Annotated in this window: 60 protein-coding genes (1 of these 60 only partly in view); 46 read left to right on the top strand and 14 right to left on the bottom strand. The window is 67.5% G+C overall.

Annotated elements, in window-relative coordinates:
- Positions 1-1,903 carry the 5' portion of a bifunctional aspartate kinase/diaminopimelate decarboxylase gene (locus AC5O77_RS15625; RefSeq protein ID WP_100437481.1) on the bottom strand. It extends 692 nt beyond the left edge of the window, so only the first 1,903 of its 2,595 coding nucleotides appear in the window; the start codon lies at positions 1,901-1,903; its stop codon lies beyond the left edge, outside the window.
- Positions 1,904-1,978: 75 nt separating this feature from the next.
- Here AC5O77_RS15625 and AC5O77_RS15620 point away from each other — a divergent pair, with 75 nt between their 5' ends.
- Positions 1,979-2,851, top strand: a complete 873-nt coding sequence (locus AC5O77_RS15620) for a PhzF family phenazine biosynthesis protein (protein ID WP_293794692.1) — start codon at positions 1,979-1,981, stop codon at positions 2,849-2,851.
- Between the two features lie 131 nt (positions 2,852-2,982).
- Complete coding sequence (locus tag AC5O77_RS15615) at positions 2,983-3,861, top strand: PhzF family phenazine biosynthesis protein (protein WP_125894204.1); 879 nt, start codon at positions 2,983-2,985, stop codon at positions 3,859-3,861.
- 162 nt (positions 3,862-4,023) lie between these two features.
- Here the strand turns inward: AC5O77_RS15615 and AC5O77_RS15610 are convergent, their stop codons facing one another.
- Positions 4,024-4,455 (bottom strand): OsmC family protein, encoded by a 432-nt coding sequence (locus AC5O77_RS15610; protein ID WP_005408443.1) that lies wholly within the window; start codon positions 4,453-4,455, stop codon positions 4,024-4,026.
- Positions 4,456-4,826: 371 nt separating this feature from the next.
- On the opposite strand from AC5O77_RS15610, the gene AC5O77_RS15605 reads away from it, so the two are divergent.
- The 4 genes from AC5O77_RS15605 to AC5O77_RS15590 all read left to right on the top strand — a co-directional run bounded on the left by AC5O77_RS15605 (position 4,827) and on the right by AC5O77_RS15590 (position 7,070).
- A complete protein-coding gene (locus tag AC5O77_RS15605; RefSeq protein ID WP_010483539.1) occupies positions 4,827-5,225 on the top strand; it encodes an HU family DNA-binding protein in 399 nt (132 codons plus the stop codon).
- Positions 5,226-5,479: 254 nt separating this feature from the next.
- Positions 5,480-5,788 (top strand): DUF3861 family protein, encoded by a 309-nt coding sequence (locus tag AC5O77_RS15600; RefSeq protein WP_032129232.1) that lies wholly within the window; start codon positions 5,480-5,482, stop codon positions 5,786-5,788.
- 55 nt (positions 5,789-5,843) lie between these two features.
- Complete coding sequence (locus tag AC5O77_RS15595) at positions 5,844-6,392, top strand: hypothetical protein (protein ID WP_293794684.1); 549 nt, start codon at positions 5,844-5,846, stop codon at positions 6,390-6,392.
- Positions 6,393-6,473: 81 nt separating this feature from the next.
- Positions 6,474-7,070: a YceB family lipoprotein gene (locus tag AC5O77_RS15590; protein WP_012510326.1), complete on the top strand. Its 597-nt coding sequence runs from the start codon at positions 6,474-6,476 to the stop codon at positions 7,068-7,070.
- Positions 7,071-7,142: 72 nt separating this feature from the next.
- Here the strand turns inward: AC5O77_RS15590 and AC5O77_RS15585 are convergent, their stop codons facing one another.
- Positions 7,143-7,610 (bottom strand): SET domain-containing protein, encoded by a 468-nt coding sequence (locus tag AC5O77_RS15585; RefSeq protein ID WP_012479369.1) that lies wholly within the window; start codon positions 7,608-7,610, stop codon positions 7,143-7,145.
- A 209-nt stretch (positions 7,611-7,819) separates the two neighbouring features.
- On the opposite strand from AC5O77_RS15585, the gene AC5O77_RS15580 reads away from it, so the two are divergent.
- From AC5O77_RS15580 to AC5O77_RS15560, 5 genes are all read left to right on the top strand, one after another.
- A complete protein-coding gene (locus AC5O77_RS15580) occupies positions 7,820-8,275 on the top strand; it encodes an SUF system Fe-S cluster assembly regulator (RefSeq protein ID WP_005408436.1) in 456 nt (151 codons plus the stop codon).
- A gap of 17 nt (positions 8,276-8,292) precedes the next feature.
- On the top strand, positions 8,293-9,768 hold the full coding sequence (sufB, locus tag AC5O77_RS15575) for a Fe-S cluster assembly protein SufB (protein ID WP_478058016.1): 1,476 nt from the start codon (positions 8,293-8,295) through the stop codon (positions 9,766-9,768).
- A gap of 74 nt (positions 9,769-9,842) precedes the next feature.
- A complete protein-coding gene (gene sufC / locus AC5O77_RS15570; protein ID WP_032129235.1) occupies positions 9,843-10,607 on the top strand; it encodes a Fe-S cluster assembly ATPase SufC in 765 nt (254 codons plus the stop codon).
- A complete protein-coding gene (gene sufD, locus AC5O77_RS15565; protein ID WP_317217212.1) occupies positions 10,607-11,869 on the top strand; it encodes a Fe-S cluster assembly protein SufD in 1,263 nt (420 codons plus the stop codon). Before sufC ends, sufD begins: the two co-directional genes overlap by 1 nt.
- Positions 11,866-13,122: a cysteine desulfurase gene (locus AC5O77_RS15560; protein ID WP_478058017.1), complete on the top strand. Its 1,257-nt coding sequence runs from the start codon at positions 11,866-11,868 to the stop codon at positions 13,120-13,122. The genes sufD and AC5O77_RS15560 overlap by 4 nt, the downstream gene beginning before the upstream one ends.
- A gap of 54 nt (positions 13,123-13,176) precedes the next feature.
- Here the strand turns inward: AC5O77_RS15560 and AC5O77_RS15555 are convergent, their stop codons facing one another.
- Positions 13,177-13,629: a hypothetical protein gene (locus AC5O77_RS15555; RefSeq protein WP_494506955.1), complete on the bottom strand. Its 453-nt coding sequence runs from the start codon at positions 13,627-13,629 to the stop codon at positions 13,177-13,179.
- A gap of 102 nt (positions 13,630-13,731) precedes the next feature.
- Here AC5O77_RS15555 and AC5O77_RS15550 point away from each other — a divergent pair, with 102 nt between their 5' ends.
- The 11 genes from AC5O77_RS15550 to AC5O77_RS15500 all read left to right on the top strand — a co-directional run bounded on the left by AC5O77_RS15550 (position 13,732) and on the right by AC5O77_RS15500 (position 26,394).
- Positions 13,732-14,271 carry a GNAT family N-acetyltransferase gene (locus AC5O77_RS15550; RefSeq protein ID WP_478058019.1) on the top strand — a complete coding sequence of 180 codons (540 nt, stop codon included), beginning with the start codon at positions 13,732-13,734 and terminating at the stop codon, positions 14,269-14,271.
- Positions 14,268-14,600, top strand: a complete 333-nt coding sequence (locus AC5O77_RS15545; protein ID WP_100437470.1) for a non-heme iron oxygenase ferredoxin subunit — start codon at positions 14,268-14,270, stop codon at positions 14,598-14,600. The genes AC5O77_RS15550 and AC5O77_RS15545 overlap by 4 nt, the downstream gene beginning before the upstream one ends.
- A 710-nt stretch (positions 14,601-15,310) precedes the next feature.
- The gene (locus tag AC5O77_RS15540) at positions 15,311-17,635 is read left to right on the top strand and encodes a catecholate siderophore receptor Fiu (RefSeq protein WP_279912749.1); all 2,325 of its coding nucleotides are present in this window, start codon (positions 15,311-15,313) and stop codon (positions 17,633-17,635) included.
- 48 nt (positions 17,636-17,683) lie between these two features.
- Complete coding sequence (locus AC5O77_RS15535) at positions 17,684-18,361, top strand: Fe2+-dependent dioxygenase (RefSeq protein WP_494506954.1); 678 nt, start codon at positions 17,684-17,686, stop codon at positions 18,359-18,361.
- A gap of 164 nt (positions 18,362-18,525) precedes the next feature.
- Positions 18,526-18,927: a hypothetical protein gene (locus AC5O77_RS15530; RefSeq protein ID WP_049463139.1), complete on the top strand. Its 402-nt coding sequence runs from the start codon at positions 18,526-18,528 to the stop codon at positions 18,925-18,927.
- A gap of 146 nt (positions 18,928-19,073) precedes the next feature.
- The gene (locus tag AC5O77_RS15525; protein WP_494506953.1) at positions 19,074-21,494 is read left to right on the top strand and encodes a TonB-dependent receptor domain-containing protein; all 2,421 of its coding nucleotides are present in this window, start codon (positions 19,074-19,076) and stop codon (positions 21,492-21,494) included.
- A 209-nt stretch (positions 21,495-21,703) separates the two neighbouring features.
- Entirely contained in the window at positions 21,704-22,342 is a 639-nt protein-coding gene (locus tag AC5O77_RS15520) for a PepSY-associated TM helix domain-containing protein (protein WP_071228079.1), read from the top strand.
- Between the two features lie 26 nt (positions 22,343-22,368).
- Positions 22,369-22,887, top strand: coding sequence for a DUF2271 domain-containing protein (locus AC5O77_RS15515; RefSeq protein WP_004147429.1), 519 nt, complete (start codon positions 22,369-22,371; stop codon positions 22,885-22,887).
- Positions 22,888-22,962: 75 nt separating this feature from the next.
- Positions 22,963-23,766, top strand: coding sequence for a DUF4198 domain-containing protein (locus tag AC5O77_RS15510; protein ID WP_071228078.1), 804 nt, complete (start codon positions 22,963-22,965; stop codon positions 23,764-23,766).
- Positions 23,767-23,821: 55 nt separating this feature from the next.
- Entirely contained in the window at positions 23,822-24,793 is a 972-nt protein-coding gene (locus AC5O77_RS15505) for an FAD:protein FMN transferase (protein ID WP_494506952.1), read from the top strand.
- Positions 24,790-26,394, top strand: a complete 1,605-nt coding sequence (locus tag AC5O77_RS15500; protein ID WP_494506951.1) for a sulfite reductase subunit alpha — start codon at positions 24,790-24,792, stop codon at positions 26,392-26,394. Before AC5O77_RS15505 ends, AC5O77_RS15500 begins: the two co-directional genes overlap by 4 nt.
- A gap of 314 nt (positions 26,395-26,708) precedes the next feature.
- Here the strand turns inward: AC5O77_RS15500 and AC5O77_RS15495 are convergent, their stop codons facing one another.
- The 4 genes from AC5O77_RS15495 to AC5O77_RS15480 all read right to left on the bottom strand — a co-directional run bounded on the left by AC5O77_RS15495 (position 26,709) and on the right by AC5O77_RS15480 (position 29,859).
- Entirely contained in the window at positions 26,709-27,317 is a 609-nt protein-coding gene (locus tag AC5O77_RS15495) for a HutD/Ves family protein (protein ID WP_121503996.1), read from the bottom strand.
- 34 nt (positions 27,318-27,351) lie between these two features.
- Positions 27,352-28,077, bottom strand: a complete 726-nt coding sequence (locus AC5O77_RS15490) for a murein L,D-transpeptidase catalytic domain family protein (RefSeq protein ID WP_004147404.1) — start codon at positions 28,075-28,077, stop codon at positions 27,352-27,354.
- A 17-nt stretch (positions 28,078-28,094) separates the two neighbouring features.
- A complete protein-coding gene (locus AC5O77_RS15485; RefSeq protein WP_494506950.1) occupies positions 28,095-29,180 on the bottom strand; it encodes a L,D-transpeptidase in 1,086 nt (361 codons plus the stop codon).
- A gap of 352 nt (positions 29,181-29,532) precedes the next feature.
- Positions 29,533-29,859 carry a ComEA family DNA-binding protein gene (locus AC5O77_RS15480; RefSeq protein ID WP_012510302.1) on the bottom strand — a complete coding sequence of 109 codons (327 nt, stop codon included), beginning with the start codon at positions 29,857-29,859 and terminating at the stop codon, positions 29,533-29,535.
- A gap of 199 nt (positions 29,860-30,058) precedes the next feature.
- On the opposite strand from AC5O77_RS15480, the gene AC5O77_RS15475 reads away from it, so the two are divergent.
- The 4 genes from AC5O77_RS15475 (at position 30,059) to murU (ending at position 33,689) form a co-directional block, all read left to right on the top strand.
- Positions 30,059-31,552: a M20 family metallopeptidase gene (locus AC5O77_RS15475; RefSeq protein ID WP_478058040.1), complete on the top strand. Its 1,494-nt coding sequence runs from the start codon at positions 30,059-30,061 to the stop codon at positions 31,550-31,552.
- Between the two features lie 70 nt (positions 31,553-31,622).
- Entirely contained in the window at positions 31,623-31,892 is a 270-nt protein-coding gene (locus tag AC5O77_RS15470; protein WP_049398791.1) for a GlsB/YeaQ/YmgE family stress response membrane protein, read from the top strand.
- A 64-nt stretch (positions 31,893-31,956) separates the two neighbouring features.
- Positions 31,957-32,982 (top strand): aminoglycoside phosphotransferase family protein, encoded by a 1,026-nt coding sequence (locus AC5O77_RS15465; protein ID WP_478058025.1) that lies wholly within the window; start codon positions 31,957-31,959, stop codon positions 32,980-32,982.
- Positions 32,979-33,689, top strand: a complete 711-nt coding sequence (gene murU, locus AC5O77_RS15460; RefSeq protein WP_494506949.1) for an N-acetylmuramate alpha-1-phosphate uridylyltransferase MurU — start codon at positions 32,979-32,981, stop codon at positions 33,687-33,689. The genes AC5O77_RS15465 and murU overlap by 4 nt, the downstream gene beginning before the upstream one ends.
- Before the next feature lie 568 nt (positions 33,690-34,257).
- Here the strand turns inward: murU and hda are convergent.
- Genes hda through AC5O77_RS15445 form a run of 3 tightly spaced genes read right to left on the bottom strand, consistent with a single transcriptional unit; the run spans position 34,258 to position 37,270 of the window.
- Positions 34,258-34,965, bottom strand: a complete 708-nt coding sequence (hda, locus tag AC5O77_RS15455; protein WP_032130359.1) for a DnaA regulatory inactivator Hda — start codon at positions 34,963-34,965, stop codon at positions 34,258-34,260.
- Positions 34,965-36,134 carry an AI-2E family transporter gene (locus tag AC5O77_RS15450; protein ID WP_032130360.1) on the bottom strand — a complete coding sequence of 390 codons (1,170 nt, stop codon included), beginning with the start codon at positions 36,132-36,134 and terminating at the stop codon, positions 34,965-34,967. Before AC5O77_RS15450 ends, hda begins: the two co-directional genes overlap by 1 nt.
- Positions 36,131-37,270: a DUF2066 domain-containing protein gene (locus AC5O77_RS15445; protein WP_153856460.1), complete on the bottom strand. Its 1,140-nt coding sequence runs from the start codon at positions 37,268-37,270 to the stop codon at positions 36,131-36,133. The genes AC5O77_RS15450 and AC5O77_RS15445 overlap by 4 nt, the downstream gene beginning before the upstream one ends.
- 99 nt (positions 37,271-37,369) lie before the next feature.
- On the opposite strand from AC5O77_RS15445, the gene purM reads away from it, so the two are divergent.
- The 7 genes from purM to AC5O77_RS15410 all read left to right on the top strand — a co-directional run bounded on the left by purM (position 37,370) and on the right by AC5O77_RS15410 (position 42,296).
- A complete protein-coding gene (gene purM / locus AC5O77_RS15440; RefSeq protein ID WP_125894165.1) occupies positions 37,370-38,428 on the top strand; it encodes a phosphoribosylformylglycinamidine cyclo-ligase in 1,059 nt (352 codons plus the stop codon).
- Between the two features lie 22 nt (positions 38,429-38,450).
- Positions 38,451-38,939 carry a hypothetical protein gene (locus tag AC5O77_RS15435; protein ID WP_494506948.1) on the top strand — a complete coding sequence of 163 codons (489 nt, stop codon included), beginning with the start codon at positions 38,451-38,453 and terminating at the stop codon, positions 38,937-38,939.
- A complete protein-coding gene (locus tag AC5O77_RS15430; RefSeq protein ID WP_494506947.1) occupies positions 38,936-39,358 on the top strand; it encodes a hypothetical protein in 423 nt (140 codons plus the stop codon). Before AC5O77_RS15435 ends, AC5O77_RS15430 begins: the two co-directional genes overlap by 4 nt.
- Positions 39,359-39,399: 41 nt before the next feature.
- Positions 39,400-40,062 (top strand): DUF2238 domain-containing protein, encoded by a 663-nt coding sequence (locus tag AC5O77_RS15425; protein ID WP_049398166.1) that lies wholly within the window; start codon positions 39,400-39,402, stop codon positions 40,060-40,062.
- Positions 40,059-40,718, top strand: coding sequence for a phosphoribosylglycinamide formyltransferase (gene purN / locus AC5O77_RS15420; protein WP_049398165.1), 660 nt, complete (start codon positions 40,059-40,061; stop codon positions 40,716-40,718). The genes AC5O77_RS15425 and purN overlap by 4 nt, the downstream gene beginning before the upstream one ends.
- Positions 40,719-40,785: 67 nt before the next feature.
- Positions 40,786-41,610, top strand: a complete 825-nt coding sequence (locus AC5O77_RS15415) for a DUF3108 domain-containing protein (RefSeq protein WP_049462886.1) — start codon at positions 40,786-40,788, stop codon at positions 41,608-41,610.
- 2 nt (positions 41,611-41,612) lie between these two features.
- On the top strand, positions 41,613-42,296 hold the full coding sequence (locus tag AC5O77_RS15410) for a DUF3108 domain-containing protein (RefSeq protein ID WP_010483632.1): 684 nt from the start codon (positions 41,613-41,615) through the stop codon (positions 42,294-42,296).
- Between the two features lie 113 nt (positions 42,297-42,409).
- Here the strand turns inward: AC5O77_RS15410 and AC5O77_RS15405 are convergent, their stop codons facing one another.
- Genes AC5O77_RS15405 through AC5O77_RS15395 form a run of 3 tightly spaced genes read right to left on the bottom strand, consistent with a single transcriptional unit; the run spans position 42,410 to position 44,259 of the window.
- Positions 42,410-42,739: a hypothetical protein gene (locus AC5O77_RS15405; protein WP_032130368.1), complete on the bottom strand. Its 330-nt coding sequence runs from the start codon at positions 42,737-42,739 to the stop codon at positions 42,410-42,412.
- Entirely contained in the window at positions 42,736-44,007 is a 1,272-nt protein-coding gene (gene murA, locus AC5O77_RS15400; protein WP_049462885.1) for a UDP-N-acetylglucosamine 1-carboxyvinyltransferase, read from the bottom strand. The genes AC5O77_RS15405 and murA overlap by 4 nt, the downstream gene beginning before the upstream one ends.
- 21 nt (positions 44,008-44,028) lie before the next feature.
- Positions 44,029-44,259: a BolA family protein gene (locus AC5O77_RS15395; protein ID WP_005408396.1), complete on the bottom strand. Its 231-nt coding sequence runs from the start codon at positions 44,257-44,259 to the stop codon at positions 44,029-44,031.
- Positions 44,260-44,313: 54 nt separating this feature from the next.
- On the opposite strand from AC5O77_RS15395, the gene AC5O77_RS15390 reads away from it, so the two are divergent.
- From AC5O77_RS15390 to ptsP, 13 genes are all read left to right on the top strand, one after another.
- Positions 44,314-45,315: a KpsF/GutQ family sugar-phosphate isomerase gene (locus tag AC5O77_RS15390; protein ID WP_049421533.1), complete on the top strand. Its 1,002-nt coding sequence runs from the start codon at positions 44,314-44,316 to the stop codon at positions 45,313-45,315.
- 66 nt (positions 45,316-45,381) lie between these two features.
- Positions 45,382-45,930: a KdsC family phosphatase gene (locus AC5O77_RS15385; RefSeq protein ID WP_049398160.1), complete on the top strand. Its 549-nt coding sequence runs from the start codon at positions 45,382-45,384 to the stop codon at positions 45,928-45,930.
- Complete coding sequence (lptC, locus tag AC5O77_RS15380; RefSeq protein WP_049462883.1) at positions 45,927-46,502, top strand: LPS export ABC transporter periplasmic protein LptC; 576 nt, start codon at positions 45,927-45,929, stop codon at positions 46,500-46,502. The genes AC5O77_RS15385 and lptC overlap by 4 nt, the downstream gene beginning before the upstream one ends.
- 104 nt (positions 46,503-46,606) lie before the next feature.
- Positions 46,607-47,158: a lipopolysaccharide transport periplasmic protein LptA gene (gene lptA, locus AC5O77_RS15375; protein WP_049462882.1), complete on the top strand. Its 552-nt coding sequence runs from the start codon at positions 46,607-46,609 to the stop codon at positions 47,156-47,158.
- A complete protein-coding gene (lptB, locus tag AC5O77_RS15370; protein WP_049400688.1) occupies positions 47,158-47,877 on the top strand; it encodes an LPS export ABC transporter ATP-binding protein in 720 nt (239 codons plus the stop codon). The genes lptA and lptB overlap by 1 nt, the downstream gene beginning before the upstream one ends.
- A 39-nt stretch (positions 47,878-47,916) precedes the next feature.
- Positions 47,917-49,341 carry an RNA polymerase factor sigma-54 gene (locus AC5O77_RS15365; protein WP_494506946.1) on the top strand — a complete coding sequence of 475 codons (1,425 nt, stop codon included), beginning with the start codon at positions 47,917-47,919 and terminating at the stop codon, positions 49,339-49,341.
- A gap of 58 nt (positions 49,342-49,399) precedes the next feature.
- Entirely contained in the window at positions 49,400-49,717 is a 318-nt protein-coding gene (hpf, locus tag AC5O77_RS15360) for a ribosome hibernation-promoting factor, HPF/YfiA family (protein ID WP_004147311.1), read from the top strand.
- 21 nt (positions 49,718-49,738) lie between these two features.
- On the top strand, positions 49,739-50,191 hold the full coding sequence (locus AC5O77_RS15355) for a PTS sugar transporter subunit IIA (RefSeq protein WP_494506945.1): 453 nt from the start codon (positions 49,739-49,741) through the stop codon (positions 50,189-50,191).
- Complete coding sequence (gene hprK / locus AC5O77_RS15350; protein ID WP_005408388.1) at positions 50,188-51,138, top strand: HPr(Ser) kinase/phosphatase; 951 nt, start codon at positions 50,188-50,190, stop codon at positions 51,136-51,138. Before AC5O77_RS15355 ends, hprK begins: the two co-directional genes overlap by 4 nt.
- Positions 51,139-51,165: 27 nt before the next feature.
- Positions 51,166-52,050, top strand: coding sequence for an RNase adapter RapZ (rapZ, locus tag AC5O77_RS15345; RefSeq protein ID WP_494506944.1), 885 nt, complete (start codon positions 51,166-51,168; stop codon positions 52,048-52,050).
- 392 nt (positions 52,051-52,442) lie between these two features.
- The gene (locus AC5O77_RS15340) at positions 52,443-52,835 is read left to right on the top strand and encodes a PTS sugar transporter subunit IIA (RefSeq protein WP_014036239.1); all 393 of its coding nucleotides are present in this window, start codon (positions 52,443-52,445) and stop codon (positions 52,833-52,835) included.
- Positions 52,828-53,097, top strand: coding sequence for an HPr family phosphocarrier protein (locus AC5O77_RS15335; protein WP_005408385.1), 270 nt, complete (start codon positions 52,828-52,830; stop codon positions 53,095-53,097). The genes AC5O77_RS15340 and AC5O77_RS15335 overlap by 8 nt, the downstream gene beginning before the upstream one ends.
- A 2-nt stretch (positions 53,098-53,099) precedes the next feature.
- Positions 53,100-54,869, top strand: coding sequence for a phosphoenolpyruvate--protein phosphotransferase (ptsP, locus tag AC5O77_RS15330; protein WP_494506943.1), 1,770 nt, complete (start codon positions 53,100-53,102; stop codon positions 54,867-54,869).
- Positions 54,870-55,011: the final 142 nt, after the last annotated feature.

The raw sequence follows: 55,011 nt of genomic DNA, 5'->3' as shown, positions 1-55,011 counted from the left end.
TGGCATGGTGGCCTTCGCCACGGCCCAGATCCACGCGCAGCCACAGCTCGCGGTTGCGGAACAGGTCCGGCCAGCGCTGCAGCGCTTCGACGTTGTCGACGGTGACGGTCACGCCCAGCGCGAACGCGGCTTCGTACTCGCTGCGCGGGCAGAAGCTGGGGGTGAACAGCACACGCTTGGGCGACAGTTCCGGCAGGTGCTGGAACACGTGCTTCAGTTCGCCGTGCGAGACGCACTCCAGGCCGAAGCCCTCGGCTTCCAGCAGCTGCAGGATGGCCGGGTGGCTGTTGGCCTTGATCGCGTAGTAGCGCTGGTCGATCGGCTTGATCGCGGCCAGCGCGCGGGCACGGGCGCGCACGGTCGGCAGGTGGTAGACATAGCGCGGCGTACCGGCGTCGGCCAGCTGCAGCAGGTGCGCCCGCTGGCCCCGCCACCACGGCGTGCCACGCGGGCGCACGGTGCCGGCGATCTCGCGCCAGCGTGGGCCGAACACTTCGGTCTCTTCCACCGGCATCGCACCGCTGTCGATCAGCTCGGCGTGCAGGATCGGCAGCAGGCCATCGGCATCGGCTTCGTCGATGACGAAGGTCAGGTTCAGGTCGTTGGACGACTGCGAGATCATGTGCACGCGCTCGCGGCCGAAGGTGGCCCACACGTCCGACAGCTTGTGCAGCAGCGAGCGCATGCCGCGACCAACCAGGGTGATCGCCGCGCACGGCACGATCACCTTCACCTTGCAGATCTGCGACAGGTCGGCCGACAGCGCGGCCAGCACATCGGTGTTGACCAGGTTCTCGGACGGATCCAGCGATACGGTGACGTTGGTTTCGGCCGAACCGATCAGGTCCACCGACAGGCCATGCTTCTTGAACAGGTTGAACACATCGGCCAGGAAGCCGACCTGCTGCCACATGCCGATGCCTTCCATCGACACCAGCACGATGCCGTTGCGGCGGCTGATCGCCTTCACGCCCGGGACCGGTGCAGCGCTGCCATCGATGCTGGTGCCCGGCAGTTCCGGGCGCTCGGTATCGAGGATGGCCATCGGCACGCCGGCATCGCGGCACGGCTTGATCGAGCGCGGGTGCAACACCTTGGCGCCAGTGGTGGCGATTTCCTGCGCCTCGTAATAGTCCAGGCGGGTCAGCAGGCGCGCGTCCGGCACGTCCTTCGGGTTGGCACTGAACATGCCCGGCACATCGGTCCAGATCTCCACGCGGCTGGCACCGAGCAGCGCACCGAAGTACGCCGCCGAGGTATCCGAGCCACCACGGCCGAGGATGGCGGTACCACCATCGGCATGCCGCGAAATGAAGCCCTGAGTGATCAGCAGGCGGGTCGGCTGCGCGCGGAAGCGCTGCATCCACTCCGCATCGGCACGCCACTGGCAGTTCACCGACAGCCGCTGCGACCAGTCGCTCTGGTTCGGCTGCGGCGGCATCGCGTCCAGCCACTGGCGGGCATCCATCCAGCCCATGTCCAGGCCCGAAGCGTGCAGATAAGCCGCGCCCAGGGTGGAGGACAGCAGTTCGCCCTGGCCCAGCACTTCGGCCTGCCACTGCAGCGGCCGGGTGGCCGCGCGCGCGTCGTCGAGCAGCCCCTGCAGCGCCGCCAGGCGCTCGGCCAGCACCTCGCGGCCCAGGCCGAGTTCAACCAGGAAGGCCTCGTGGCGTTCGACCAGCGCCGCCACGCGATCACGGCTGTCCGGCGCGCCATCGGCGATCGCGGTCAGTTCGTTGGTGACCCCGGACAGCGCCGAAACCACCACCAGCACGCGCGAGCCGGTCTCTTCCGCACGTTTTTTCGCCAGCTTCCCGATCGTGTCCCAGCGATGACGACGCGACACCGAGGTGCCGCCGAACTTCAGTACGATCCAACGATCGACAAGGGGGGAAGCTGACATGGATTGGCTATGTAGAATGTGGGGAAGCCGCCCTCGGGGGCGGAACCTTTGATTCTAAGCGCAATATCCTCGTAGATGGCCGTCCTCCGTTACCTGCAGCTCGATGTCTTCGCCCCCCGCCCCGGCACCGGCAACCCACTGGGCGCCATCCTGGACGCCGACGAGCTCTCCAGCAGCCAGATGCAGGCCCTGGCCGCCTGGCTGAACCTGTCCGAGACGGTGTTCTTCCTGCGCCCCAGCGCGCCCGGCGCCGATTACCACATCCGCATCTTCACCCCGACCCGCGAGCTGGCATTTGCCGGCCACCCCAGCGTCGGCGCCGCCTGGGCGGCGGTGATCTGCGGCCTGGCGCAACCACGCGACGGTGCCCTGCTGCAGCAATGCGCGGCGGGGTTGCTGCCGGTACGGGTGAGCGGCCCGGCCGAGGCACTGCAGATCCAACTGGCCAGCCCACCGGCGCAGCAACTGGACACAGCGGCGGACGGAGCGCCGGAAACGCTGCTGGCGCTGGCTGCCAGCGGGCACGTACCCGAACTATGGGACAACGGCGCTCGCTGGTGGCTGCTGCCGCTGCGCGACGCCTCCGCCGTACGCAACCTGGTGCCGGACATGGCCGCACTGGCCGACTGGAGCCTCGCCACTGATGCCACCGGCCTGGCCGTGTTCGCCGACGAAGCTGGCACCGACCACACCCGGGTGGTGCGCGCTTTCTGCCCCGCTGATGCGGCCGCCGTACCCGAGGACCCGGTGACCGGCAGCGCCAATGCCCTGATCGGTGCCTGGCTGCGGCAGCGCGATGCCCTGCCGGGCCGCGAGGGCCACTACGTGGCGAGCCAAGGCCGCGAAGTCGGCCGCGATGGCCGCGTGCAGGTGCAGGTCGATGCGCAGGGCACGGTCTGGATCGGCGGCCAGGTGCAGCCGGTCATCGACGGCCACATCCACTGGTAGCGCACGGAAAAAAGGGGACGGAGGGAATTAAGTCGCTTATGGCACATGGGGCAAAAGCGACTTAATTCCCTCCGTCCCCTTTTTGGTGCCCCGCGCTACGCTATGCGGCCTGTTTACTGGAGTGCCGCCTGATGTCCACCCGCCGTTTCCTGCAGCTGGATGTGTTTTCCCCGCGCGCCGGCGCCGGCAATCCGCTGGCCGTGGTGCTCGATGCCGAGGGCCTGGACGACGCCAGCATGCAGGCCATCGCGCGCTGGACGCGCCTGCCCGAAACCACCTTCGTGTTCCCGCCGCAGGTCGCCGGTGCCAGTTACCGGCTGCGCATGTTCAGCCCGCAGAAGGAAGTTCCGTTTGCCGGCCACCCCAGCGTCGGCACCGCGCATGCGGTGCTGCAGGCCGGCCTGGCCGCAGCGGTCGATGGTGTGCTGGTGCAGGACGGCATTGCCGGTGCCCTGCCGCTGCGCGTCAGCGGTGAAGGTGCGCAGCAGCGCATCGCCATCCGCACGCCGCGCGCGCAGCTGGCCGAGACTGCCGAGGCGACCGATCCACGCCTGCAGGCCGCACTGAAGGACTGGCCGCTGGGCACGCTGCCGCCGGCGCGGATGCAGGGCGGACGCAGCTGGTGGGTGGTGCAGGTGGCCGATGAGGCCGCATTGCGCGCATTGCAGCCGGACTGGGATGCGGTGGCCGCACTGGCCGAGTCCACCGACAGCATGGGCGTGTTTGCCTATGCCTTCAGCGATGGCAGCGAGGGCTTCGATCTGGCCGTACGTGCCTTCGTCGGCAATGGACGCCGCTTCGAGGACGCCGCCTCCGGTGCCGCCAATGCGGTGCTGGCCGCATGGCTGGACCTGCGCGATGCGCTGCCCCGTGGTCGCGCACCGTTCGAAGTCAGCCAGGGCCGCGAAGTCGGCCACGACGCGCGCCTGACCCTTTTCGTCGATGAAGACGGGGAAGTCTGGTCCGGTGGCCAGGTGCAGACGGTGATTACCGGCACCCTTGATTGGTGATTGTGATGGGGGGTGGTAGAGCCGAAGGCAGCGGCAGGAGCCGCTGCCAACGTCGGATGCGACGGCTCGGAGGGTGGCGGCCAGGAAGGCCGCCATAACGCTGGCCGGCTGTTACCTGGACCTCGACATCATGCGGTTGCCGGCCAGCGGCCGGCACTACCCTCAGCCCAGCTCGGCTTCCAGGCTGATCGGCACCGCGCTCAGCGCCTTGGACACCGGACAGTTCTGCTTGGCGTCATCGGCAATCGCACGGAACTGCGTCGCGTCGATGCCCGGCACCACCGCCTTCACCTTCAGCCGGATCTGCGACAGCTGCGGGCCGCCTTCCAGCGACAGATCGACCTTGGCTTCGGTATCCAGCGAAGTCGGGGTGAAGCCGGCTTCGCCGAGCTTGGCCGACAGCGCCATGGTGAAACAGCCGGCGTGCGCGGCAGCGATCAGCTCTTCCGGATTGGTGCCCTTTTCGTCGCCGAAGCGGCTGTTGAAGCCGTAGCGGGTCTTGTCCAGCAGCCCACTCTGCGGCGTGCTCAACTGCCCCTTGCCCGACTTCAGATCGCCTTCCCAGTGCGCGGTGGCGTGTCGCGAGATTCCCATGTGCTGCTCCTGCGTGACGGTGATGAACGGTCACCCTCGCACGGGAGGCGTTAGCCCTGCGTCGCTCCGCCACACGCCACAGGTCCACCGGAAACCGGACAACTGGTCACTTCTTCGCCAGGCCGGCGCGCATTTTTCCCTTGTTTTCAGTGGTTTCGCGCATTCCTCCGATGGGCGGGCGCGGACCATCGCGCGCGCTGCCACACCCCCTTCCCCCACTGCCAGCCATGTACTGAATCGGCCTGGATATGAAAAAACATGCACTTTCCACGCTTCGGGCTATTGGCGGCGCCCGAGAGTTGCCCTACATTGCGCTTGCCGACGGGGTTCGGCGCCGACCAAACAACCAACCGTTCACGGAACAGGAAACCATGGCAAAGACCGCTAAGAAGGCTGCCCCGAAGAAGGCAGTGAAGAAAGTCGCGACGAAGGCAGCCGCCAAGCCGGCCGCTCCGAAGCCGATCAAGGAAGTGCTGACCAAGTCCGGCCTGGTTGCACACATCGCTGAAGCCTCCGGCGTCATCGCCAAGGACGTCCGCGCTGTGCTGGCCTCGCTTGAAAGCGCCGTCGCCTCCTCGGTGCACAAGAAGGGCGCTGGCTCCTTCACCCTGCCGGGCCTGCTGAAGATCACCACCGTCAATGTGCCGGCCAAGCCGAAGCGCAAGGGCATCAACCCGTTCACCAAGGAAGAGCAGTGGTTCGCTGCCAAGCCGGCCACCACCAAGCTGAAGGTGCGTCCGCTGAAGAAGCTGAAGGACGCCGCGCTGTAAGCGCGCGCCCCAACGCGGATTCCGACGGGACGGCTCTGGCCGTCCCGTTTTTTTTGTCCCAACCACAGCCCGCAACACAGCGTTGCCGCATCCCCGGGAATGCGCGTACAGGCCCGTCGCCATTGGCTGGACGTGGTCCGTTGCGGCCCCGGAACGTACCGGGTGGAACACTGCGTGCAGCCCCGGCCATCGCCGCCGAGCACGGCCTTGCCTAAGGTGGGCACATCCTCCACAGCTACGGCGAGCACACCCTCATGGCCAGCCCCTCCACCCGCTACCGGATCTCGGTGACCCCCATCGAAAAGGACGGGTTGCAGTGCACCGGGCGCTGCACCATCGAACTGGAACATCGCGCAAGCCGCGACCTGATGCGCCTGCTGGAAGCAGCACCGCGTACCGCTGGTATCAGCGGCGACGAGCGCGCGACGCTGGTGATCGCCACCCAGCTGCTGCGCGACATCGTGCAGCGCCACGCCGACACCGAAGGGCATGCCCTGGCCGCCATCGCCACGCAGGTGCTGCCGGCGCTGGATGCACTGGAACAGCTGCCCTCCTCCCGCTGATCGCGGAACAGCCGATACACTGCCTCCTTCCGTTCGCCTCGGGGAGGAGGCAGACATGCGCAGGTTCCTGATACTGCTCGCACCGCTGGTGCTGCTGGCCTGTTCCCGGCCGACATCGCAATCCGATCCAGCGGATGCCACACCGTCGGTCACGGCCGAGGCAGCTGCCCGCACGAAGTCACAGGCCGCCGCAGAAGGCGATGCAACGGCCGTGCAGGCCATCGATGTCGATCCCCTGTTTGCCGCCGTCGCGGCCGAGGCCGAGCTGCCGGCGGGAATGCTCAATGCCTATGTCATGGCCCTGCTCAATCGCGATCGCAAGGCCGTCGACGCCGCGTGGACCTTCCCGCCCAGCGATGCACGACGCGCCGACGATGCCGCATTGCGCCAGCTCACGGACGTGCGCAGCCTGCGCCTGACCAGCGAACTACCGATCGCGCGCGACGGTCACCAGCCGCCGCAGCTGCTGGAGGTTCCGGTGCAGATCCGCGCAGTGACCCCTGAGGGCACCTTCCGCTTCGGTGGCTGGTACCGGGTGCAACCCCGTGCCGATGGCCGCGCCTGGCAGATCCAGTCGGCGCAACTGCGCCCATCGCTGGACTGAACCGTTGCAGCGGCATGCACGCGCGATTCAGCCGGCACGGCTACTCTTTGATTCGTCCATTCATATCCACCGGTCACCGCCATGCGCCTGCGTTCCCTGATGACCCGCCTCGCGGCCTCCACCGTACTGATCGCCGCTGCGATCGGCGCCCAGGCCGCCCCTTCCATTTCCGGCCGCGAACTGTCGGTCGGCGCCAGTGACGTGCAGCAGTACCTCGATGGCAGCTTCCCACGCACCCAGGACGCCCTCGGCGGCCTGATCGCGCTGACCATGAGCCATCCACAGCTGAGCCTTCCGGCCGGCGAGCGGCTGAACCTGGGCATGGATGTGGCACTGGCCACCGCCGGTGGCAACCCGGCCAAGCTGGGCACGGTGAAGCTCAGCAGCGGCCTGCGCTATGACGCGCAGACCCAGGGCTTCCACCTGCAGCAGCCGAGCGTGGATGACTTCACCCCGGCCAACCAGGGCGGTCGCCTCGATTCGCGCACCCGCGGCCTGCTCAATGCCTGGCTGAGCGACTACGCCCAGCGCGAACCGATCTACAAGCTGGACCCGGCCGTGGCCGGCCTGCTCGGCGCGCTGCAGGTGCAGTCGGCGCAGGTGAAGAACGGCAAGCTGGTGGTCACCTTCAACCAGAACCTGGGCAACCTGGTGCCGGCAGGCGTGCTGGGTAAGTAAGGTAGTGCCGGCCGCTGGCCGGCACGCTTTTCACATGTGTGCCGGCCAGCGGCCGGCACTACCCGCTGCGGGTCAGCGCTTGGGCTGCAGCATGGTGCCGGTGCACTTGGGCGAGCCGCAGCGGCACTCCCAGATCTTCTTCAGCTTGGCGGTGTGACGCTCGGCCAGGGTGATGCCGTAGTTGTAGGTCAACTCTTCGCCGGCCTTGATGTCACGCAGCGCCTCGATGAACACCTTGTCGCCGCGGCTGTCGCCGTCCTCGTCTTCCTCGATCACCGCCTCGCAGTTCGGGTCGCAGCTGTGGTTGATCCAGCGCGCGTCATTGCCCTTGTAGTTGGCATCGATCACCCAGTCGTCGTTGAGGGTGAACAGGAAGGTATGGCCACTTTCGACGTCGCCGCTGTCATCGGCATCAACGTCGCCGTGGCTGCGCAGCAGGCCCTTGTACTGGATCACGCGCTCGCCCTGCTTGATCGGGGCCACGGCGAACACGCCGTTGCCATGGATAGCGGACTTGCGGGCTTGGATCTTCTTCGGCATCGGCACGGGCTGTTTGCAGCGAATGGAACAGGGATTCTCGCCCATTCCGGGTGATTGCGAAAATCACCCCGTTGGCGCAGCATTGCGCCCTGGCAACGGCCCCGGTGTGTCCTCCCGGCCCGGCCCCAGCGCCGGCTGAATGCCCGGGTTGGATGGCGGCGAATAAAAGCGTACAATTTCAGTCCGCTTTAAGAACCACTCGCATCCCCATGTTGCGCGTCACCAAACTCACCGATTACGCCACCGTCGTGCTGACCGTGCTCGCCGCCCGTCCGGGCGAGGTGCTCAGTGCCACCGAGCTGGCCGAATTCACCGGTCTGGAGCCGCCCACCGTCAGCAAGGTGCTCAAGCCGCTGGCCCAGGCCGGCCTGGTTGAAGGCCTGCGCGGCGTCCGTGGCGGCTACCGCCTGACCCGCCCGGCCATCGAGATCTCGCTGTTCGAAGTGGTCGAAGCGATGGAAGGGCCACTGGCCCTGACCGAATGCAGCCACGACCACCACCAGTGCGGCATGGCGCCCAAGTGCGGCGCGCGCAGCAGCTGGCGGCTGATCAACGACGTGGTTTCCGAGGCCCTGCGCGATGTCACCCTTGCGCAGATCCTGCCCCCTCTCCCCCTTGCCGATGACGAACAGCGCCGCACCATCGCTGTCGACGTCGTCTCCTGATCCGTAGGCAGCCCCCCATGGCCACCGAAACCATCGAAAACGTCGCCCACGACGACACCCCCAACCGCGAGATCCACGAGCAGCTCGGCCGCAAGTATTCGGCCGGCTTCATCACCGAGATCGAATCGGACTCCCTGCCGCCGGGCCTGGACGAGGACACCATCCGTGCCCTGTCGGCCAAGAAGGAAGAGCCGGAGTGGATGACGCAGTGGCGCCTGGACGCCTACCGCCACTTCCTGACCATGCCGATGCCGGACTGGGCCAAGCTGGAGATCGCGCCGATCGACCTGCAGGCGCTCAGCTACTACTCCGCGCCGAAGGGCCCGAAGTACGCCTCGCTGGATGACGTGCCGAAGGAACTTCTGGACACCTACGACAAGCTGGGCGTGCCGCTGCACGAGCGTGCCAAGCTGGCCGGCGTGGCGGTGGACGCGGTGTTCGACTCGGTGTCCGTCGGCACCACGTTCCGCAAGGAACTGGCCGAGAAGGGCATCATTTTCTGCTCGATGTCCGAGGCCATCAAGGAACACCCGGAACTGGTCCGCCAGTACCTGGGCACCGTGGTGCCGGTGGGCGACAACTACTTCGCCGCGCTCAACTCGGCGGTGTTCTCCGATGGCAGCTTCGTGTTCATTCCCAAAGGCGTTCGCTGCCCGATGGAACTGAGCACCTACTTCCGCATCAATGCCGGCCACACCGGCCAGTTCGAGCGCACCCTGATCGTGTGCGAGGACAAGGCCTACGTGTCCTACCTGGAAGGCTGCACCGCGCCGATGCGCGACGAGAACCAGCTGCACGCTGCGGTGGTCGAGCTGGTCGCGCTGGAAGATGCGGAGATCAAGTACTCCACCGTGCAGAACTGGTACCCGGGCGACGAGAACGGCGTCGGCGGCATCTACAACTTCGTCACCAAGCGTGCCGAATGCCGTGGCGCGCGCAGCAAGGTCACCTGGACCCAGGTCGAGACCGGCTCGGCGATCACCTGGAAGTACCCGTCCTGCGTGCTGCTGGGCGACGACTCGGTGGGTGAATTCCACTCCGTCGCGCTGACCCATCACCGCCAGCAGGCCGACACCGGCACCAAGATGATCCACGTCGGCAAGCGCACCAAGAGCAAGATCGTCAGCAAGGGCATCAGCGCCGGCCGCGGCCAGAACACCTACCGCGGCCTGGTCAAGGTCGACCGCAACGCCGACGGCGCGCGCAACTACACCCAGTGCGATTCGCTGCTGATCGGCAAGCAGTGCGGCGCGCACACCTTCCCCTACATCGAAGTGAAGAACCCGGGCGCCACCGTCGAGCACGAGGCAACCACCTCCAAGATCTCCGATGACCAGCTGTTCTACTGCCGCGCCCGTGGCATCAGCCAGGAAGACGCGGTATCGCTGATCGTCGACGGCTTCTGCAAGCAGGTGTTCCGCGAACTGCCGATGGAGTTCGCGGTGGAAGCCAAGAAGCTGCTGGAAGTCTCGCTGGAAGGTTCGGTGGGCTGACCGCCCGCCCCTGCCCCTCGCAAACGCATTCTCTTTATCGGCGGGCCCTGGCCCGCCCCACGGAACCCCCCACCATGCTGAAGATCGAAAACCTCCACGCCCGCATCGGCGACAAGGAAATCCTCAAGGGCCTGTCGCTGGATGTGAAGCCCGGCCAGGTGCACGCCATCATGGGCCCGAACGGCGCCGGCAAGTCCACCCTGGGCAATGTCCTGGCCGGCCGCGACGGCTACGAAGTGACCGAAGGCAGCGTGCAGTTCGACGGCGTCGACCTGCTGGAGCAGGACCCGGAAGCGCGCGCCGCTGCCGGCCTGTTCCTGGCGTTCCAGTACCCGGTGGAAATCCCGGGCGTGAACAACACCTACTTCCTGCGCGCGGCACTGAACGCCCAGCGCAAGGCGCGCGGTGAGGAAGAACTCGATTCCATGCAGTTCCTCAAGCTGGTGCGCCAGAAGCTGGCCGTGCTGCACCTGAAGGACGAACTGCTGCACCGTGGCGTCAACGAAGGCTTCTCCGGTGGCGAGAAGAAGCGCAACGAGATCTTCCAGCTGGCCGTGCTGGAACCGAAGCTGGCGATCCTGGACGAAACCGACTCGGGCCTGGACATCGACGCGCTGAAGAGCGTGGCCGATGGTGTCAACGCACTGCGCGCCGCCGACCGCTCGTTCCTGGTCATCACCCACTACCAGCGCCTGCTGGACTACATCAAGCCGGACGTGGTGCACGTGCTGGCCGATGGCCGCATCGTCAAGAGTGGCGGCCCGGAGCTGGCACTGGAACTGGAAGCGCACGGCTATGATTTCCTGAAGGACCGGGTCGTGCCCGAGGCGGCGGTCTGATGAGCGCCCTGCTTGATTCGATGGCCCAGGCCTTCTGCGGCAGCGATGCGCGCCGCGAAGTGCTGGATGCGGCCCTGCGCGACGGCCTGCCGGCCGCCCGCAACGAAGCCTGGAAGTACACCTCGCTGCGCCAGCTGGAACGCCGTTCGTTCGCCGCGGCACCGTTGCAGGGCCCGGCGCTGGACACCGCGCTGCTGGACGACATCCCGGCGCCGCGCCTGGTGTTCGTCAACGGCCGCCTGGATGCCGCGCTGAGCGACGTGCAGGCGCTGCCGGCCGGCGTGCAGCTGCAGCCGTTGTCGGCCGCACTGGCCGCCGGTGAAGACGCCGTGCGTTTCCTCGGCCGCCGCTACGAGCGCAGCGAGGAGATCTTCGCCCGCCTGAATGCCGCGCTGGCCGATGAAGGCGTGGTGCTGCGCGTGGATGAAGGCGTACAGGTCGACGTGCCGCTGCAGCTGGTGTTCGCCAGCGTCGCCGGCGACACCGATCTGGCCTGGCACCACCGTCACCTGATCGAACTGCGTGCCGGCGCCAGCCTGGGCGTGGTCGAGCATCGCTTCAGCGTGGGTGACTCCGCCCACCTGGACAACACCGTGCTGCATGCCCACGTCGCCCGTGATGCCGTGCTCAAGCACGCCCGCGTGCAGGCCGGCAGCGCGCGCCAGACCAGCTTCCTGCGCACCGACGCGGTGCTGGCCCGCGACGCGCAGTACCACCGCGTCGACCTGGAACTGGGCGCCGCGCTCAGCCGCCATGAACTGAACGTGCGCCTGGAAGGCGACAATGCCCAGCTGACCGCCAACGGCGTGCTGCTTGGCAATGGCCGCCGCCACGTCGAAACCCGCCTGGGCATCGACCACATCGCACGCGATACCGCCTGCGAACTGCTGTGGCGCGGCGTCGCCGCCAACCGCAGCCGCGTGGTGTTCCATGGTGGCATCCAGATCCGCGAAGGCGCCGATGGCACCGACGCGAACCTGTCCAACAAGAACCTGCTGCTGTCGGCCGATGCCGAGATCGACACCCAGCCGACGCTGGTGATCGACGCCGATGAAGTGAAGGCCGCGCACGGCGCGACCGTCGGCCAGCTCGATGCCAATGCGCTGTTCTACCTGCGCTCGCGCGGCCTGCCGCAGGCCCAGGCGCAGGCACTGCTGAGCGCCGCGTTCTGCCACGAGCCGCTGAAGATCCTGCCCGACGCACTGCGTGCGCAGCTGGCACGTCGGCTGGACAAGGCCCTCGCCGAGGCGGGTGTGGCATGAACCTGTCCACGCCGCGCCCGATCGAAGAACGCACCGGCGCCCCCGACTGGGACCGCGTCCGCCTCGACTTCCCGCTGCTGATGCGCGAAGTGCACGGCAAGCCGCTGGTCTATTTCGACAATGCCAACACCGGCCAGAAGCCGGTGCAGGTGATCGGCGCGGTGGACGAGTTCTACCGCCGCTACAACGCCAACGTCAGCCGCGCGGTGCATGCACTGGGCAGCGAAGCCACCGATGCCTACGAAGGCGCACGCAACAAGCTGGCGCGCTTCCTCAACGTGCGCCCCGGCGACCTGGTGCTGTGCAGTGGCACCACCTTCGCCATCAACCTGGTGGCCTACTCGTGGGCGCTGCCACGGCTGAAGGCCGGTGACGTGATCCTGATCACGCGCATGGAGCACCACGCCAACATCGTGCCGTGGCAGCTGGTCGCGCAGCGTACCGGCGCCACCATCCGCGTGGCCGAGATCACGCCTGACGGCGCACTCGATCTGGATGCGCTGCGCGCGGCAATGACCCCGGAGGTCAAGCTGCTGGCGGTCACCCACGTCTCGAACGTGCTGGGCACGGTCAACCCGGTGCGCGAGATCTGCCGCGAAGCGCGCAAGCGCGGCATCATCACCGTGGTCGATGGCTCGCAGGCGGTACCGCACCGCAAGGTCGATGTCGCCGCGATCGGCTGCGATTTCTACGCCATTACCGGCCACAAGATGTGCGGCCCGACCGGCACCGGTGCGCTGTGGGCCCGTCGCGAGCACTTGGACGCGATGCCGCCGTTCCTCGGCGGCGGCGAGATGATCAAGGAAGTCAGCTTCGACGGCACCGTGTTCAACGATGCCCCGCACAAGTTCGAAGCCGGCACCCCGAACATCGCCGGTTTCATCGGCCTGGGTGTGGCTGCCGACTACCTGCAGCAGCTTGGCCAGGAGAACGTGGAAGCCCGCGAAGCCGAACTGCTGGCGCACTTCACCGAAGAGCTGCGCCGCGTCGACGGCCTGCGCATCATCGGCGAAGCGCCGGAGAAGGCCGCCGTGGTCTCGTTCCTGATCGACGGCGCGCATGCCCACGATCTGGCCACCCTTCTGGATCTGGAAGGCGTGGCCGTGCGCTCGGGCCAGCACTGCGCGCATCCGCTGCTGCAGTACTTTGGCGTCGCGGCCACCTGCCGTGCCTCGCTGGCGTTCTACAACACGCACGCCGAGATCGAGCGGTTCATGACCGCGCTGACCAAGGTACGCAAACTGCTGGGGTGAGATTCCCGGGCCAGCCGGAAGCATCGAGAACGCCGCGGGAAACCGCGGCGTTTTTCATGGCGGCGCCGATGGCAGGATCGAAGACACGCAGAGCTCCGCAGGCCATTGCCCAAGATGCCCCTTGCCGAAAGGGAAATCGGGCCGGCCCGCCGCTACGATTCCGGTGAGTTCAACCGCCTGCTCCGGCGGCAGCACCAGGATGGGAATTCCATTCACCCACACGCCCTCAGCCGCCCATGGGTCCTGTACCGACGGCCCGGGATGCAGCGCAGACATTTCAAAACCATCAACGTAGGCACCCCGCACGCGTAACAATCTCCCGTGATAGCGCATGGGATCAGCCCGTAGCGCCTCCAACGTGACCGGCAACGCACGGGACGGACTGAAACCCGGGCACCCCAGGCCGTTGGGCGCAATGCCGCCGCCGTCCACATGCGCCGGCAGACGTACCAGGGCCATCATCATCCCCGCGGTCAACGCCAGCGCGATTCCCCTCGACACGTCCACGCCACGGCCCTGTATGACAATTGATGAAGCGCGAGCATACCGTTGCCGGAACTGCCGGGGCGCCCCATTTGCGCCCGCCCCCACCCCACCTAGAATGTGCCCATGACCACCCTGACCTTCCGCGCCGCCACGTCGGCCGACATCCCCGCCCTCATTGCCCTCGTCACCTCGGCCTACCGGGGTGATGCCAGCCGCGTCGGCTGGACCACCGAAGCCGACCTGCTGGACGGCGCCCGCATCGATGCCGAAGGCATCCAGGCCGACCTGGACCGCCCGCGCTCCACCATCCTGCTGGCCGAACGCGACGGCCAGCTGGTGGCCTGCGCCCACGTCGCCGATGTCGACGGCAAGGGCTACTTCGGCATGTTCTCGGTCGACCCGGCCCAGCAGGGTGGCGGCGTCGGCAAGCAGCTGATGGACGCCGCCGAAGCGCACGCCGCACGCGAATGGAAGGTGCCGGTGATGCAGATGACGGTGATCGACGTGCGCGACGAGCTGATCGCCTTCTACGAGCGCCGCGGCTATCTGCGCACCGGCATCAAGAAGCCGTTCCCGTACGGCGACGAGCGTTTCGGCATTCCCAAGCGCGACGACCTGCGCTTCGAGATCCTGGAAAAGCCGCTGGCCGGAGCCGCCGCGTGAGCGATACCTGGACCTTCGTCTGTGCCGGCACCGAGCTGCTGCCGGGTGAAATGAAGAGCGTGTTCGACGAAGTGACCGGCACGCCGATCGTGGTGTTCAACCTCGACGGTGAGTTGTACGCGCTGGAAGACCAGTGCACACATGAAGAGTTCGAGCTGTCCTCGGGCGAGTTCAACACCACCGAGGGCAGCGTGGAGTGCGTGCTGCACGGCGCGCGCTTCGACGTGCGTGACGGCCGCGCCCTGTGTGCCCCGGCCTACAGCCCTGTGCCCAAGTTTCCGGTGAAGCGCGAGCACGACGCTGTCTGGACCCGCGACGACCGGGATTGAGGCAGCGCTCGGCCCAGAGAGCCCCCCCCCCAGAGGGCGCCCCTCGGGAGAGCATTCACCCACGGGGTGGATCTACCGCAAGGCCATTAGAGCCTCCCCAGGGCGTCCCCGGGCCATCTCGGTGGCCCGGAACGACCCGTACATGCGAATCATTATCGTTGATGTTATTCTACGTAACATCTTCGTAACGACTCAGCCCCCGCGCCATGGCTTCGCCCGCGCCCACCGCCACGCTGTGCCAGCTTGCCCGTCAAGGGTGGCCGCTGCTCGTGGCCGTGCTGCTGACGCTGGTGTTGGGTTGGTCTGCGTTGCATGAAGGCAGGCACACGGCGACCGCCGATGCGCCGACTCTGTATGCTCAGGATGTGTCGCCCGCGTCCCCGCCACACGTGCTGCCGCACGAACAGGCGATGCACCCCGCTGAATCCGAACCCGATGGCAGTCGCGGCGACAAACCTCGTGCCCTGCGGCGACTCTGCCTGCAGCACCCTGACAATGCACCTGCAGACGCTCCGGCGCCGGTGACACCGACCCCTCCGGTGCTCGCACCGGGCCGGCGCCAGCCCCCATCCCACGCACCGCCCGCGCTGCTGGCCTGACGCTCTGCTGCGCCATGCGCAGCCGCATCCGCACGCCCCCCCTCGTTCTACGTACTGCTGCCGCGCGGCCCGCGCCGGCCGCCTCTCCCTGTTCCCCTTCTGCAGACGCCCATGAACCCGATCAAGAGCCGCAAGCACGCTTCGCCGCTTCGTACCCTGCCGCTGGCCACCGCCAGTCTTGCCGCCGGCCTCGGCCTGGCCACCCTGCCCGCGCTGGCCCACGCTGAAGCCACCGACAACGCCCGCACGCTGGACAAGATCGACGTGCACGCCACCCGGGGCTACAAAGCCGACAAGGTGGCCTCGCCGAAGTTCACCCAGCGCCTGCAGGACACGCCGCAAACCATCCAAGTGATTACCAGCGACCTGTTCAACCAGCAGGGCGCAACGACCCTCACCGAGGCACTGCGCAACAGCCCCGGCGTGGGCACCTTCTACGCCGGTGAGAACGGCAACACCACCACCGGCGACGCGCTGTTCATGCGCGGCTTCGACACCTCCAACAGCCTGTATGTGGACGGTGTGCGCGACCTGGGCTCGATCTCGCGCGATGTATTCAACATCGAACAGGTGGAAGTGACCAAGGGGCCGGCCGGCACCGACAATGGCCGTTCGGCGCCGACCGGCGCGATCAACCTTGTCAGCAAGCAGGCCAACCTGCAGGACGCGACGTCGGCCAGCATTTCGCTGGGCAGCGACCAGCAGCGCCGCGCCACCGCCGACTGGAACCAGTCGCTGGGCACCACCAGCGCGCTGCGCATCAACGGCATGTGGCAGGACAGCGACCAGCCCGGCCGCGACCACGTGCAGAACAAGCGCTGGGGCATCGCACCGTCGCTGGCCTTCGGCCTGGGCACTGCCACGCGCTACTACCTCAACCTGCTGTACGTGAAGCAGGACAACGTGCCCGATGGTGGCGTGCCCACCCTGGGCCTGCCGGGCTGGACGCCGCAGCCGACGCTGGAAGCGCTGGCCGGGCACCCGGTCGATCCGGAGAACTTCTACGGCACCCGCGCCGACCACGATGACGTGACCGCGAAGATGGCCACGTTCCGTTTCGAGCACGACTTCAACGACAGCGTGCGCCTGACCAACACCGCCCGCTGGGGTCGCACCGAACAGGACTACCTGCTCACCGCCTTCATGGGCACCGGCGTGCGCGGCGCAGGCGGCCGCCCGACCGGCAACATCACCTATGCCAACCCGGCCGACCTTTCCAGCTACGCCATCGCGCGCAGCCTGCCGACCTTCAAGGACCAGCGCAACACGATCCTCACCGATCAGCTGAACCTGCGCGCCGACTTCGCCACCGGCGCGGTCGGGCACGCATTGAGCGCTGGCCTGGAATTCACCCGTGAAGAACTGGACAGCTACGGCCAGGCCGCCGCTGCCGGTACCAGCTGGCCCGCTGCGAACCTGTACAACCCGGACTGGAACGTCAGCGGCCTGAACTGGGCGCACAACGGCGCCGATGCACATGGCAAGACCACCACCTCCTCGGTGTACCTGTTCGATACCCTGTCCTTCGGCGAAAGCTTCCTGTTGACCGCTGGCGTGCGTGCGGACCACTACAAGACCGAGTACGCCAGCGCGTCGGTGTGTGGTGGCCGCGGCGGCCCGGCGTGTGGCAGCAATCCTGCCGGCACGGTGCTGCGCAACCCGACGCTGGACGCGTCCGATACGCTGCTGAACTGGAAGCTCGGCGCCCTCTACAAGGTCGGCGATGCCGTCAGCGTCTACGCCAACTACGCCATCTCGCAACAACCCCCGGGTGGTGCCAACTTCCAGCTGAGCAGCTCGGCCAGCAGTGCCGACAACCCCAAGCTGGACCCGCAGAAGGCCAAGACCTTCGAAGTGGGCAGCAAGTGGGCGTTCCTGGATGACGCCCTGGCAGTGAACCTTGCGTTGTTCCAGACGGACGTGGACAACGAGATCAACACCACCGTGCTCGACGATGCCGGCAACCCGACCCAGACCGGCAGCAAGCGGGTCAAGGGCGTGGAGCTCTCCGCAGTCGGCCGCCTGACCGACAACTGGTCGGTCAGCGCCGGATACAGCCACCTGGACACCGACGTAAGGGAAGGCGCGAAGGTGGCCGCCGATGGCACAACCAACCTGACCTATACCCCGGACGACACGTTCACCGGCTGGACCAGCTACACCCTGCCCTACGGCATCACCGTGGGCGGCGGCGTACGCTATGCCGCCGGCATGCACCGCGGCACCGACGGCGCGGTGGGCACCCCGTCGTTCACCAAGTCCTACGTGGTGTATGACGCGGTCGTGTCCTGGGCGATCAATGAGACGATCTCGCTGCGCTTGAACGGCTACAACCTGTTCGACAAGCAGTACGTGGCCAGCATCAACAAGAGCGGCTACCGTTACACCCCGGGTGCCCCGCGCACCTTCCTGCTCAGCGCGGACATCCGCTTCTGATGCAGCACGCGGGGGAGCCCACTCCCCCGCGCCCCCAAAGGAACCGCCATGCTGCTGCACATTCCCGACGTGCTTTCACCCCAGGACGTGGCGCAGGCACGCAGGCGACTCGACGCTGCAGACTGGACCGACGGTCGCGAGACCGTCGGTGCACAGGGCGCGATGGTCAAGCACAATCTGCAGCTACCCGATGCATCTCCCCTGAAGGCGGAGCTGGGCAGGGACCTACTGGCCGCGCTGAGCCGCAGCCCCTTGTTCTTTGCTGCCGCGCTGCCCCTGAAGATCCTGCCGCCGCGTTTCAACCGCTACAGCGGTGGCGGCACCTATGGCTTCCACGTCGATGGTGCGGTGATGAACCTGGCCAACGGCGAGCAACTGCGCTCGGACATCTCCTGCACCCTGTTCCTGTCCGCGCCCGAGGAGTACGAGGGCGGCGAGCTGATCATCAGCGATACCTACGGCGAGCACGAGGTAAAGCTGCCGGCCGGCGACCTGATCGTGTATCCGTCCAGCAGCCTGCACCAGGTGCGGCCGGTCACCCGCGGTGCGCGCGTGGCCTCGTTCTTCTGGGTACAGAGCATGATCCGCGACGATGTGCAGCGCCGCCTGCTGTGGGAAATGGATGGCTCGATCGAGCGCCTGCGGCAGACCGGCGGTGACGCCGAGGCGATCCTGCAGCTGACCGGCGTGTACCACAACCTGCTGCGGCGCTGGAGCGAAGTCTGAGCCCCATCCGGCCGACCTGCGACAATTTGGCAATCATTCTCATTTGCAACAGCTAACAGCTCTCATTACAATCACGCCCCGTTGATGCCGGCCGCTGCCGGCAGACCCTTGGGGACCCCTGCTTGCTGCGCCCGCTTCGCCCTCGCCCACTCATCCATCGAAAGATGGGCACCGCCATGCGCGGTCAGCGTCCTGCGCTGGCCAGCCTGCTGGCGTGGGTGGCGATGCTGGCTTTGCTGCTGGGCACCCTGCCGCTGCTGCCACACGGCCAGGCCGGAATGGCCGTGCAGATGCCGCTGGAAGAGCGCGGTGGCGAAGCGTCCCCGCAGGAAGAAGCACCGGCCAAACTGCGCCGCTGTGCTGCCGCCCCGGTGAAATCGGCCGAGAAGGCGCGCCCGCCGCTGCTGCTGGCCAGCCAATGGCTGCGCACCGAGCTTGAACTCGTACCTGCCACGCCGGCCATGCCCGGCGTGCGCCCGGACTGGCCGCTGGCCGCTCCGGACACGCCCTGGGCCGACGCGCCCGGGCGCCGCCAGCAACGCGGCCAGGCGCCGCCGCTCGCCTGATTCACGGCCCCGCGTGACCGCCTGCGCGGTCGTGCCCGCACGCCGCTGCCTGCTTCATCCCTGCCGCCCCTGACCGGGCCTCCCCGTGCATGCCGCGCCGTTCGCGCCTGGCATTGCACCACCCTGCATCCTTCGAGGTTACTGCCATGGCCCAGCGCCATCGTGTCCGTTCGTCCCTGTCCCGTACCCTGCTGACCAGCGCCGTGCTGGCGGCCATGACCGCCCCGGCCTTCGCCCACGGTGACGCTTCCGGCGCGCCACAGACGCTGGACAAGGTGGTGGTCACCGCCTCCGGCTTTGAGCAGAAGGTGGTCGATGCACCCGCCAGCATCAGCGTGGTCAGCCGCGAAGAACTCAGCAAGCGCCCGTACACCAATCTGGTCGACGCGCTGCGCGACGTTGAAGGCATCGACGTCGGCCTGGAAGCCAGCGACAAGAACGGCCGTGCCACCATCTCGATGCGCGGCCTGCCCTCCGAGTACACCCTGGTGCTGATCGACGGCCGCCGCCAGAGCAATGTCGGCCAGCTGTATCCGAACAACTTCGGCGGTGGCCAGTTCGCCTACCTGCCGCCGCTGGATGCCATCGAGCGCATTGAAGTGGTGCGCGGCCCGATGTCCACGTTGTACGGCTCGGATGCAATGGGCGGCGTGATCAACATCATCACCCGTCGCAACCAGGACAGCTGGCACGGCGCGCTCACCCAAGGCTTCACCGTGCAGCAGGACGATCAGTTCGGCGATGCACGCACCACCGACGTCTACCTCAGCGGCCCGCTGGTCAAGGACCGTCTCGGCCTGGCAGTACGCGGCAGCTACTACGACGCCAAGGCCTCCAATCCGGAGTGGGATGCACTGACCCTGCCGGACGGCAGCCTGTGGGAGCGCAGCATCGGCTTCGGTGGCGGCGGCAAGTCGGTGGCCAACACCAACTGGAACACCGGTGTGCGGCTGAACTTCCACGTCAACGATGACCACGAACTGTGGCTGGACTACGACGTGTCGCGGCAGAAGTACGACAACAGCGAGGGCCAGACCGGCACCCTCGACAGCCTGGCCAGCCTGTGGCGCGTCGGCAATGCCGTCATCCCCAACCCGAACGGCAGCGGTACCGTCACCCGCCGCGTGGTGCAGCCGCGCGTGGGCTACACCGCCTACCAGCGCTACGAGCGCGACCAGTTGTCGCTGACCCACCAGGGCCGCTACAGCTTCGGCACCTGGCAGACCTCGCTGACCCACAGCAAGAGCAGCAACCTGGGCCGCTCGCTGCCGCTGACCCTGGACGAACGCGCCAACCTGCAGACACTGTGGAACGACGTCTGCCGCCGCACCGGCGGCGCCAACAACTGCGCGGCCGGCCGCGGCAATGCACTGGCCGCCCTCAACCCAAGTGAAATGGCACGCCTGCAGGCATTCCTGCCGCGTCCGCTGCGCACCATGGAGCTGGAAGGCTACGTGCTCGACACCATGCTCGACCTCGACTTCGGCGCGCACAAGCTGACCGTCGGCGGCCAGTACAACAACACTGACATGATCGACGGCGTGTTCGGCATGGACGGCGCCGGTTACCGCAGCAACACCAAGCAGAAGCACCGCATGTGGGCGCTGTTCGCCGAGGACAACTGGTCGCTGACCGACACCCTCACCGCCACCTTCGGCCTGCGCTACGACGACCACAACGTGTTCGGCAGCCATGTCAGCCCGCGCGGCTACCTGGTGTGGAACGCCACTGACGCCTGGACCTTCAAGGGTGGCGTCAGCACCGGCTACAAGACCCCGCGACCGGATCAGCTGTTCCCGGGCATCACCGGCTTCGGTGGCCAGGGCGTGCTGCCGCTGGTGGGTTCGCCGAACCTGAAGCCTGAAACCAGCACCAACTACGAGCTGGCCGCGTACTACGAAGGCCAGCGCTGGGGCTTCAATGTCACCGGCTTCTTCAACAAGTTCGAAGACAAGATCGCCAGCGGCGGCACGTTCCCGAACTGCGAAGTGGCCCGCGCCGGCAGCGGTTACTGCGTGGACATCGGCCCGGGCTGGGCAGCACTGGGCTACAGCACCTTCACCCAGAGCGTGAACATCGACAAGGCCGAGACCCGCGGCGCAGAACTGGCCGGTCATGTCGACCTGCTCGACAACCTGCAGTTGCGCGGCAACTACACGTGGACCAAGAGCGAGCAGACCAGCGGCCCCGACAAGGGACGCCCGATCTCTGGCACCACGCCGGCAAAGCACATGGCCAACGCCAGCCTCAACTGGCAGATCAACGAAGCGATCAGCCTGTCGCTGATCGGCGAAGGCCGCTACGACCGCTATCGCGACACCCTCATCGACAGTGCCGGCGCCCGCCACGTGCGCTATTACGAGGACTACACGATCTTCCATCTCGGTGGCAGCTGGAAGGCCACGCCGTGGCTGACGGTCAACGCACGGGTCAACAACCTGTTCGACAAGGACTTCGTTTCGCAGTCGTGCCTGCTGCTCAATCCCAGCGAGTTCAGCTGCGTGGACGACTACGCGACCAAGGACCAGCGCCGCAGCTACTGGATTTCGTTGAACGCGAAGTTCTGATCTCTGCGCCCTGCCCTGGCGGGTGCCAACCTTGGTCGGCACCGCTCCATCCACGCATGGCGTGGATCTACTGATCCGTGGGATTGCCGGCCAGTCCGTAGTGCCGGCCGCTGGCCGGCAATTCCCCCAGGGATACAGAACGACACGCAATTGCGAGCTATTCTCATCAATGATGTAATGGGGAGTCCCCGTCCGCCTCGAACCGTGCCGTGAGCCGTCCTGCCTCTTCCACCGTGCAGCAGCAACAGAACCGTGGCTTCTGGCTGCGGACGCTGCACCAGTGGCACTGGATCAGCTCGGCGGTCTGCCTGATCGGCATGCTGCTGTTTGCGGTGACCGGCCTGACCCTCAACCATGCCGCGAAGATCGAGGCCAAGCCCGAGGTGCAGAACCAGCATCTGGAACTGCCGGCCGCGCTGCTGGGCCAGCTGGGCACGCGCGAGGACGGCAACGCGCCGATCCCGCGCCCGGCACGGCAATGGCTGGACACGCAGCTGGGCATCGCCATCGGCGGGCGCCCGGCCGAGTGGTCGGCCGAAGAGATCTACCTGTCGCTGCCGCGCCCGGGTGGCGACGCCTGGCTGAGCATCGATCGCGCGACCGGCGCGGTGGAGTACGAATCAACCTCGCGCGGCGCGGTGTCCTATCTCAACGACCTGCACAAGGGCCGCAACGCGGGCCCGGCGTGGGGCTGGTTCCTGGACCTGTTCGCCGTGGCCTGCCTGGTGTTCTGCATCACCGGCCTGTTCCTGCTTCACCTGCATGCACGGCAGCGGCGCATGACCTGGCCGCTGGTCGGCCTCGGCCTGATGATCCCGCTGCTGATCGCCCTGCTGCTGATCCACTGACTTTCCTTCGTTTCCGGAGCCGCCCCATGCGCGTCACCCTGACCATCGCCCTCAGCGGCCTGCTGGCCACCTCGCCGGCCTATGCCACCACCCTCGACATCAACGTCGAAGTGCCCAAGCTCAACGTGGCCGAGTACCACCGCCCGTACGTGGCGGTGTGGCTGGAAGGCGCCGACCAGAAGGTCGCGGCCAACCTGTCGGTCTGGTACCAGCAGACCAGCAACAGCGAAGGCCACGGCACCAAGTGGCTGCCGGACCTGCGCCAGTGGTGGCGCAAGAGCGGCCGCACCCTGCAGGTGCCGGTGGACGGCGTGACCGGCCCGACCCGCCCGGCCGGCAAGCACGCGCTGTCGTTCAACGACAAGCAGCCGGCGCTGAAGCAGCTGGCTCCGGGCAACTACACCCTGGTGGTGGAAGCGGTGCGCGAAGTCGGCGGCCGTGAACTGCTGAAGATCCCCTTCACCTGGCCAGCCACCGCCGCGCAGAACGGCAAGGCGCAGGGCGCCACCGAACTGGGCCAGGTCACCCTCGCCGTAAAACCCTGAAAAGGGGACGGAGGGGATTAAGTCGTAATTCCCCTCCTCTCGCCGCACCACCCTGCATCCACTGGAGTCTTCCGCATGAAGCGCACGCTCGTCCTCGCCGCCGCTCTGGCCGCTGCCCTTCCCTTCTCCGCCCTGGCCCACAAAGCCTGGCTGCTGCCCTCGCAGACCGTGATCGCCGGCAATGCGCCGTGGATCACCGTCGACGGTGCGGTCTCCAACGACCTGTTCTATTTCAACCACGTGCCGCTGCGCCTGGAGTCGCTGGTGATCACCGCGCCGGACGGCAGCACCGTGCAACCGCAGAACGCGTCCACCGGCAAGTACCGCAGCGTGTTCGATGTCGAGCTGAAGCAGCCGGGCACCTACCGCATCGCGTCGGTCAATGACGGCCTGTTCGCCACCTACGAGCAGAACGGCGAGCGCAAGCGCTGGCGCGGCAGCGTCGCCACCTTCGGCGAACTGCCCAAGGATGCGAAGAAGCTGGAAGTGAGCCAGTCGGTCGGCCGCGTGGAGACCTTCGTCACCAACGGCGCCCCGAACGACACCGCGCTGAAGCCGACCAACCGTGGCATCGAGCTGGTCGCCGTCGGCCACCCGAACGATCTGTTCGCCGGCGAGGAAGCCACCTTCCGCGTGCTGGTCGACGGCAAGCCGACCGCCGGCCTGGAGTTCGAGATCGTGCGTGGCGCCACCCGCTACCGCAACGCGCAGGACGAGCTGAAGGTCACCAGCGATGCCAAGGGTGAGATCAAGGTGACCTGGCCGGAAGCCGGCATGTACTGGCTGGAGACCGGCACCGAAGACAACAAGACCTCGGTGAAGCAGGCCGCCAAGCGCCGCCTGAGCTACGTCGCCACGCTGGAAGTGCTGCCGCAGTAATGACGTGGACCGCGATGCCGGGCACGCCCCGGCATCGCGCCTGCAGCACACCACCATGACCGATCCCCTGCTCGACATCGCCCGCCTCGGTGGCACCACCATGGGCACCACCTGGAGCGTGTCGCTGGTCGCGTCGCGCCAGCGCGACCTGCACCCGCTGCATGCTGGCATCCAGGCGCGGCTGGACGAGGTGGTCGCGCAGATGAGCACCTGGGAGCGTGGTTCGGATCTGAGCCGCTACAACCGCGCCGACGCCGGCCAATGGTGCGTGCTGCCCGCCGAAACCCGTCACGTTCTGGTCTGCGCACAGGCCATCGCTTCCGCCAGTGGCGGCGCCTTCGATCCCACCATCGGTCCGCTGGTTGCACTGTGGGGCTTCGGGGCACATGCCGGTGAACGCCGCCAGCCCGACGACGCTACCCTGCAGGCCACGCGTGATCGCTGCGGTTGGCAGCGCCTGCAGTGGCAGGACGATGCGCTGCTGCAACCGGGTGGACTGGAACTGGATCTCTCTGCGATCGCCAAGGGCTTCGGCGTCGATCACGTGGCCGCCTGGTTGCGTGGACAAGGCATCACTGGCGCGCTGATCGAAGTCGGCGGCGAACTGGCCGGCTACGGCCGCAAACCGGACGGCCAGCCGTGGCGCGTGCTGGTGGAATCCGCACCCGAAGAAGACGCGCACACCGATACCCCGCCACGCGTGCTCGCACTTGACGGCAAGGCGGTGGCCACCTCCGGTGATCGCTGGCACCAGTACCAGGCCGATGGCGAGGCCTACAGCCACAGTCTCGACCCGCGTACCGGCATACCGGTGCGTCAGGTTGCGGCTGCGGTCACGGTAGTGGCCGACGATGCGATGCACGCCGATGCCTGGGCCACGGCATTGACCGTGCTCGGATGTGAGGCAGGCATGGCACTGGCCGAGCGCGAAGGATTGGCCGCGCGCTACCTGCAACGCACAGCGGATGGCCCCCGCGAATTCCTCAGCAGCGCCTTCCAGCGCCTGCTCGACGAGCAGGACGCATGAGCGCACGTCCATCGCGCGCCTGGCTCGGCAACGCACTGGTTCTGCTCCTGCTGGCAGCGATCGGCTGGGCACTGCTTCGCCTGCATCTCGGCGAAGCGTGGTGGCGAGGCGCACCACCGGCGCGGCAGTCGCAGATCGCGGTGCTCGCCACGGTGCTGTATGCGCTGGCCTGCGCGGCCCTGTGGTGGCGTGGGCGCCCGCGCGACGACGCCGCAACCGGAGACACCGCGCCCATCCTGCTGGTCTGGTCCAGCCAGACCGGCTTCGCCCGCGAACTGGCCGAACGCAGCGCCGAGGCCCTGCGCGGTGCCAGCGTGCCAGTGCGCGTGCGCGGACTGCATGAGGTGGATGCAGCACTGCTGGCTTCCAGCCAGCGCGCGCTGTTCATTGCCAGCACCACCGGCGAAGGCGATCCACCCGACCACGCCCTGCCGTTCCTGCGCGGGGTGATGGCCACCCCGCCCCCGCTGCAGCACCTGCACTACGGGGTGCTCGCGCTGGGCGACCGCAGCTATGGCCACTTCTGCGGATTCGGCCACCAGCTGGACACTTGGCTGCGCCAGCACGGCGCGCATCCGCTGTTCGACGCCATCGAGGTCGACAACGCCGATCCGGCAGCGCTGCGTCATTGGCAACAGTTGCTGGGACAACTCGGCGGTAACGCCAGCGAACTGCCCGACTGGAGTCCGGCCGAGTACCAGCCGTGGACGCTGCTGCAACGCGAGCATCTGAACCCGGGCAGCCCCGGTGGTCCGGTGTACTGGTTGCGCCTGCAGCCCCCGGCCGATGCAAATGCGCAGTGGCAGGCCGGTGACATCGCCGAGATCGGCCCGCAGCACGCATCGCACACCGTGCGTGCCTGGCTGGATGCACAACGCTTCGACGCGGACACCGTGCTGGATGACGGGCAGACGTTGCTGGCTCGCGTCGCGCGCTCGCACCTGCCCTCATTGGTTCCCCCGGGTGATCTGCCTGCCTTGCTGGCGACCCTGCAACCGCTGCCGCATCGCGAGTACTCGATCGCCTCGGTCATGGCCGACGGTGCGGTTGAGCTGCTGCTGCGCCGCCAGTTGCGCGCTGACGGTACACCCGGCGTCGGCAGCGGCTGGCTATGCGACCACGCTGCCATCGGCGAACCGGTACGGCTGCGTCTGCGCCGCAACGACAATTTCCATGGCGCGCCCGCCGATGTGCCGCTGCTGCTGATCGGCAACGGCACCGGCATCGCCGGCCTGCGCGCGCATCTGCACGAACGCGTACGCAGTGGCGCACGGCGCACCTGGCTGCTGTTCGGTGAGCGCACCGCCGCGCATGACTTCCACTTCGGTGAAGAACTGCAGGCGATGCTGGCCGACGGCACGCTGGCGCGGTTGGATGCAGTGTTCAGCCGCGATGGCGGTGCGCACCGCTATGTGCAGGACCGGCTGCTGGCCGAAGCGGCAACGCTGCGCCAGTGGGTGGATGAAGGCGCCACGATCCTGGTCTGCGGCAGCCTGCAGGGCATGGCCCCGGCGGTGGATGCAGTGATCGAGCAGGTGCTGGGTACCGCGGGCAAGGAAGCGCTGTTGCTGGCCGGTCGTTACCGGCGCGATGTGTATTGAGGCCACCGCATCCTGGTGGGTGCGAACCGATTCTTGGTGGGTGCGAACCGCTTTCTGGTGGGTGCGAACCTTGGTTCGCACCATGACGCGGTGTCGGTGGCCGCATCCACGCATGGCGTGGATCTACTGAACAGATTCGGCTGGCGCGAACCGCATTCTGGTGGGTGCGAACCTTGGTTCGCACCATGACGCGGTGTCGGTGGCCCCATCCACGCATGGCGTGGATCTACTGAACGGTGTGTCCAGACATGGTGGCAACCGCATTTGCAGTAGATCCACGCCATGCGTGGATAGTGCCAACCGGCGCCCAGGAATCATCCCGCCGCCGCACTGATCCGGATCGCCAGCAACTCGCCACCGCCCTGCAACGCGTGCCGCTGCCGTTCACCGGCCGCCAACCACGCAGTGTCTCCCGCCTGCAGCGCCGGCAAGCCGCTATCTGCACCGAACTCCGCCTGACCAGCCAGCAGATGCAGCGCCCAGGCCACACCCGGTTCGCAGAAGAAGAACATCGTGCCCACCAGCGGCCGGTGCAGCAGTTCGGCCTGCAGCAGCTCGCGCTTCCACATCAGGTTGAAGTCATGGGTGGTGCCGTCCACCAATTCGCCGTGCAGCGCTTCCTCGCCGGCAAAGCGCACGCGTCCGTGCGGTGGCAGCACCTCGGCCACGCGGCCATCGTCGAAGCGAAGACGCACACCATTGCCCTGCAGCAGCACCAGTTCGCGCTCCACACCGGGGAAGGCGGAGAACGCGGCATCCTGCTCGATCTCGGCCACCGACAGGCGCAGCGCCCAGTCGTCACCCTGCGCCGGCAGGCGCAGGATCTCGCGGGTCCAGCCCAGGCCGTTGCGCCAGCGTTCGCGGCGATAGTCCAAGCGGGAAATCACCTGGCTCGGAGTGTGCAGCAGGGAGTCGATGTTCATCGGCGCATTGCATCATGCCGCGCGCCGTCATGCATCACCGCGTGGCGAGCGTGCCCTGGCCACCGCACTCACCGCCCAGCAGCTGCGAGTGCTTCAGCCAATCCTGGTCGGGGTAGTAGGCGAACACCATCGTGCCGCCACGCAATGCGTCGATCAGCGGCTTGGCCACCGACAGCCGTACCGCCGGGCAGCCCAGGCTCCGGCCGAGCCGCCCCTGCAGCTGTGCGGTGGCCGGATTCACATAGGGCGCGCCGTGGATGACGATGGCGCGTTCGCGCGCGCGGTCGTTGAAGCCCGGTTCCAGCCCGGCCAGGCGCAGCGAATAGCCGTTGCCGCCCATGTAGGTCTCCTGCGCGGTGAACGCGCCGAGGCTGGACATGAAGCTGCCATCGCGGTTGGAGAAGTGCTCGGTGCGGTTCTCACCGCTGTTGCGGCCATGCGCCACCCATTCCTCGAACAGCAGGCGCTGGTGGGCCAGGTCGAACACCCACAGGCGCGGCTCGGTGGACGGGCGCGAATAGTCGATCACGCTGAGCCGATCACCATTGATGCCCAGCTCTGGCCGCTGCAACGCACAGCGCATGGCGTGCGCCGCCAGCTGCAACACGTGGCGGTCGGCCTTGGGCGCACTACGCGACAGCAAGGCAGCCAGATCATCGGCGCTGGTGGCAAGGGCGGGCGTCTGTGCCAGCGCCGGGGCGCTGGCCGAGGTCGCCAGCAGGCCGAACGCGGCCAGCCGGCACAGGCGGGATGCAGTCATGGGCACAACAGGGGGACTCAGTTGCCCTTGAGGGTGGACCCTGGCGGCTCGGATTCCAAGACCGGCTGCATTCCGGATTCAGCCGGGCTTGGGCGGACCGCCGGCAGCGAGGTCACCAGCAGGGTCGTGCCCGGCACCAGCACCTGGTACAGCTGGCGGGCGAAATCGGCCGGCAGCGCCATCGGCAGCGAGGGCGTGGCCAGCAGGTCCGGGGTGGCCTGGGCACGGTCCTGGCCCAGCAGCGGATAGGCCGTCCACTGGTGCAGGCGCTGGTTCACGTCCAGCGGGCTGGGGGTGTCGCTGTAGCCCTGCCCCATCACAAACAGGGTGGTGCCCTGGAATGCCGGCAGGGCATCGGCCTTCAGTGGCGACTCGCCGATCATCACGCCATCGCGCAACACGTACAGGCGCTGGTCGTGCAGGCTGACCAGGATGCCGACCTGCCCCGCCGGCGCCGCGCTGTCGTTCCACCAGGCCTGCGCCGGCGCCCCGCCCTCGGTCTCCGGCAGGGCCTGGCCACGCGCGTTGACCGGCGCCAGCACCGACGGATAGGCCAGGGTCATCGGCGAGCTCTTGGCATCGGCCACGACCACGGTGTCGCCACGCTGGGTTTCACTGAACAGCTTCTGCGCGAAGGCCTGCGGCAGCCGCACGCAGCCATGCGAGGCCGGATGACCGGGCAGGCTGCCGCCATGCAGGGCGATGCCGTCCCAGGTCAGCCGCTGCATGTAGGGCATCGGCGCGCTGTTGTAGAGGTTGGACTTGTGGTCCTTGTCCTTCTGCAGGATGGTGAACACGCCGGTCGGCGTCTCATGCCCAGCCTTGCCCGAGCTGATCGTGGTCAGGCCGATGGCAATGCCGTTGCGGTACACGTACGCGCGCTGCTCATCGAGGCTGACCACCAGCACGATCGGGCCGGTCGGTGAAATTTCCGGATGCCACAGGTATTCGCCCGGCTTGAGGTCGGTCGGTCCGCGCACTTCGGCGCTGCTGGCTGCGGCAGCGGCAGGCTTGGCGGCCGGCGTCGGCGCAGCGGCATGGCCCAGCAGCGGCAGGGCCAGTGCAAGGGCGAGCATCAGGGTGGTGGGGCGGTGCAGAAGCATCCAGCGGGGGTCCTTTCCATGCGGTGCGGCCACCGTACACCATCGACCCGTGGTGGCCGCGGCAAAACCAGGCGCCGGAAATGAAACTGCCCGGCGACACAGCCATGTGTCGTACCGGGCAATCGTTACGTCCTTGTCGGCCTGCTGCCGCCCCCTCGCATCCTGCGCTGTGGGGGTAGCGTTGCATCCTGCACGCGGCCGCGTCTGTCCTGTTTGTATCTCAGCCCCTTCCACAGGTCTGTGATGCCACCATCCTGGTGATTGGTGCCGCGTCCTGCGGCGGTCGGTGGTCACGGCCTTCCTGTCCGTGTCCGGTGAACCAGCCTCCTGCCGGTTCCGACGATTCCTGCTGTCAGCGCCTGGGTACGGTTCGCACCGGTACCGATCCGGGTACCGGATCCGCCGGCAACAACCTGTTGCCTACGGTGATCCGCTGTCGATTCCGTTCGACGATTGCTTTCCCTATCCCCTTCACCTGCGTCAGGTCCTCGACGCGATGAAACGGGCCGTGTCTGCGCCGGTGCTCGACGATGGCCTCGGCCTTGGCGGCTCCGACCATCGTCAATCCCTGCTGCAGCGCCTGGGCATCGGCGCGGTTGATGTCGATCGGTTCGGCGGCATGCGCCCCAGCGATCCACACGACCAGCACCAGTGCCCTCAACACGACACTCCAAGGCACGACGTGTATCTCCTTGTGATTCTGGCCGTCCCGACCGGCAATCCCGTCGGTAGGAACAGTGTCCGTCACCACATGCACACAGCCTATCGGTTTCCTGGATTTCTAAAAGCCAGCCAAATACCCGACGTGATGTAGGAAAAACCCTACCCGCGGCACAGGCGTAGAATGACCGGATCAGCCCATGCAACCGGAGTTTCAGATGGACAGCGCCAAGCTCGGCCAATTCGTCAATGACAAGTGGGACAGCGAAATCGTCCCGCAGTTGGTCGACTACATCCGCATTCCCAACAAGTCGCCGATGTTCGACGCCAATTGGGTGCAGAACGGCTACATGGAACAGGCGGTCACCCTGATGGAGAACTGGGCCAAGGCCCAGCAGCTGCCCGGCCTGAAGGTTGAAGTGGTGCGTCTGGAAGGCCGTACCCCGCTGATCTTCCTGGAAATTCCGGCTACCGGCGCCGAAACCGGCGACGACACCATCCTGCTCTACGGCCACCTCGACAAGCAGCCGGAAATGACCGGCTGGGACGACGACCTCGGCCCGTGGACCCCGGTCCTGCGCGGCGACAAGCTGTATGGCCGCGGCGGTGCGGACGACGGCTACGCCATCTTCGGCTCGCTGGCCGCGGTGCTGGCACTACAGGCCCAGGGCCTGCCGCACGCCCGCTGCGTGGTGCTGATCGAAGCCTGTGAAGAGTCGGGCAGCTATGACCTGCCGGCCTACGTCGACCACCTCGCCGACCGCATCGGCAAGCCGTCGCTGGTGGTCTGCCTGGATTCGGGCTGCGCCAACTACGACCAGCTGTGGTGCACCACCTCGCTGCGCGGCCTGACCGGCGGCAACTTCACCGTGAAGGTGCTCAACGAAGGCGTGCACTCCGGCGATGCCTCCGGCGTGGTGCCGTCCAGCTTCCGCCTGCTGCGCCAGCTGCTGTCGCGCATCGAGGACCAGGACACCGGCCGCATCCTGATCGACGGCATGAACGTTGAGATCCCGGCCGAGCGCCAGGAACAGGCCAAGCGCGCCGCCGAAGTGGTCGATACCGAGATCTTCGAGAAGTTCCCGATGGTCGACGGCCTGCGTCCGATGAACGAGGACCTGACCGAGCTGGTGCTCAACCGCACCTGGCGCCCGGCACTGTCGGTCACCGGCGTGGGTGGCATGCCGCCGCTGGAATCGGCCGGCAACGTGCTGCGCCCGCAGACCTCGGTGAAGCTGTCGCTGCGCCTGCCGCCGACCGCCGATGGCAAGACCTGCGGTGAACTGCTGAAGGATGCGCTGCTGCGCGACCCGCCGAACGGTGCGCAGGTCACTCTGGATCTGGAAAAGGCCTCCACCGGCTGGAACGCCCCGGCCATGGCGCCGTGGCTGACCCAGGCCATCGACGACGCCAGCCAGGCCTTCTTCGGCAAGCCCGCGATGTACATGGGCGAAGGTGGCTCGATCCCGTTCATGGGCATGCTCGGTGAGAAGTTCCCGGGCGCCCAGTTCATGATCACCGGCGTGCTCGGTCCGCACTCCAATGCACACGGCCCGAACGAGTTCCTGCACATTCCGATGGGCAAGAAGGTCACCGCCTGCGTGTCCAAGGTGATCAGCGAGCACTACGCCGCCAGCCTGCGCGGCGAGACCAGCGGTTCGCCGGTGGCTGCCGACAGTGGCACCCGCCACGGCGACCACGGCTGCTGCTGAATCCGGCACACCGTGACGGACGCAGCCTGGCCTTGCTAGGCTGCGTCCACCCTTGGTGGAAATCGCGCGCATGAATGGTCTGTTCGGCAGCAGCAGCTGGCTCTACATCATCCTGGTCGGCTTCTTCGTCGGCCTGCTCGGGCGATTCTTCATGCCCGGCAACAACCGCATGGGCTGCCTGCTGACCATCGTGCTGGGCATCATCGGCGCGCTGCTGGCCGGGTGGTTCGGCCAGTACATGGGCTGGTACGCCCCCGGTGAGCCGGCCGGCTTCCTCGGTGCGGTGCTGGGCGCGGTGGCCGTGCTTGCCGTCCTGCGTCTGTTCAGCGGTCGCCGCTGATCCCGCACCCTCTTCCCTTCCTGTTCCCGACGTAGGCGCGCCCGGCGCGCCCGGATATGCCTGCATGACCGAACCCGCCTCCGATCCCCAGCGCAGCGCGCAGCGCCTGCAGTGGGCCCGTACCCAGCTCGATGATTCCAGTGCGGTGGTCGAACGCGCCTCGGTCGATGCCGGCATGCGCAGCTACTGGCGCACCACCAGCACGCGCGGCAGCCACATCGTGATGGATGCCCCGCCGGGGCTGGAAGATCCGCGCCCGTGGCTGCGCATGCGCGGCCTGCTGGATGACAACGGCCTGCGTGTGCCCGCGCTGCTGGCACAGGATCTGGATGCCGGCTTCCTGCTGCTGGAAGATCTCGGCGGCCCGACCCTGGCGAAGATCCTCGACGAGCGCAACGCCGATGAATGGTTCGGCCGTTCGATCGAACAGCTGCTGCGCCTGCAGGCGATCCCGGTGCCGGCCGACTTCGGCCAGTTCGGCGAAGCACTGCTGCAGCGCGATGCCGGCCTGTTCGACGAATGGTTCCTGCAGCGCCACCTGAACCTGGAACTGGACTGCGGCGAGATTGAAGGGCTGCAGCTGGTGCACCGCCGCTTGATGGACAACGCGCTGGGCCAGGCCCAGCTGATGACCCATCGCGACTACATGCCGCGCAACCTGATGCCGGTCGACGACGGTCCGGCGGTGCTGGATTTCCAGGACCTGGTGCGCGGCCCGATCGCCTACGATGCGATGAGCCTGTTCAAGGACGCGTTCCTGAGCTGGCCGCTGCAGCGTGTGGACGAGTGGCTGGCGCAGTATCACGAGCGCGCCCGCAACGCCGGCCTGCCGGTGCCCGACCGCGCCATCTTCCTGCGCGATGCCGACTGGATGGGCATCCAGCGCCACGTGAAGATCCTCGGTCTGTTCTGCCGCCTGCGCTATCGCGACAACAAGGGCCATTACCTCGACGACGCGCCGCGCTTCATCACCTATCTGGATGAAGTGCTGCCGCGCTACCGCGAGCTGGCACCGCTGCAGCAGCTGCTGGAAGACCGCATCAAGCCAGCGCTGGCCGACCTGGCCGCACCGATGCGCGTGGCCCGATGAAGGCGCTGGTCTTTGCTGCCGGCCTCGGCGAGCGCATGCGCCCGCTGACCCTGCACACGCCCAAGCCGCTGCTGGAAGTGGCCGGCAAACCGCTGATCGTCTGGCACCTGGAACGCCTGGCCGCACTCGGCGTGCGCGAGGTGGTGGTCAACACCGCATGGCTGGCCGAACAGTTTCCAGCGACGCTGGGCGATGGCAGCCAATGGGGCCTGCGCCTGCATTTCATGTACGAAGGGCAGACCCCGCTGGAAACCGGCGGCGGCATCCTCAATGCACTGCCGGTGCTGGGCGACGCCCCGTTCCTGGTGGTGAACGGCGACATCTGGACCGATTTCGATTTCGCCACGCTGCCGCGCGAGCCGCAGGGCCAGGCGCATCTGGTGCTGGTCGACAATCCGGCGCAGCACCCGCACGGTGACTACCGGCTCGATGCGCAGGGGTTGCTGCACCACGACCGCGAAGGACCGTGCCTGACCTATGCCGGCATCGGCGTGTATCGCCCTTCCATCGTGGCCGACTGGCGCACGGTGATCGGTGATGCACCGGGCAGCGAGCGGCTGCCGCCGAAGTTCTCGGTGGTGCCGCTGCAGAAGCACTTCATGGTGCAGGGATTGATGACGGGGCAGCACCATCGCGGGCGCTGGACCGATGTCGGGACGGTAGATCGCCTGCGCGCGCTGGATGCTGAGTTGGCCGCGAACGGCTGAGCCCCTCGTGGCTGGGCTTATTGAAAGCAGAAGCCTTGCTTGGCCGGGCGGGGTGGGCTGCGCAGGGGACGCTGCAAGTACGTCCATGTAAGCTCGGTCGCCGCATCCATGCGGCTCACGCCCCTGCGCAGCCCACCCCGCCCGGCCTCTGACAGTTTCCGTGGGCGACCAGCCACGGAAGAAAGAAAGAAAAGCAAAAGCGGGTCGCTTCGCTGCGCTTGCTCTGATGACGACCAACGGTCGTCACCCACCACAAGCAAGAGTCGCCCACCACAAGCAAGACACGTGTCGACCAAGGTCGACACCCACCAACAGCAGTGCAGTACGCAGTCCCGGCAGATCGCGGGAACCTGTCGAAGGCGGGGTGGCTCAGGTTGCGGGGGCGTGAGCGCCATGGATGGCGCGATCGAGGCTACATGGACGTACTTGCGCCGTCCCCCGCAACCTGAGCCACCCCGCCTCCCCTCAGGAAGCCAGCTTCTGCTGTTGCTTCAGCTCTTGCTGTTGCCGGCCAGCGGCCGGCACTACGGCGGGTGCAGGGCGCAGCCCTGCAAAGCAAACCCCAACCTCAGTAACGCGGCCGGCCTTCTTCCAGCACCTGGCGCAGGAACGGCACGGTGATCCGCCGCTTCGCCGCCAGCGACTCGCGGTCCAGCCAGTCCAGCAGCGTGATCAATCCACCCAGCTCGCGACCGGTGTGCGACAGCAGCCACTCGATCGAGGCCTCGTCGATCGCCAGCCCACGCCGCAGCGCGCGCTCACGCAGCACCGCTGCCCGTCCTTCCTCATCCAGCGGCTGCAGCAGCACACGCACGCACTGGCCCAGCCGCGAACGCAGATCGGGCAGTACCAGGCCCAGTTCTTCCGGCGCCTTCTGCGCCGTGTACAGCACGGTCACGCCCGCAGCGCGCGCGCGGTTGTGGAAATCGAACAGCGCGATCTCGTCCTCGCGGTTGCCGGCCACCTCGTCCAGGCCGTCCAGCGCCACCAGCTCGCGCGCCTCCAGCCCATCCAACGCCGCGCGTACGCGGCCGGCGGCGCTGGCCAGCGGTACGTAGGTCGGCAGTCGCCCGGCCTGCTCGGCGCTGGAGCACATCGCCAGTGCCTGGTGGGTCTTGCCCGTGCCCGCCGCACCTTCCAGATAGACCCAATCGTGGCTGGCACCCACCGCGATAGCGCGCAGCTGCGCCAGCGCGCCGTCCGGCGCGCCGATGAAGGTCTCCAGGCGCTGGTCCCGCGGGTAATGCAGGGCCAGCGGCAGTTGCGGCACACCCATCACTTCAGGTCGGGGCCCTTGTCGTTCGGAATGATGATATGGGGGGCATCGACCACGCCATCAAGCACGATCGCCGGCTTCTCACCCACGTACAGCTCGCTCTGGCGATAACGCTGGTGCGCGTAGCGCAGCAGCACGTTGGTCACCGCTGCCACCGGCAACGCCAGCAGCATGCCGAGGAAGCCGAACAGCTGGCCGCCGGCCATCACCGCGAAGATCACTGCCACCGGGTGCAGGCCGATCTTGTCGCCGACGATGCGCGGGGTCAGTACGTAACTTTCCAGCAGCTGGCCCACGGTGAACACCACGCCGACCAGGATCAGCAGCTTCAGGTCGAAGCCCTGTGCCTGCACCAGTGCGGCGACCACCGCCATCAGGATGCCGGTGGTCGCGCCCAGGTAGGGAATGAAGCTGATCAGGCCGGCAATCAGGCCGATCAGCAGACCCAGCTTGAGGCCGACCAGCGACAGGCCGCCGGCATAGATCACACCCAGCGCCAGCATCACCAGGAACTGACCGCGGATGAAGGCGCCCAGCACCTCGTTGGACTCACGCGCCAATGCGCTGATGGTGCCGATCTGGTTGCGCGGAATCACCGACGCCACGCGCTCGACCAGCTTGTCCCAGTCACGCAGGAAGTAGAACGCCAGGATCGGCAGCAGCAGGATGTTGACCACCCAGGTCACCATCGCAAAGCCCGAACGCGAGACGTAGCCCATGAACGTGGTGGCGAAGCCGCCGGCCTGCTGCCAGTGGCTGCGCACCCATTCGATCAGGCGGTCCGGGTCCAGCCACTGCATCACTTCCAGGCCGGTCTTCTGCTCGAACCAGGGAATGCCCTTTTCCATCAGCCACGCCTGTGCCTGCGGCGCGACCGCAATCAGGGTGGTGATCTGGCGCTCGATCATCGGCACCAGCACCAGCAGCAGCGCCACGATCACCAGCACCATCGCCGCGAATACCAGTACCACGCCGGTCATGCGCGAACGGCCGGTGGCCTCGATGCGGTCCACCAGCGGATCGCCCAGCCAGGCCAGCGCCAGCGCCAGCACGAACGGGGTCAGGATCGGCGCCAGCAACCACACCACCCAGCCGATCAGGCCGGCGAACAGGATGTACTTCAGGCGGCGCAGGAACTGCGCGATTTCCGCTTCCGGGGTCAGGTTCATCGCAGGCGGTACTCGTTGCTGACCGGCGCAGCGACCGGGGCACCGGTGGTGTCGTCGATCGGCGTCGGCAGGGCCGGCAGCGGTGCGCTCGGCACCAGCACGCCGTTGTCGCCCAGCATGCGGTTGAAGCCGGCCAGGCCGGTGGTCATCTCCAGGCTCAGCTCCAGCTGGCCGGCCGAAGCGTGCAGCGGGGTGACGTTGCGCACCACCGGCACCTCACGCAGGCCGGCAGCCAGGCGCAGGTAGTCGTCGGCACTGTTGATGCCGGTGACCACCACCCGATAGGTGCCGGCCTGGCCGACGGCCGCGCCGGCCTTGGCATAGCGCTTGACCAGCGCATCGGCGGCGCCGTCGGCACCGGCGGCCATCGCGCGCATGGCGTTGGCGTCCTTGCTGGTCCACTTGTTCAGCTCACGGCCGTTGTCGACGAACACCCAGTCCGCCTGCCAGCCGCCGTTGGCGCGGTACAGCTTGCCGATCAGCTGCATCGGCGGCGCGTAGCGCGAAGAGGCACGGGCCACGGCGGCACTGTCCTGGCGCCAGATGGCACCGGCCAGCGCCTGTTCGGCGGCACCACCGCTGGGCAGGCCCAGCTTGTAGCCGCGCTCGATGGCGCGGTTCAGCAACGGGCGGGCGGCGTTGGCCTGCTGCACGCTGACCAGGCGCGGACCGCTGCCGTCATCGACGGCCAGCCACAGCACCGGCTTCGGTCGGGGCTGCGGCCACAGCGGCAGGCCCAGCGCCGACACCAGCGAATCGACATCGTCCTCGCGGAAGCGGGCCACCAGCAGGGTACGGAAGCTGGGGGCGCCACTGGCGCTCACGCTCTGGTCCTGCTTGTAGTCGTAGCTGGCCACGTAATCCTTGGCATTGCGCAGCGCCTGCGCCACGCCAGGGCGCGACATCACGCTGCGATCGCCGGACAACTTGCCCAGTACAACGCTCAAGGCGCGGGCCAGGGCGCCGTTGCGGTCGGCTTCGGCCTGGCTGTTGACGGGCACTTCGGCCTCGTACGCGCCAGTGGCGGTGGCAACATCACCCTCGGTGCGCAGGCCGCTCTGGGCCATCGTGGCCACCGGCAGGCTCAGCGCAAGGAGCAGGGTCAGAATCAGGCTGCGGCGCATCAGGACATCCATTGGCTCGACGTATCCGGGGGAATTGTTGCCCGAATACGGCCTTTGCGCCAATGCGGCCTGTTAAAATCGCCCGTTCAACCCCTGCCAGCGCCGACGCCCGTGACCAACACCCCGTCTTCCGCCCCCTCCCCCCTCACCTACCGTGACGCGGGTGTCGACATCGACGCCGGCAACGAACTGGTCGAGCGGATCAAGCCCCTGGTCAAGCGCAGCTTCCGCCCGGAAGTGATGGGCGGCCTGGGCGGCTTCGGCGCCCTGTTCGACCTGTCCAACAAGTACCGCGAGCCGGTGCTGGTGTCGGGCACCGACGGCGTGGGCACCAAGCTGAAGCTGGCCCACCAGCTGAACCGCCACGATACGATCGGCATCGATCTGGTCGCCATGTGCGTGAACGACGTGCTGGTGCAGGGTGCCGAACCGCTGTTCTTCCTGGACTACTTCGCCACCGGCAAGCTGGACATCGACACCGCCGCGGCGGTCGTGGGCGGCATCGCCAACGGCTGCACCGAGGCCGGCTGCGCGCTGATCGGCGGCGAAACCGCTGAAATGCCCGACATGTATGCCCCGGGCGAGTACGACCTGGCCGGCTTCACCGTCGCCGCGGTCGAGAAGAGCGAGCTGAAGGATGGCGCCAGCGTGGCTGCCGGCGACGTGCTGATCGGCATCGCTTCGTCCGGCCCGCATTCCAACGGCTACTCGCTGGTGCGCCGCATCTACGACCGCGCCGGCCGCCCGGCCGAGCTGGAGCTGGAAGGCGGCGTGAAGCTGGTCGATGCGCTGATGGCGCCGACCCGCCTGTACGTGAAGCCGATCCTGTCGCTGCTGAAGTCGCACGGCGCGGCCATCCACGGCATGGCCCACATCACCGGTGGCGGCCTGACCGAGAACATCATCCGCGTGGTGCCCGACGGCCTCGGCCTGGACATCCAGGCCTCGGCCTGGACCCTGCCGCCGGTGTTCCAGTGGCTGCAGAAGGAAGGCGCGGTAGCCGACAGCGAGATGTGGCGCACCTTCAACTGCGGTATCGGCTTCGTGCTGATCGTGGCGCCGGACCAGGTGGCCGCGGTATCCGATGCGGTCAAGGCGCAGGGCCTGGAGCACTGGACCATCGGCCAGGTGGTCACCGCCGAAGGCGCCGAGCGCGTCCACATCGCCTGATCCCGACAACCCAGGAGCCCGCATGGACGCAACGCCCCCCTTGTCGCCCGCCCCCGTGCCGCCGCCGCTGGCGACGGTACCGGTGTTCAGCGCGCAGGATGCTGACCACCTGCGCATGCTGGCCATCGCGCACTACGTGGTCGGCGGCCTGATCGTGCTGTTCTCGCTGATCTTCATCATCCACATCGTGCTGGGCATCACCGCGCTCAGCGGCAACCTGCCGATGAATTCCGGCGGCCAGCCGTCGTCGCCGGCCGAACAGCGCCTGTTCGGCTGGATGTTCACCCTCATCGGTTGCGTCGCCGTATTCGGTGGCGTCAGCCTGGGCGCGTTCGTCGCCTATGCCGGCCGCTGCCTGGCCCAGAGACGCCGCTACCTGCTGTGCCTGATCGCGGCCGGCCTGGCCTGCCTGTTCACCCCCATCGGCACGGTGCTGGGGGTGTTCAGCCTGATCACCCTGCTGCGCCCGCAGGTGAAGGCCGCCTTCGACCTTCCCGCCACGCCCGCATGACCGCCTCCGGCAATCCGCCGCCGCTGCCGCATCAGACCCTGGCGCAGCTGCAGCTGATCAGCCATCTGCAGACGCTGAAAGTGCTGTTCTACGCGTTGGCCGGCTTCCATTGGTTCGCCACAGTGGCGTTCCTTGGCCTCAGCGGATGGGTGGCCCACTCGCGCGGGCTGGACGATGCCTGGATGCTGACCACGGTCTATGCGTCCATCGCCGTGCTGGCGGCCGTGCTGGGGTTCGTGCAGTTGTATACCGCGCGCCAGCTGTCACATCGCACCGGGCTGGCCTGGTGCCGGCGCGCGGCGTGGCTGGGCGTACTGGCCGGCCCGCTGGGCATGGCCTTGGCCGCCTATGCCTGGGTGTTCCTGTCCAAACCTGACATGGCCGCGCTGTTCGACCGCGGCGACCACCTCAGTGTCTGAACCTGCCGGCAGACGCCCCGTCCTTTCCTGATCGATTTCCCATGTCCGCGCCTGCCCTCCCGACGTCCGCTTCGCCCACCACCCACCGTTTCTCGGGCCCCAAGAAGCTGGCCTTTGCCGCCGTGCTTGCGGTGTTCGCAATCAGCTGGGTCCACCCGCTGTGGCCTACCGAACAGGCCCTGCACAGCACCCTGACCGTGATCGGGCTGGCCGCGCTGCTGTGGGTCGACCGTCGCGGCGGCTGGCTGGGCAACGGCGCCTTCATCGCGATCTGCGGCTTCATCGCCCTGCACTGCGTGGCCGCGCGCTGGCTGTATTCCAACGTGCCCTACGACGCCTGGGCGCAGACGCTGAGCGGCTGGTCGCCGAATGCGGCCTTCGGCTGGCAGCGCAACCATTTCGATCGCCTCATCCACTTCCTGTTCGGCGTCTGCTTCACTCCTGCGCTGCTGCAGCTTGCCCGCCATGCGTGGCCGGCGCTGCGCCTGGGCCAGGCCTTCACCCTGGCGGTGATGACGGTGATGTGTGCCAGCCTGGTGTACGAATGGTTCGAGTGGGCCATCGCGCTGGCGCTGTCGCCGGATGCTGCCGAGGCCTACAACGGGCAGCAGGGCGACATGTGGGACGCGCACGCCGACATGCTGATGGCCACCCTCGGCAGCCTGCTGATCTGGCCGCTGATCCGCCGGAGCGCCCAGCAGTGACCGCGACCACCCGCATTGCCGTGCTCGCCTCCGGCCGCGGCAGCAACCTGCAGGCCATCCTCGATGCCATTGCCGACGGCCGACTGCCCGCCGAGGTGGTCGGCGTGTTTTCCGACCGCCCCGCCGCAGAGGCCCTGCAGCGCGTCGCACCGAACCTGCGCTGGGCGCATGCACCGAAGTCCTTCAGCGACCGCGCCAGCTACGAGCAGGCGCTCGGCGATGCGCTGGCCGCAGTACAACCGGACTGGATCGTCTGCGCCGGCTACATGCGCATCCTCGGCGCGGCCTTCGTACAGCGCTTCAATGGCCGGCTGGTCAACATCCATCCATCGCTGCTGCCGCTGCACAAGGGCTTGGACACCCACGCCCGGGCGCTGCAGGCGGGCGACGCCGAGCACGGTGCCAGCGTGCATCTGGTCGTGCCCGAGCTGGATGCGGGCGCCGTGCTGGCGCAGGTGCGGGTGCCGGTGCTGCCCGGCGATGACGCCGACAGCCTGGCCGCGCGCGTGCTGGCGGTGGAGCATCCGCTGCTGATCGCCACCCTGCAGCTGTTGTGCGCCGGCCGCCTGGCTGAACGGGAGGGCCAGCCGCAACTGGACGGTCACCCCCTGTTTAGCCCGTTGGCCCTAGATTCCGCCGGGAACCTGAACCGGTAGTCCCCATGCACACGCCCCGCTGACTGCGGGGCTGGCATCCTGCCCCCTCCTGCGGTCCCTGTCCTCCATGAAGACCACGACCCTGCTGTCCACTCCATTGCTGTTGTCGCTTGCCGTGTTCCCCGGCGTGGGCTGGGGCCAGGCACAGGCGCCCGCCACCCCGCCGGCACCCGTGCCCGCAGCGCAGCCGCCAGCCGATGCGCCGGCCGTACCGATGCCACCGGCACTGGCCTGGGAGCCACCGCCGCTGCAACCGTTCAGCGCCACCTACCAGGCCTTCTACAAGGGCAAGGAAGCGGGCGATGCCAGCATGCAGGTCACCCACACCGGCGGCAGCCAGTGGCGGGTGGACATGCAGGTGGTCGGCCGCCGCGGCTTTGCCAGCGTGCTGGGCCTGAACATCGAACAGAGCACGGTGTTCGAGGAGCGCAGCGGCGTGTATGCGCCGCTCAGCCAGAGTACGGTGCGCAAGGGCCTGTTCCTGGGCAAGAAGGCGGTCGGCACCTACAACTGGCAGGCCGGCACCGCGCAATGGACCGGTGACGTCAAGAAGGAACGCGCGCAGCCGATCCCGCTGCAGGCAGGCGACCAGAGCGCGCTGCTGATCAACCTGGCGATCATGCGCGATGCGCGTCCAGGCGCCTCCATGCATTACCGCTACGTGGACATGGGCAAGGTCCGCGAACACGACTACCAGGCCGCGCCGCAGACCGAGAACGTCGAGGTCGGCGACCTGTCCTACAACGCACTGCGGGTCTACCGGACCAACGGTGGCAGAAACGAAACCATTCTCTGGATCGCCAACGGTGTCCCCACCCCGGTGCGCATCCTGCAACGCGAAGACGGCGAAGACCGCGTCGATCTGCGCCTGATCGAATACCAAGGAGTCTGAGCATGAATACCCTGACCCGCCCCCTCACCTGGATCGCAGCCGCTGCCCTGACCGTGGCCAGCCTGCCGGCCATGGCGCTGGAACCGTTCAAGGCCGATTACCTGGCCAGCTACATGGGCATGCAGGCCAACGGCACCATGACCCTGGCCAGCGAAGGCAGCAACAAGTGGCGCTACAGCCTGCAGGTGAAGAACCAGCTGGCCGACCTCAGCCAGAGCACGGTGTTCGAGGAAGTGCGTGGCCAGCTGCGCCCGCTCAGCAGCCAGGACCGTTCGGCGCTGCTGGTGAAGAAGCGCAACGTGCAGGCCAACTACAACTGGACCAGCAACCAGGCCACCTGGACCGGTGACATCAAGCCGGATCGCGCTGGCCCGATTGCGCTGAAAGCCGGTGACATGGACGCGCTGCTGATCAACCTGGCGATCGCCCGTGACCTGGCGGCGGGCAAGCCGCTGACCTATCGCATGGTCGACGAAGGCCGCATCAAGAACATGACGTACCGTGTGATCGGCAAGGAATCGATCACCGTGGGCGGCAAGAGCTACGAGGCCACCAAGGTCTCGCGCGCCGACGGCAACAAGGAGCTGATCGCCTGGATCGTGCCGGAATTCCCGGTGCCGGCGCGCATGCTGCAGCGTGAGAGCGGCCGCGATGCGCTGGACCTGACCATCAAGGCGATGAACTGACCGGAGATCCACGTCATCCACGCATGGCGTGGATCTACTTCACGTTCCAGTAGATCCACGCCATGCGTGGATGGGTGTATCCCAAAGAAACGCCCGCTTTCGCGGGCGTTTTCTTATTTCTTCGCTTCAGCCGGTTTCTGTTCCTCGGCCGGCTTGAACTCGGTCCGGCAGTCCACGCGGATCTGCTCACCGGTGCTGCGCCAGACGAAGGTGCGGCAATGACGGTTGCCGTCCTGGCTGTCGTTCACCGCGACCGCATAGAACGACTCGATGATTTCATCACGCGAGACCGTGCCGTCGCCGTTCCAGTCCATGTCCTTCTGCTCGATGCCCTGGGTGATGGCGATGTTGGCGTACCAGGCATAGCCCAGCCACGCCAGCACGATCAGCACCAGCGCCAGCAGCGCCTTGCGACGCGGGCTGAACTTGCCGCGCAGGATCATGGCACGCGCCGGATGGTGGCACCGAGCGAAGACAGCTTCTCTTCGATGTTCTCGTAGCCACGATCAAGGTGGTAGATGCGGTCGATGGTGGTATCGCCGCTGGCCATCAGGCCGGCCAGGATCAGCGAGGCCGAGGCGCGCAGGTCGGTGGCCATCACCGGCGCGCCGCTCAGGTGCTCGTTGCCACGCACGATGGCGGTATGCCCTTCGACCTGGATGTCCGCGCCCAGGCGCAGCAGTTCGTTGACGTGCATGAAACGGTTCTCGAAGATCGTTTCGTTGATCACGCCCACGCCGTCGGCCACGCAGTTGAGCGCCATGAACTGCGCCTGCATGTCGGTCGGGAACGCCGGGTACGGCGCGGTGGTCAGGTTGACCGCCTTCGGCCGCTTGCCCTGCATGTCCAGGGTGATGCTGTCGTCGGTGGTCTCGATCTTCGCACCGGCTTCGACCAGCTTGGACAGTACCGCGTCCATGGTGTTCGGGCGCGCACGGTTGACCGTGACCTTGCCACCGGTCATCGCTGCGGCCACCAGGAAGGTGCCGGTCTCGATACGGTCGGGCAGCACTTCGTGGCGGCCACCGGACAGGCGCTCGACGCCTTCGATCACCAGGCGGGCAGTGCCCAGGCCTTCGATTTTCGCGCCCAGCGCGATCAGGCAGTGCGCCAGATCGGTCACTTCCGGTTCCATCGCGCAGTTGTCGAGGATGGTGGTGCCTTCGGCCAGCACCGCGCCCATCAGCACGTTCTCGGTGCCGGTGACGCTGACCATGTCGAAGGTGAAGTGCCCCCCCTTCAGCCGCTTGGCGGTGGCCTTGATGAAGCCGTTCTCGACCACGATCTCGGCACCCAGCGCCTGCAGGCCCTTGATGTGCTGGTCGACCGGACGCGAACCGATCGCGCAGCCGCCCGGCAGCGATACTTCGGCCGCGCCGAAGCGGGCCAGCAGCGGGCCCAGCACCAGGATCGAGGCGCGCATGGTCTTGACCAGCTCGTACGGTGCCACGTGCTGGTTGACCGAACGCGGGTCGACCACGATCGCACTGCCGCGCGACAGCGTGCCCTGGTCGATGGTGACCTTGGCGCCCAGCTCGCCCAGCAGCTTCACCGTGGTGACCACGTCGTGCAGGTGCGGCACGTTGGTGATCTCCACCGGCGCATCGGCCAGCAGGGTCGCGCAGAGAATGGGGAGGACGGCGTTCTTGGCGCCGGAGATGCTCACTTCACCGTGCAGCGCAGCGCCGCCGGTCACAACGATCTTGGCCATGTATTCGGGATCTTCTGCGGTTCAGCCGGCTTCGGCCGGGGTCACGGTTTTCAGCGCCAGCGCGTGGATCGCGCCGCCCATCAGGTCGCCCAGCGTGGCATACACCATGCGGTGGCGGGCCAGCGGCATCTTGCCGGCGAAGGCCTCGCAGACCACGGTCGCTTCGAAATGCACGCCATCGTCGCCCTGCACGTCGGCGCGGGCGCCGGGCAGGCCGGTTTCGATCAGATTGCGGATGGTGTCGGCGTCCAACGGGCTTTCCTAATAAAATGTGCCTCCATTCTACTTCCGCTGCGTGGCGTCCGCATGGCCGAATCCCTGTTGCCCCCCCGTTCCGTCGACCCTGCCGGCCTGGTCGCCAGCGGCCGCCGCGTCTTCGAGATCGAGCGGCAGGCGCTGGACGCCGTGGCCGACCGCCTTGGCGAGGCGTTCCAGCAGGCCTGCCAGGCGATCCTGGCCAGCCGCGGCCGGGTGGTCGCCACCGGCATGGGCAAGTCCGGGCACATCGCCCGCAAGATCGCGGCCACCCTGGCGTCCACCGGTACGCCGGCGTTCTACGTGCACCCGGGTGAAGCCGGCCACGGCGACCTCGGCATGATCACCGAGGACGACGTGGTGCTGGCCCTGTCCTATTCGGGCGAGTCAGACGAGGTGCTGATGCTGCTGCCGGTGCTCAAGCGCCAGGGCAACGTGCTGATTTCCATGACCGGGCGCCCACAGTCCAGCCTGGCCACCGCCGCCGACATCCACCTGGACGTGAGCGTGCCGGCCGAGGCCTGTCCGCTGGCGCTGGCGCCGACCTCCAGCACCACCGCCTCGCTGGCAATGGGCGACGCGCTGGCCGTGGCCCTGCTCGACGCACGCGGCTTCACCGCCGACGATTTCGCCCGTTCACACCCGGCCGGCAGCCTCGGCCGCCGCCTGCTGCTGCACATCACCGACGTGATGCACACCGGCGACGACCTGCCCAGCGTGGGCGCCGACGCCAGTCTCAGTGAAGCGCTGATGGAGATGAGCCGCAAACGGCTGGGCATGACCGCCGTGGTCGATGCCGGCGGCGTGCTGATCGGCCTGTTCACCGACGGCGACCTGCGCCGCGCGCTGGACAGCGCGCTGGACGTGCGCACGGCGAAGATCGCCGATGTGATGACGCGCAACCCGCGCACCATCGGCGCCGACCAGCTGGCGGTGGAGGCGGCCCGGCTGATGGAGACCCACAAGATCACCGGCCTGATCGTGGTCGATGGCCAGGGGCGTGCGGTCGGCGCCCTGAACATTCATGACCTGTTGCGGGCCCGGGTGGTTTAACCGACAGTCCGTAGACCCCATTCAGTCTGTACTGCCCCACCCGAACCCACCGAGCCTGCCGCCCTGATGCCCTGGTCCCCCTTGCCCGCCTTCCCTGCCCACCTGCATGCCGCCGCGGCCCGTATCCGCTTGGCCTGCTTCGACGTGGACGGCACCCTCACCGACGGTCGGCTGTACTACGACAAGGACGGCAACGAGAGCAAGGCGTACTTCGTGCAGGATGGCCTGGGCCTGAAACTGCTGCAGCAGCACGGCATCCACCCCGTGCTGATCACCGCGCGCAACAGCCAGTCCGCGCTCAAGCGCGGCGCCGACCTCGGCATCGACACCCAGATCGCCGTGGGCGACAAGCTGGCCAGCGTGCAGGCGCTGTGCGCGCAGCATGGCATCGGCCTGGAACAGGTGGCCTTCATGGGCGATGACCTGCCGGACCTGGCGCCGCTGGGCGCGGTCGGCCTGGCGGTGGCGCCGGCCAACGCCCATCCGTGGATCGCCGAGCGCGTGCACTGGCAGACCCGTGCCGATGGCGGGCGTGGCGCCGCGCGCGAGCTGTGTGACATCCTGCTGGCCGCGCAGGGGCATGTGGATGCGGTGCTGGCGAGGTTCGGCGCATGAACCTGCCGACCGTGAACTGGCGCACCCTGCTCGGCATCGGCCTGCTGCTGGCCGCCCTGCTGAGCAGCTGGGCGGCGCTGCGCAACCGCGACAAGGGGCCAGCCAGTGGCGGCCAGGAAGTGGGCGTGGATTACATCCTGCACGACTTCCAGATCGTCGCCCTGGATGAGCACGGCAAGGAATCGACCACTCTCCGCGCACCGTTGCTGGAACGCCAGCGCGGTGACCAGACCATCAACATCGCCACGCCGTTGTTCGAGATGCCGGACAAGGATGGCAGGCACTGGACCCTGCGTGCCGAAACCGGCTGGCTCAGCGCCAAGGGCGACGAGATGAAGCTGCGCGGCAATGTCGCCGGCGACAGCCCGGTCGGCCCGGGCACGGTGCCAACCACCTTCCGCACCGACCATCTGGACGTGTTCCCGAAGGAAAACCGCGCCCGCACCGACGCCCTGGTGACCATGACCCGCCCGGGCATGGAACAGTCCGGTGTCGGCTTCGAAGTGGATTCGAAGAACAACACGTATCATTTCCTCAGCCAGTCCAAGGGCCGCTACACGCCCAAACGCTGATTCCGCCGCCAGCCTGCGACGTCTCCGGACAGGCGCAAGGCCGGCAGCCCCACCCGCCCGCCCCCGGTCCACCCGGGAGGCCCCCACCGGTAGAACGGACCCCGATGAAGATTCCCTTTGCCGCCGTACTCGCGCTTGGTCTTCTTGTCCCCAGCGCCGCCTTCGCCAAGTCCACCGACCGCAACGAAGACATGCACATCGATTCCGGCGCCCAGTCGGGCATGCTCACCGGCGACGGCAAGACCGTGCTGTCGCAGGGCGTGATCATCACCCAGGGCACGCTGGACCTGCGCTCGTCCGAGGCCGAGATCTACCTCAAGGACGGCGAAGCGGTGCGTGTGGTGTTCACCGGCAAGCAGGCCAAGATGAAGCAGCAGCTCGATGATGGCACCTGGATGGACGCGCTGGCCGATCGCATCGACTACGACATCAAGACCGAGATCATCACCCTGACCGGCAACTACAAGGTCACCAGCGCGCGCGGCACCAATGCCGGCCAGCGCATGATCTACAACACCCGCACCGGCGAAATGAACTCCGGTGGTGACGGCAGCCGCGTGCGCACCGTCATCCCGCCGAAGAACAAGACCCCGGCCGCACCTGCGGCACAGCCCAAGGCCACCACGCCGGCACAGCCGGCCGGGAGCAGGAAGTAATGCTCGTCGCCAAGGGCCTGCGCAAGAAGTACAAGCAACGCGAAGTCGTCAAGGACTTCGGGCTGACCCTCGACGCCGGTGAAGTGGTCGGCCTGCTCGGCCCCAACGGCGCCGGCAAGACCACCTGCTTCTACATGATCGTCGGCCTGGTTGCCGCCGATGCTGGCAGCATCGTGCTCGACGGCAAGGACATCACCGGCGACCCGATGTATACCCGGGCCAAGCAGGGCGTGGGTTACCTGCCGCAGGAGCCGTCGGTGTTCCGCAAGCTGACCGTGGCCGACAACATCCGCCTGGTGCTGGAGCTGCGCGAGGGCCTGGATTCGGCTGGCCGCGAGCGTGAATTGAACAGCCTGCTCGACGAACTGCAGCTGGGCCACGTCGCCGACCAGCTCGGCGCCAGCCTGTCCGGTGGCGAACGTCGCCGCTGCGAGATCGCCCGTGCCCTGGCCGCGCAGCCGCGCCTGATCCTGCTCGACGAACCGTTCGCCGGCGTCGACCCGATTTCCGTCGGCGAGATCCAGCGCATCGTCACCCATCTCAAGCAGCGTGGCATCGGTGTGCTGATCACCGACCACAACGTGCGCGAGACCTTGGGTATCTGCGACCGCGCGTATATCCTCGCCGAGGGCAGCGTGCTGGCCCAGGGTTCGCCGGAAGCGATCCTGGACAACGCCGATGTACGTCGCGTCTACCTCGGGGATTCCTTCAAGCTGTGAAGCAGTCGCCGGGTTCCTCTCCTTCCTTTCGGCACAGGCATGAAGACTCGGCTGCAGACATCGTTGGGACAGCAGCTGGTGCTCACGCCCCAGTTGCAGCAGGCGATCAAGCTGCTGCAGATGTCCACCACCGAGCTGGAGCTGGAGATCGCCCAGGCGGTGGAAAGCAATCCGCTGCTGGACTGGGCCGACAGCAGTGATAGCAGCAGCGCCGGCAACGAAGGCAGCGATGGCAACGACGGTGACGCCCCCGCAGAACGTACCGATGCTGGTGACGACTGGGCACCGGCCGAACTGGACTGGAGCGCGGCCGGCAGCGGCGGCAGCTTCGACGATGACGACGACAACGGCAGCGCCGCCGAGCGCGTAGCCGAAACCGAAACACTGGCCGACCATCTGCTGTGGCAGCTGCATCTGTCGCATCTGTCCTCGCGTGATCGCAGTATCGGTGCCGCACTGATCGATGCGCTGGACGACGACGGTTACCTGCGCGAGCCGCTGGCCACCATCGCCGAAACCCTGTTGCCGGCGATCCACGCCGACGAGGACGAGATCCTCGCCGTGCTGCATCGCATCCAGCGTTTCGATCCGGTCGGTGTGGCTGCACGCACGCTGGGCGAATGCCTGCTGCTGCAGCTGGATGTGCTGGCCGGTGACACGCCCGGCCTGGTGCTGGCGCGACAGATTGCCGCAGGCCCGCTGGAACGGCTGCCGCGCAGCGGCGTCGCCGGGCTGGCCCATGAACTGAAACAGCCCCTGGACGAGGTCGAGACCGCAGTCACCCTGCTGCGCTCGCTGGACCCGCGCCCGGGCACGCAGATCGCACCGCTGTCGCAGGACACCTACGTAGTGCCGGATGTGGTGGTGTGGCGGCAGAACGGCGTATGGCGCGCAGCGCTGGCCGCGCATGCCGGGCCGAAGGTGGTGATCCACCGCGGCTACGAACAGCTGATCCGACGTTGTGGCGACGCCGATGCCGGCTACCTGCGTGCCCAGCTGCAGGAAGCGCGCTGGCTGCTGAAAGGGCTGCAGCAGCGTGGCGAAACCCTGCTGCGGGTGGTACGCAGCCTGATCCTGCAGCAGGCCGGCTTCCTCGAATTCGGCGAGCAGGCGCTGCGTCCACTGACCCTGCGCGAGATCGCCACCGAGCTCGGCCTGCACGAATCCACGGTCTCGCGCGCGATCGCCCGCAAGCACGTGCGTACCCCGCGCGGCACCCTGCCGCTGCGCGCCTTCTTCGCCTCGGGCATCGATACCGAGGGCGGTGGCGAGGCGTCCAGCACGGCCATCCAGGCGATGATCCGGCGCCTGATCGACGACGAGAACCCGCGCAAGCCGCTTTCTGACGCCAAGCTGGCTGACCTGCTCAAATCGTCGGGAATTCCAGTAGCGCGACGCACCGTGGCGAAGTATCGTGAAGCCATGAACATTTCCGCCTCGCACGAAAGGGTCAGAATCGCTTGACGCGCCGCCGCGCCCGGCGGAGAGGTTCATTGGCACATCCGAACACAGGAGAAACCCGATGCGCATCGAAACGTTTGGCAAAGATGTCGAAGTTACCCCGGCCCTGCAGTCCTATGTAGAGGAGAAGCTGGCCCGGATCGGCAAACACTTCGACCAGCACTGCGAAGCGCGGGTGACCCTCAAGCTGCAGAAGACCGAACACCACGTCGACGCCAGCCTCAACATTCCCGGCCAGACCCTGCACGCCGAGGCCAATGCCCAGACCATGTATGCCGCGATCGACCTGCTTGCGGACAAGCTTGACCGTCTGGTGATCAAGCACAAGGAGAAAAAACAGCAGCACGCACCGCTGCCGGTGGGCGACAATGGTGGCTGATCGCCACCGTTCCCCGCAGACATGCCCCTGACTGACCTCCTGGCGGCCGTGCAGACCCAGCTCTGCACGGCCACCGACCGCGACAGCGTCCTGCAGGCCGCCGCCGGGTTGCTGGCCTGCCGCCAGGCCAACGCCGAACAGATCTATCTGAACCTGTGCCAGCGCGAAGCGCTGGGCAGCACCGCGATCGGTCACGGCATCGCCATTCCCCACGGCCGCGCGCCAGCCCTGGACCGCCCCCGAGGCGCCCTGCTGCGGTTGGCCACCCCGGTCGACTTCGGTGGCGACGAGCCGGTGGACCTGGTGTTCGCCATGGCCGTCCCCGCCCACTACACCCACCAGCACCTGATGCTGCTGTCCGAGCTGGCCGAGCTGTTTTCGGCGCCCGACATCCGCCAGGCCCTGCGCGAAGCGGGCGATGCCCGGGCGCTGCGCGAGGCGCTGGACATGACCCCACCTGCGAGTGCCGCATGAATACCAGCATCACCGCCCGTGAACTGTTCGAACAGCAGCGCGAGCGGCTGGGGCTGCGCTGGGCTGCCGGCAAGTCCGGCGAGAAGCGCGAGCTGGAGGCCGGCAACACGGTCTCGCGGCGTCCGTCGCTGGCCGGCTACCTCAATGCGATCTACCCCAACAAGGTGCAGATCCTGGGCACCGAGGAACTGTCCTGGCTGGATGCGCTGGAGCCGCGCCAGCGTTGGGAGACCATCGAAAAGATCATGCAGTCGCACCCGCTGGCGCTGGTGCTGACCCGCAACCAGGCCTGCCCGGAAGACCTGCGCGCCGCTGCTGACGAATCCGGCACGCCGCTGTGGCTGTCGCCCAAGCGCGGCCACGAACTGCTGAACCATCTGTCCTACCACCTGGCGCGTACGCTGGCGCCGCGGGTGATCCTGCATGGCGTGTTCATGGAGATCTACTCCATCGGCGTGCTGATCACCGGTGAGGCCGGATCGGGCAAGAGCGAGCTGGCGCTGGAACTGCTCAGTCGCGGCCACCGCCTGGTCGCCGATGATGCGCCCGAATTCACCCAGATCGCGCCCGACGTGCTCGATGGCACCTGCCCCGAACTGCTGCAGGACCTGCTGGAAGTGCGCGGCCTGGGCGTGCTGAACGTGCGCGAGATGTTCGGCGACACGGCTGTAAAGAAGAACAAGTACCTTCGGCTGATCGTCCACCTGACCAAGCCGATGACCGAACCCACCCCGCATGGCTACGAGCGCCTGACCGGCGACTCGGGCACCCGCCATGTGCTGGACCTGGATGTACCGCTGATCACCCTGCCGGTGATGCCCGGCCGCAACCTGGCCGTGCTGACCGAGGCCGCGACCCGCCTGCACATCCTGCGCACCAAGGGCATCGACCCGGCGGCCATGTTCATCGCCCGCCACAGCAACCTGCTGGAACGGCGAACACCCTGATTCCCCTGTCCTTCGAAGAGCCTGTCCATGAGCACCGTCACCCCCTCCGCCCCGACCCTGATCATCGTCAGCGGCCTGTCCGGCTCGGGTAAATCCGTCGCCCTGAAGACCTTCGAGGACCAGGACTACTACTGCTCGGACAACCTGCCGATCAATCTGCTGCCCGACTTCGTGCGCAGCCTGCTGGCCAACCACGACGGCAGCGCACCACGCCGCCTGGCAGTAGGCATCGACGTGCGCGGCCAGGCCGACCTGAGCCAGCTGGGCGACTGGCGGCAGCTGGCCACCGATGCCGGCGTGGAAGTGAAGGTGCTGTTCTTCGAGGCCAGCGACGAGGCCGTGCTCAAACGCTACGCCGACACCCGCCGCCGCCATCCACTGAGCCAGCTGGGCCTGTCGCTGCCCGAAGCGATCGCGCGTGAGCGTGAATTGACCGCACCGCTGCGCCGCGAGGCCGATGCGGTGATCGATACCAGCAATCTCAACGTGCATCAGCTGCGGCGGCGGATCATCACCGAGTTCACGATGGACCATGCCACCGGCCTGTCGTTGCTGTTCGAATCGTTCGCCTACAAGCGCGGCGTGCCGGCCGAGGCTGACTTCGTGTTCGATGCGCGGGTGCTGCCCAATCCACACTGGGACCCGGATCTGCGTGCGCTGAGTGGCCGCGAACCGGGCGTGCGTGATTACCTGGAAGCGCAACCGGACGTGCAGCGCTACTTGGCCCAGCTGACGGATTTCCTCGATACCTGGCTGCCGAAGCTGGGGGATGGCACGCGCAGCTACGTGACCGTGGCGTTTGGCTGCACCGGCGGCAAGCACCGCTCGGTGTTCCTGGCCGAACGCATGGCGCGCCACGCCCGTGAGATGGGCTGGGAAGACGTGGCGACCTACCACCGCGAACAGGATTGAGGGGGTCGGCCGGGCTGCGCCCGGCACCCGCAGAGGCCACGTCAACGGCAAGAGCGGGATTACGTGGGATGGCGGGGCGGTGTGGGTCTGCAGGACACGCCGTAAACCCGTCCATGGGGGCTCGATGGCGCCATCCATGGCGCCAACGGTCCTGCAGACCCACACCGCCCCACCTCTGACAGATTCCGTGTGCTGTTGGTAGGTGTCGACCTTGGTCGACACGGCAGATCCACGCCATGCGTGGATGAATCCCGGTCAGGCATCGAAAAACGGATGGGGTCGGATCCTTTTCCAACGGAAAAGGGCTCCGACCCGAGCAACACTGAATACGGGACACAGTGCCCCTCATCTGCTGCTATCGCCAATTCACCTTGACCTGTTAACGTGCAGTAATGACCTGTGGCATTCTCCTCGTAACACATCCCGGGGTCGGGACCGCCCTGCTTGACGTGGCGACCCGGCTCCTGCGGCAATTGCCGCTGAAAACCGAAGCTTTCGAAGTACCGTTCGACGCAGACCTGGACGCCCTGCTCCCGCTCGCCTCGGCCGCTCTGCGGCGGGTCGACAGTGGTGAAGGCGTGCTGATCCTGACCGACCTGTACGGCGCCAGCCCCGCCAACCTTGCCGGGCAGCTGGCCCGGCTGGGGACCCCGGTTCGCCGGGTGTCGGCGCTGAGCCTGCCGATGTTGCTGCGGGTGATGAATTATCCGGAACAGGGACTGGATCAACTGCCCGCCACAGCCGCGGCGGGTACCCGTAATGGAGCGATAGTCGACGATGCTTGAACGAGAACTCACCGTGAGCAACCGCCTGGGCCTGCACGCCCGGGCCACCGCCAAGCTGGTGCAGACCCTGGCGCCGTTCCGCTGCAACGTGACCATGGCCGCCAAGGGCCGTGAGATCAACGCCAAGAGCATCATGGGCGTGATGCTGCTGGCCGCCGGCCAGGGCACCCCGGTCACGGTGCGCATCAACGGCGAGGACGAAGCCGCCGCGATGGAAGCGGTGGTCGGCCTGTTCGAACGCCGCTTCGACGAGGACAGCTGAGCGTGCCACGCGCGCGCGCCGGCCAGGTCCCCTCCGGCCAGCGGCCGGTACAGCTGCTGGCCGGGCACGGTGCTGCCCGTGGCGCAGCGATGGGCCGGGCGCGGGTGCGCCTGCCACATGCGCTGGAAGTGGCCGAGCAGCGCGTCGCCGCCCATCAGGTCGAGGCCGAGCTGGCCCGCCTGCACCGCGCGGTGGATGCCGCGCGCACGGAAATGCACGAACTGCGGCAGCGCCTGCATGGCGCCCTGAACCAGGAGGTGGGCGAGTTCCTCGACCTGCATGCCCTGCTGCTGGACGACCCCGAGCTGTTGTTCGGGCTGGACGAACTGATCCGCAGCGGCCCGTACAGCGCCGGCTATGCGTTGCGCCTGCAGCGTGACCGCCTGGCCAAGGTCTTCGATGGCATGGACGATGCCTATCTGAAGAGCCGCATGGACGACCTAGACCATGTGATCGGCCGCATCCACGCCTTCCTGCAGCCCGAACGCCCGCCGGCAATGAAAGGCCTGGCCGGTGAAATCCTGGTCTGCGACAACATCGCGCCCTCCGAGCTTGCCCAGTTGCAGGCGCAGGGCGTGGTCGGCATCGTCACCGCCGCCGGCAGCGCGCTGTCGCACAGTGCGATCCTGGCGCGCAGCCTGCATCTGCCCTTGATCGTCAACGTGCCGCAGCTGCTCGGCCGCATCGCCGATGGCGACGTGCTGATCATCGATGGCGCCGACGGCAGCATCACCGCCAACCCGCAGGCCGACAACCTGCGCGACTACCGCGCGCGCCTGAAAGAACATGCGCGCGAGCAGCGCGAGCTCGGCCGCCTGCGCAGCAAACCCAGCCGTACCCGCGACCAGGTCGACATCGCCCTGCTGGCCAATGCCGAATCGCTGGAGGACGTCACCCAGGCGCATGCGCTGGGCGCGCAGGGGCTGGGCCTGTACCGCACCGAATTCCTGTTCCTGCAGCGCAACGAGCTGCCGGACGAAGAAGAACAGTTCCAGACCTACCGCGATGCCGCGTTGGGCATGAGCGGGCGACCGGTCACCATCCGCACGCTCGATCTGGGCGCGGACAAGGCCGACCGCACCGGCCTGACCCTGAGCAACGAAGAAAACCCGGCTCTGGGACTGCGCGGCGTACGCCTGTCGCTGGCACGGCCCAAGGTGGCCGACACCCAGCTGCGCGCGATCCTGCGCGCCTCTGCCTACGGCAAGCTGCGCGTACTGGTGCCGATGGTCAGCACCCGCGAGGAACTGCTGGCGGTGCGCCGGCGCATGCTCAAGCTGACCGAGCAGCTGCGCAGCGAAGGCCACATGGTGTCCGACCATGTGCCGCTTGGGGCGATGATCGAGGTGCCCGCTGCGGCGTTGGCGCTGGAGAGCTTCATCGACCTGGTCGACTTCCTGTCGATCGGCACCAACGACCTGGTGCAGTACCTGCTGGCCGCTGACCGCAACAACGAGGCACTGGGCGAGCTGTATTCGCCGCTGCATCCGGCCGTGCTGCGGTTGCTGCAGATGGTGATCGAGACCGGCGCGCGGCATCGCATTCCGGTGGCGGTCTGCGGTGAGATGGCCGGTGATGCACGGATGACTCCGCTGCTGCTGGCGCTGGGCCTGAGCGAATTCAGCCTGCACCCCGGCACCCTGCTGGAGGTGCGCCGCGCGATCCGCGAGGCCGACCTGGCCGCGCTGCGCGCGCGCGCACCGAAGCTGCTGGCCGCACGCGACCGTCGCGCGATCGAGCGCTGGCTGGCGCTGGTGGCGGATACGCCCTGAGCGCCAAGGGTAGTGCCGGGCCCCGGCCCGGCGCCGGAACGCCCCCCCGGGGGGCGCCTGGCCGCCCCCCCCCCGCCCCGACCCCCCCCCCCGCCCACTCGTAGAGACCCCCCCCGACACATAATGAGACACGGAAAACCCC

Source organism: Stenotrophomonas sp. INTA L402-1, assembly GCF_059295135.1.
The sequence above is the reverse complement of the archived record's forward strand: the minus strand, read 5'-3'. Positions and strand labels throughout refer to the sequence as shown.

Bases quoted from the DNA above. Each gene is read 5' to 3' on its own strand.
- AC5O77_RS15620 (WP_293794692.1), top strand. From the start codon at position 1,979: ATGGCCGTCCTCCGTTACCTGCAGCTCGATGTCTTCGCCCCCCGCCCC.
- AC5O77_RS15615 (WP_125894204.1), top strand. From the start codon at position 2,983: ATGTCCACCCGCCGTTTCCTGCAGCTGGATGTGTTTTCCCCGCGCGCC.
- AC5O77_RS15610 (WP_005408443.1), bottom strand. From the start codon at position 4,455: ATGGGAATCTCGCGACACGCCACCGCGCACTGGGAAGGCGATCTGAAG.
- AC5O77_RS15605 (WP_010483539.1), top strand. From the start codon at position 4,827: ATGGCAAAGACCGCTAAGAAGGCTGCCCCGAAGAAGGCAGTGAAGAAA.
- AC5O77_RS15600 (WP_032129232.1), top strand. From the start codon at position 5,480: ATGGCCAGCCCCTCCACCCGCTACCGGATCTCGGTGACCCCCATCGAA.
- AC5O77_RS15595 (WP_293794684.1), top strand. From the start codon at position 5,844: ATGCGCAGGTTCCTGATACTGCTCGCACCGCTGGTGCTGCTGGCCTGT.
- AC5O77_RS15590 (WP_012510326.1), top strand. From the start codon at position 6,474: ATGCGCCTGCGTTCCCTGATGACCCGCCTCGCGGCCTCCACCGTACTG.
- AC5O77_RS15585 (WP_012479369.1), bottom strand. From the start codon at position 7,610: ATGCCGAAGAAGATCCAAGCCCGCAAGTCCGCTATCCATGGCAACGGC.
- AC5O77_RS15580 (WP_005408436.1), top strand. From the start codon at position 7,820: ATGTTGCGCGTCACCAAACTCACCGATTACGCCACCGTCGTGCTGACC.
- sufB (WP_478058016.1), top strand. From the start codon at position 8,293: ATGGCCACCGAAACCATCGAAAACGTCGCCCACGACGACACCCCCAAC.
- sufC (WP_032129235.1), top strand. From the start codon at position 9,843: ATGCTGAAGATCGAAAACCTCCACGCCCGCATCGGCGACAAGGAAATC.
- sufD (WP_317217212.1), top strand. From the start codon at position 10,607: ATGAGCGCCCTGCTTGATTCGATGGCCCAGGCCTTCTGCGGCAGCGAT.
- AC5O77_RS15560 (WP_478058017.1), top strand. From the start codon at position 11,866: ATGAACCTGTCCACGCCGCGCCCGATCGAAGAACGCACCGGCGCCCCC.
- AC5O77_RS15550 (WP_478058019.1), top strand. From the start codon at position 13,732: ATGACCACCCTGACCTTCCGCGCCGCCACGTCGGCCGACATCCCCGCC.
- AC5O77_RS15540 (WP_279912749.1), top strand. From the start codon at position 15,311: ATGAACCCGATCAAGAGCCGCAAGCACGCTTCGCCGCTTCGTACCCTG.
- AC5O77_RS15535 (WP_494506954.1), top strand. From the start codon at position 17,684: ATGCTGCTGCACATTCCCGACGTGCTTTCACCCCAGGACGTGGCGCAG.
- AC5O77_RS15530 (WP_049463139.1), top strand. From the start codon at position 18,526: ATGGGCACCGCCATGCGCGGTCAGCGTCCTGCGCTGGCCAGCCTGCTG.
- AC5O77_RS15525 (WP_494506953.1), top strand. From the start codon at position 19,074: ATGGCCCAGCGCCATCGTGTCCGTTCGTCCCTGTCCCGTACCCTGCTG.
- AC5O77_RS15515 (WP_004147429.1), top strand. From the start codon at position 22,369: ATGCGCGTCACCCTGACCATCGCCCTCAGCGGCCTGCTGGCCACCTCG.
- AC5O77_RS15510 (WP_071228078.1), top strand. From the start codon at position 22,963: ATGAAGCGCACGCTCGTCCTCGCCGCCGCTCTGGCCGCTGCCCTTCCC.
- AC5O77_RS15505 (WP_494506952.1), top strand. From the start codon at position 23,822: ATGACCGATCCCCTGCTCGACATCGCCCGCCTCGGTGGCACCACCATG.
- AC5O77_RS15500 (WP_494506951.1), top strand. From the start codon at position 24,790: ATGAGCGCACGTCCATCGCGCGCCTGGCTCGGCAACGCACTGGTTCTG.
- AC5O77_RS15495 (WP_121503996.1), bottom strand. From the start codon at position 27,317: ATGAACATCGACTCCCTGCTGCACACTCCGAGCCAGGTGATTTCCCGC.
- AC5O77_RS15490 (WP_004147404.1), bottom strand. From the start codon at position 28,077: ATGACTGCATCCCGCCTGTGCCGGCTGGCCGCGTTCGGCCTGCTGGCG.
- AC5O77_RS15485 (WP_494506950.1), bottom strand. From the start codon at position 29,180: ATGCTTCTGCACCGCCCCACCACCCTGATGCTCGCCCTTGCACTGGCC.
- AC5O77_RS15475 (WP_478058040.1), top strand. From the start codon at position 30,059: ATGGACAGCGCCAAGCTCGGCCAATTCGTCAATGACAAGTGGGACAGC.
- AC5O77_RS15470 (WP_049398791.1), top strand. From the start codon at position 31,623: ATGAATGGTCTGTTCGGCAGCAGCAGCTGGCTCTACATCATCCTGGTC.
- AC5O77_RS15465 (WP_478058025.1), top strand. From the start codon at position 31,957: ATGACCGAACCCGCCTCCGATCCCCAGCGCAGCGCGCAGCGCCTGCAG.
- murU (WP_494506949.1), top strand. From the start codon at position 32,979: ATGAAGGCGCTGGTCTTTGCTGCCGGCCTCGGCGAGCGCATGCGCCCG.
- hda (WP_032130359.1), bottom strand. From the start codon at position 34,965: ATGGGTGTGCCGCAACTGCCGCTGGCCCTGCATTACCCGCGGGACCAG.
- AC5O77_RS15450 (WP_032130360.1), bottom strand. From the start codon at position 36,134: ATGAACCTGACCCCGGAAGCGGAAATCGCGCAGTTCCTGCGCCGCCTG.
- AC5O77_RS15445 (WP_153856460.1), bottom strand. From the start codon at position 37,270: ATGGATGTCCTGATGCGCCGCAGCCTGATTCTGACCCTGCTCCTTGCG.
- AC5O77_RS15435 (WP_494506948.1), top strand. From the start codon at position 38,451: ATGGACGCAACGCCCCCCTTGTCGCCCGCCCCCGTGCCGCCGCCGCTG.
- AC5O77_RS15430 (WP_494506947.1), top strand. From the start codon at position 38,936: ATGACCGCCTCCGGCAATCCGCCGCCGCTGCCGCATCAGACCCTGGCG.
- AC5O77_RS15425 (WP_049398166.1), top strand. From the start codon at position 39,400: ATGTCCGCGCCTGCCCTCCCGACGTCCGCTTCGCCCACCACCCACCGT.
- AC5O77_RS15415 (WP_049462886.1), top strand. From the start codon at position 40,786: ATGAAGACCACGACCCTGCTGTCCACTCCATTGCTGTTGTCGCTTGCC.
- AC5O77_RS15410 (WP_010483632.1), top strand. From the start codon at position 41,613: ATGAATACCCTGACCCGCCCCCTCACCTGGATCGCAGCCGCTGCCCTG.
- AC5O77_RS15405 (WP_032130368.1), bottom strand. From the start codon at position 42,739: ATGATCCTGCGCGGCAAGTTCAGCCCGCGTCGCAAGGCGCTGCTGGCG.
- murA (WP_049462885.1), bottom strand. From the start codon at position 44,007: ATGGCCAAGATCGTTGTGACCGGCGGCGCTGCGCTGCACGGTGAAGTG.
- AC5O77_RS15390 (WP_049421533.1), top strand. From the start codon at position 44,314: ATGGCCGAATCCCTGTTGCCCCCCCGTTCCGTCGACCCTGCCGGCCTG.
- AC5O77_RS15385 (WP_049398160.1), top strand. From the start codon at position 45,382: ATGCCCTGGTCCCCCTTGCCCGCCTTCCCTGCCCACCTGCATGCCGCC.
- lptC (WP_049462883.1), top strand. From the start codon at position 45,927: ATGAACCTGCCGACCGTGAACTGGCGCACCCTGCTCGGCATCGGCCTG.
- lptA (WP_049462882.1), top strand. From the start codon at position 46,607: ATGAAGATTCCCTTTGCCGCCGTACTCGCGCTTGGTCTTCTTGTCCCC.
- lptB (WP_049400688.1), top strand. From the start codon at position 47,158: ATGCTCGTCGCCAAGGGCCTGCGCAAGAAGTACAAGCAACGCGAAGTC.
- AC5O77_RS15365 (WP_494506946.1), top strand. From the start codon at position 47,917: ATGAAGACTCGGCTGCAGACATCGTTGGGACAGCAGCTGGTGCTCACG.
- hpf (WP_004147311.1), top strand. From the start codon at position 49,400: ATGCGCATCGAAACGTTTGGCAAAGATGTCGAAGTTACCCCGGCCCTG.
- AC5O77_RS15355 (WP_494506945.1), top strand. From the start codon at position 49,739: ATGCCCCTGACTGACCTCCTGGCGGCCGTGCAGACCCAGCTCTGCACG.
- hprK (WP_005408388.1), top strand. From the start codon at position 50,188: ATGAATACCAGCATCACCGCCCGTGAACTGTTCGAACAGCAGCGCGAG.
- rapZ (WP_494506944.1), top strand. From the start codon at position 51,166: ATGAGCACCGTCACCCCCTCCGCCCCGACCCTGATCATCGTCAGCGGC.
- AC5O77_RS15340 (WP_014036239.1), top strand. From the start codon at position 52,443: ATGACCTGTGGCATTCTCCTCGTAACACATCCCGGGGTCGGGACCGCC.
- AC5O77_RS15335 (WP_005408385.1), top strand. From the start codon at position 52,828: ATGCTTGAACGAGAACTCACCGTGAGCAACCGCCTGGGCCTGCACGCC.